A 57671-nucleotide genomic window follows, 5' to 3' on the forward strand; every position below is an offset into this window, starting at 1 on the left:
ACATCTCTTGCTTTGGAGAAGGGCAAACACGCTTTCCGATTGTTGTTTATTAACAATAATATTGGCGGATATCCGCGTATTTGGAATAATAAAGGTTTTGTAATGGCCGGGAAAGGAGAAGATTTTCAAACTCCGGTAACTTTGTTTCATTAAGTTTTAGTATTCAGGATAACAAACAGGAGAGCCGATTCCATATGGATATGAAAACCGGCTCTCTTTTTTTATAAATTTTTTTTCGGGTTGTTTCTTTTAAAAAGAATTCCGTTCCTTTGCATAGGAAAATTAATTAAAGGAAAATATGAGAAGTTTTGCATCCGATAATAATTCCGGTGTACATCCTTTGGTGATGGAAGCACTGGCTTTGGCGAATCAGAATCATGCATTGGGATATGGTGATGACCCTTGGACGGAAGGAGCTGTCCGGAAAATCAGAGAAACATTTACGGCCGACTGTGAGCCCCTGTTTGTTTTTAACGGTACGGGCAGCAATGTCGTTGCCTTGCAGTTGATGACGCGTCCTTATCAGTCTATCCTATGTGCCGAGACTGCACATATATATGTGGATGAATGCGGCTCTCCCGTAAAGATGACCGGTTGTCAGATCCGGCCGGTGGCAACTCCGGACGGAAAGCTCACTCCGGAGTTGATTCGTCCATATCTTCATGGCTTTGGCGACCAACATCATTCCCAGCCGGGAGCTGTTTATCTGTCCCAGTGTACCGAATTAGGCACTGTGTATACTCCCGATGAGCTGAAAGCAATTACTTTGTTGGCCCATCAATACGGGATGCGTGTCCATATGGATGGTGCCCGTATTGCCAACGCTTGTGCCGCCCTTCGTCTTTCTCTGAAAGAGTTGACGGTAGATTGCGGGATCGATGTGCTTAGTTTCGGCGGTACCAAAAATGGACTGATGATGGGAGAGTGCGTGGTCATCTTTGATGATGCCTTGAAAGAGGAAGCGCGGTTTATCCGTAAGCAATCGGCACAATTAGCTTCGAAGATGCGTTATCTCTCTTGCCAGTTCACCGCTTATCTCACGGATGATCTTTGGTTGAAAAATGCATCTCATGCCAATCGTATGGCGCGTAGGCTCTATGATGCTTTGAAAGATTATCCCGGTGTCTGTTTTACTCAAAAGGTGGAAAGTAATCAACTGTTTCTTACTATGCCCCGTTCTGTGATAGACAGAATGCTTGAATCTTATTTTTTCTATTTTTGGAATGAGGAGAACAATGAGATTCGCTTGGTTACTTCATTTGACACGACAGAGGATGATATCGACCGTTTTATTCTTTTGCTGAATTCCTGATATTTTTTTGTTTAAGGATAAAATAATAAAGGTTCGGACTTTCACAGGTGCGAACCTTTTTTTATGATAATTAATTTCGGATTGAAATCTTAAGTTTTGAAATACTTGGAAAATATAACTTGACGTTTTGGAAAATATTCTGAACTTAATGCATATATTTACCGCATAAATACGGCATTGATTTATGACTCACAATGTATCTTTGGGGAATGAGGCTGTGATGACTCATTTATGGCTTTATGGATTGCTGGTTCTAATGGGGGTAGTAATCGTATGTTTATTGTATAAACTTCATGAGTTGCGAAGTAAGGGGGTAAAAGAACGGGATTATCACCGTTTTCTGTTTGACATACTCGATAATCTTCCCTTTCCTGTGATGGTAAAGGATATTGAAAATGGATTCAAATATGCTTATTGGAACAAAGAATCCGAGTTACAGTCGGGCATTAAGTGTGAAGATGCTGTCGGACGTAGTGATTATGACATCTACGGCAAGGAGCGGGGACGGTATTACCGGGCTGTTGATGAAGATTTGGTCAAAATAGGTAAGCCTTATCGTGCAGAGGAACACTATGTCACTACCGATGGAGTCGATCATGATACGATTGTGATGAAATCCATATTTTCCCGTGGGGTGTCCGGTAAGTGGTTGTTGGTAACCCGATGGGAAATCAGTCAGTTAAAAAGATATGAAAGAGAGTTGCTGATTGCCAAAAATCAGTTGGAAAGTGCCATTAAAAAACAGAACTTGGCATTGAAGAGTATTGATTTCGGATTGATTTATATTGATAAAGATTATAGGGTACAATGGGAAGAGACGACACATCTGAAAAATCTGGTTTCCGGACGGCATTACACCCCCGGAATGATCTGTTATCGGACCAGTGCTTTGCGAGACCAACCTTGTGAACATTGTGCTTTCAAAGAAGCGATCGAGCAGAAAAGAATTGTGCGCCACACCGTACGGGTGGAGGGTGTTGATTTTGAGGTAACGGGCACTCCTGTGTATGCTGATGATAATAAGGAGGTGATAGGCGGTTTGTTACGGTTTGAAGATATTACGGAGAAATTAAAGCTTGATCAGGCGTTGCGGGAAGCCAAGGAGAAAGCAGAAGAATCGAATCGGCTGAAGTCTGCTTTCCTTGCCAATATGAGTCATGAAATCCGTACCCCTCTGAATGCGATTGTGGGGTTTTCCGATATGATTTCCCAAATAGATGATCCGGAGGAGAAGCAGGAATACATGAAGATAATTGCAGTGAATAACGAACTGCTCTTGCAACTGATAGATGATATTCTCGATTTGTCGAAGATCGAGGCGGGTACTATGGACTTTTCTTATTCCACGACTGATGTAAATCAACTGTTAGACTCTATTTGTCAGCAGATGAATCAAAAAGAGCACTCGGCAGATGTGAAGATTGTGTTTACGGAAAGAGTACCGGAGTGTACAATAATGACGGATCGTCTTCGTCTGTCACAAGTGATGATTAATTTTATTAGCAATTCCATGAAGTTTACCGAACGGGGAACCATATCTATAGGCTATCGGTTGGATGAAACAAAAGATGAGATATACTTTTTTTGTAAAGACACCGGCATTGGTATTGCTGCTGATAAAATAGAACAGGTGTTTGAACGGTTTGTGAAGCTGAATACTTTTGTGAAGGGCACCGGATTGGGGCTGGCTATTTGTCGTGTCATTGTAGAGCGTTTGGGAGGAACGATCGGTGCCGAGTCGGAAGAGGGCAAAGGTTCCTGTTTTTGGTTTCGGATGCCGGTGGCTTTGCTTTAGGAATGGGAGTATGAAGATTTCTTAAAAATTGAACCTAAATACTATGTTGGCGTGTTATTTGTGAACGTTTATAGTAGTGAAACGTTTAAAATATAAAAGCATGGCCTATATAGATTATTACAAAATTTTAGGAGTTGACAAAAGTGCTTCTCAAGATGATATAAAGAAGGCTTTTCGTAAGTTGGCCCGTAAGTATCACCCGGATTTAAATCCGAACGACCCGAGCGCAAAGGATAAGTTTCAGGAGATAAACGAGGCTAATGAAGTGTTGAGCGATCCGGAAAAACGTAAGAAGTACGATGAATACGGTGAGCATTGGAAGCATGCCGATGAGTTTGAAGCGCAGAAGCGGGCGCGGCAGCAAGCAGGTGCCGGCGGTGGATTCTCCGGTTTCGGAGGAGGTGATGAGAACGGATATTGGTATTCGTCCGACGGGCAAGGCTTTTCCGGATCAGGTGGTGAAGGATTTTCTGATTTCTTTGAATCCATGTTTGGAGGGCGTGCCAGAGGAGGGCGTAGCAGTGCCGGTTTCCGTGGACAGGACTTTAACGCAGAACTGCATTTGTCTCTTCGTGATGCTGCCGAGACCCATAAACAGGTGTTGACAGTGAATGGGAAGAACGTCCGTATTACCATTCCGGCAGGTGTAGCCAATGGACAGGTGATCAAATTAAAAGGTTACGGTGGCGAAGGTATCAACGGAGGTCCTGCAGGAGACTTATACATCACGTTTGTGATTCCGGAAGATCCTGTGTTCAAACGTCTGGGTGACGACCTTTATATCGATGTTTCGTTGAATCTTTATACGGCCGTATTGGGAGGTGAACAGGAGGTAGATACGTTGAATGGCAAAGTGAAATTGAAAGTAAAACCGGAAACGCAGAACGGTACGAAAGTACGGTTGAAAGGAAAAGGTTTTCCTGTCTATAAGAAAGAAGGACAATTTGGCGATTTAATTGTGACTTATAATGTCAAAACGCCTACTAATCTGACAGATAGGCAGAAAGAGTTGTTCCGGGAATTACAGAGTATGAACTAAAAAAAGAATCAGCACTATGCAGACCGAATTAATTATAGTCAGTGAATATTGTCACAAATGTCAAATCGAGCCCTCGTTTATTGATTTGTTGCAAGAAGAAGGGTTGATTGAAATCCGGACCGAAGGAGATGAACATTATCTGCTCGTGTCACAACTTCCGGAGGTGGAACGCTACAGCCGGATGTATTACGATTTATCTATCAATATGGAAGGTATCGATGCTATCCATCATCTTCTGGAGAGAATGGAGGGGATGCGTCGGGAAATGAACTCGCTCCGTAACCAGCTTCTTGTTTATAGAAAGCATGAGCTGGAAGAAACGGAATGGTGAAAAGAAACAGGAAAGGCGGAATGATTACCTATTTAATATGAAAAATGCCCGGCTTGTTGATGAGGCCGGGCATTTTTATATTGGATAATATCGGTTTACCGCTTATTTTCTGTAGTAAGCCAGATCGTCTTTATCGAATTTACGGATAAAGTTGATATGCTTTTCTACTTCACTTTCGGCATAACGGACAAATACTTGTGCAGATGTACCGAACAGTTCTGCGTTTTTAGAAGCATCCTGTACCATCAAGTGTCCCATGATGGTGTAAGCAGCCATTTCTACAAGGCGGCGTGCACAGAAATCGAGTAATTCCTGATCTTTGGCTTCTGTAACTTGCGCTACACAAGCTGCATATTTGCTCGCCATACTCTTCAGGCGATTGTGCAAGCCTTCCATCTCCGGAGCTACTATTGCATTTTCATATTCTTTGATGCGGTTGAGGTAAGCACCGGTCGTTACGTAGCGGATTGCTGCTACTACCTGCAACTGGGTAGTTCCTTCGTAGATAGAAGTGATACGTGCATCCCGGTAGATACGTTCGCAGGCATAGTCTTTCATAAAACCGGAACCACCGTGTATCTGAATACAGTCGTAAGCATTCTGATTGGCAAATTCGCTACCCATACCTTTAGCTAATGGGGTAAAGCTGTCTGCCAGTTTGGCAAAGGTCTTTTGTTCGGCACGTTCTTCCGGAGTCAGTTTACGTTCTTTGGCAATATCATCCAATGCTTTGTAGATGTCGACAAAGCGGGAAGTCTCGTACAATAAAGCGCGCGTAGCATCCAGTTTGGCTTTCATCAAAGACAGGATTTCGGCTACGGCCGGGAACTCGATGATTGCTTTTCCAAACTGTTTACGATCTTTTGCATAGGCCAATGCTTCATTATAAGTGGCCTGCAGGATACCTACCGACTGTGCTGCGATGCCCAGACGGGCACCGTTCATCAGGGCCATTACATATTTGATAAGTCCTAATTTCCGGTCACCGCAAAGCTCTGCTTTGGCATTCTTATATACGAGTTCGCAAGTAGGAGAGCCCTTGATACCCATTTTGTTTTCGATACGGCGAACGCTAACACCACCGTTACGTTTGTCATAAATGAACATGGACAAGCCACGGCCGTCATGAGTTCCCTCTTCCGAGCGTGCCAGTACGAGGTGGATATCAGAGTCACCGTTCGTGATAAAACGTTTCACACCGTTCAGATACCAGCATTGGTCTTTCTCACTGTAGGTAGCTTTCAGCATGACAGCCTGAAGATCGGAACCGGCATCCGGTTCGGTCAAGTCCATAGACATGGTTTCACCTTGGCACACACGGGTGATGTAGCGTTTCTTCTGATCTTCGTTTGCGAATTCATAAATTGTTTCTGCACAATCCTGCAATCCCCAAAGGTTCTCGAATCCGGCATCACTGCGGCTTACGATGTCGGCAGCCATGATGTACGGAGTGATCGGGAAGTTCAGGCCGCCGAAACGGCGTGGCATAGCCATACCCATCAAACCGGCTTTGCGGCAGGCTTCCAGATTGGCAGCAGTACCGCTGGCATAGGTCACACGGTTATTGGCACATACCGGTCCTTCGTGATCAACGCCTTCGGCATTGGGAGCGATGATGTCGCCACATATTTCACCTACAATTTCCAACACTTTGTCGTAGCTGTCCATTGCATCTTCAAAATCTACCGGAGCGTAGTCGAAGTTATCTTTATCTGCATAGTTGCGCTCTTTCAGCTCAACGATTCTCTTCATCAGCGGATGGCTCAAGTGATGCTTGAGTTCCGGCGTATCTAAATAAAAGTTAGCCATTTCTTACTTACTATTTTGTTTATAATACTTGATCATCTTCGGCACGACTTCTTCGATGCTTCCGTTGATTACGTAATCCGCAATCGTATTGATCGGTGCTTCGGGATCGCTGTTGATGGAGATGATAATACCACTTTCCTGCATACCGGCGATGTGCTGGATTTGTCCTGAGATACCGCAAGCGATATACAGTTTCGGACGAACCGTAACACCGGTCTGACCGATCTGCCGGTCATGGTCGATGAAACCGGCATCCACTGCGGCACGGCTGGCACCTACTTCGGCATTCAGCACTTTGGCGAGTTCGAACAACAAGTCGAAATTTTCTTTGGATCCTACTCCGTAGCCACCGGCAATGATGATCGGCGAACCTTTCAAATTGTTCTTTGCCTTTTCTACGTGACGTTCGATTACTTTCACTACATAGTCCGTATCGGCTACATATTTCTTCACATCATGACGGATCACTTCTCCCTTATAATCGGCAGAAAGGATTGCTTTTTTCATCACACCTTCGCGGACAGTCGCCATTTGCGGACGGTGTTCCGGATTCACAATCGTAGCAACGATGTTACCGCCGAAAGCCGGACGGATCTGATATAACAGGTTCTTATAAACTTTTCCTGCTTTTTTGTCTTCATGGTCACCGATTTCGAGTGAAGTACAGTCGGCTGTCAAACCACTGGTCAGTGCGGAAGATACGCGTGGTCCGAGGTCGCGACCGATAACGGTAGCACCCATCAGGCAGATTTGCGGTTGTTCTTCTTTAAACAGATTTACGAGGACAGAAGTGTGTGGAAGAGAAGTATAAGGGTAAAGTCCTTCACCGTCGAATACGTGGAGTTTGTCTACGCCATACGGCAGGATTTGTTTTTCAATGTCTTTGAGACCGCTTCCCACAACTACGGCTTCGAGTGCGCAGTTCAGTTCGTTAGCTAACGAGCGGCCTTTGGTCAGAAGTTCGAGGCTTACATCCGCGATGATACCTTCTTCTATTTCGCAATATACAAATAAGTTATTCATATTTTTAAGTAGTTAGTAGTTGGAATATAGCAGCAAGTAGTAAAAACACTTCTACTGTATTCCGACTTCTTAGCCAATGGTGTGGTTAGCTAACAGTTCAACAATCAGGTTTTCTACATCATGGTCGCTGCCAGTGATCGTTTTACTCTCTTTTGCCTGGAACACGATGTTCTGGATGGTTTTCACCTTGGTCGGTGAACCACTGAGACCACATTGTTCAAGGTCACCGTTTACATCGGCTACACTCCATTCTACGAGATTCAGATAATCGCGTTTATCATAAAGGTCGGTGTAATCCAGATTGCCTTGTTGTTTCTCGGTGACTGTTTTGGCATGTTTGTACTTCTGTACGAGTTTGGCATTACGCGGACGGCAGGGAGCAGCACTTCCGTTAACGGTAATCACGATAGGCAACGGGCCTTCTACCGTTTCAATGCCACCGTCGATGTGACGTTTTACAGTAATGTGTCCGTCGGCTACTTTCAAGATTTCTTCAGCGTATGTAATCTGAGTCAGACCTAACTTTTCTGCCACCTGCGGACCTACCTGTGCGGTATCTCCATCGATAGCCTGACGACCACCGATGATAATGTCACATTCACCTATTTTTTTGATGGCAGTGGCCAGGGCATACGATGTGGCCAATGTATCGGCACCGGCAAATGCACGGTCGGTCAACAGATAACCGTTATCGGCACCACGGAAAAGTCCTTCACGAATAATATCGGCTGCACGGCCCGGTCCCATTGTAAGAATGGTAACGGTGGAGCCCGGATGGGCATCTTTCAATCGGAGAGCCTGCTCAAGGGCATTCAGGTCTTCGGGGTTGAAGATGGCAGGGAGTGCCGCACGGTTAATGGTTCCGTCGGCTTTCATGGCATCCTTCCCAACATTACGTGTGTCGGGAACTTGTTTTGCCAATACAACAATTTTCAAACTCATGTTATTAATTTTAGTATTAGTATTTCTACAAGTTAGTAGCCAGTAGTCGGTAGTAAGGATCTTGCTATCAAACTATCCGGTTAACTATCAGCGTGCAAATTTACGGAAACAGTTGGTTCTGACAAGAAAACCGTTAAGAAAATGCACATCATTAAGGTTTTTGAGCAATTATAGGCTGATTCCAAAGACGAAATAAGCGGTGCTTTCGTAGGGGTTGAAGCCTAACTTTCCGAAAATGGGGAAAGAAAAACGGTTGCTGACCTGTATTTCGCGGGAAATGCTGAGAGCGATATTATTCACATTGAACTTGTCGGCGTATTCGCCCTCCCACGGAGTGAATCCGGCTTCTACAGACAGGTCGAATCCTTTCAGGCTGAAGGGGTAGGAGAATTCGCAATAGCTGGACCAGGCGCGTTTACCGTCTTCGCGATAATCATTACCGGCAAAAACGGTATACCAGGAGGCGGTAAGAGGAAATTTTTCGCTGATGGTATATCCGGCTCCTGCTTCGAATGTATGCCCGCTGCTGTGTACCGCATAGTTGAAGTAGTCGAATGGTTCCTCTTCGCTTTGCTCAAAATAGTTGGTGACGTTCAGAGTCAGTCTTTTGAACTGGTATTCCAGCGTAAGGTCTATCTCATTGTTTTCGTTACGGAATTCGGTAGAGCCCCATGCAGAGAGGGTGAAACCTCCCATTGTTATACCTAATGTGGGCTGTACGGCGGCATTGCCGCATTTCATACCGCGCCACATGTAGCTGCTCACAAAATCGGCATTGATAAAAATATCTTGTGTGTACGCTGTGAAAGAGTACATGAATAGTAGGAGGGAGAGTATATATTGTTTTTTCATTTTGTCAGAGTTATTTGTTTAGGCTGCAAAGATAGTGGTTTTTGGAAAGTAATTGTACATGTCGTTCTCATTCACTTGAAATATCTGTTTTTTTGTTTTGACCTTTCGAGTTTCGGTAACATGTGTCTTAATACGGTATTTATATTTCTATCCGATAGGACGCATTTGGTAAAACGATTGAAACACTTTTAGCTTGCGTGGAGTTCACAGATAAAAAAGGCCCGTTCGCTGATTCTTTTTTCCGGAGTTTTCCCTAATTCCTATTTTCGTAATATAAATGTAATATGGAGCCGGGACATGGATATACAAACTGCACTTTCCGCATTTTTACCTGTTTCTTTGGAAGAAATGAGCGGTATCCGTCTGATGAACCGTACGGATACGAAATTTGTCACTTCGTTGGATAAATTATCACTTATCCTACAATTTGCCGTTACGGATTATCGGGTACAGGAAGTGGAGGGTACACGAAACATTGCTTATCGTACTGTGTATTTGGATACTTCTGGCAGGGATATGTATATGGCTCATCAGAACGGGCATCGGGTACGTGAAAAGATTCGCGTGCGTACGTATGTATCTTCTGGTCTGACATTTCTGGAAGTGAAGAATAAAGATAATAAAGGAAGAACGGACAAACGGCGTATCCGGGTAGGAAATATACATTCTTTGTATACCGACGGGGCAGAAGGGTTTTTGGAGAAGCATGCCTGGTATCATTTGTCGGAATTGAAACCATGGTTGGAAAATAATTTTTATCGGATTACATTGGTCAATAAAGCGATGACGGAACGACTCACTATTGATACAGACATCTGTTTCTGTAACCTTCAGACCGGGAAGGAGGCGGCATTGAACAGAATGGTAATCATTGAGTTGAAACGGGACGGAAGAACCTTTTCACCCATTCGTGAAGTTTTGCGTAACCTCCATATACAACCTTCCGGAATAAGTAAATATTGCATGGGCACAGTACTTACTTCTCCTACTGTTAAGCATAATAGGTTTAAGCAGAAGATAAGAGTAGTTGGGAGGATACAGGAAATCGTATTTTAAGATGGAACAACATCCCCATGTTTTACTTTAAAACATCCGGATGTTGTTCTGGAAAACATGGGGATGTTGTTATTCAGAACATGGGGATGTTTTGGAAACTGAATTCTGGAACTGAATTGACAGGTATGATAGATTGCTAACAATGAATATGATAGATTGCTAACAATTAAAAATATAATATATGAATGAACTAAGTGAACTTTCTTTTATTGAAACGCCGTTGATGGATAGGATTGGTTTTCTACAACTGTTGTTGCGTTTTTTATTCAATCTGTTGGTGGTTTCCGTTATCCTTCGTTGTTTTTACTATCCCAAAAGTAAGCGACGTGATTATTACTTCACTTTTACATTGATCAGTATCAGCATCTTCCTGATGATTTTCCTGTTGGGTAGCGTTAAGTTGAAGATCGGTTTTGCATTGGGACTTTTTGCCATTTTCGGTATTATCCGTTATCGTACAGAATCCATGCCGGTGCGTGAAATGACTTATCTTTTTGTCATTATAGCTATTTCAGTGATTAATGCGCTGGCGGTTGAAATCAGTTACGCCGAGTTGTTGGGTACGAATCTTCTTTTTGTATTCAGTATCTGGCTTTGTGAGAGTAGCCGGTATTTACGGCATGTTTCCTGTAAATTGGTGCAATATGACCGTATCGAATTGATTCGTCCGGATAAAAAAGATGAATTACTGAAAGATTTGCAGGGACGTACCGGACTCGATATTATCCGTGTGGAAGTGGGACATATCGATTTCTTACGCGACTCGGCCATATTGAAACTTTATTATGAACCGGTGAGTGATGAAGTCAATACGATTGATACGCTTATCAGAATACCACGTGAAGATGAATAAGTGGCAGAGTGCAGGAGTAATTATCGTTTTTTTGTGTATGGGGATGGGAAAATTGTGTGCACAGAGCGATGATCTCGGATTATGGGCGAGTGCGGAAGTCAAAAAGAAAATCTTTCCGGGGTTGGATGCTTTTCTTGAAGGAGAATTTCGTTTACGCGACAACCTGAGGGCAGTGGATCGTTGGGGAGGGACAGCAGGACTTTCTTATAGGCTGTTTCCTTTTCTGAAAGCAAGTGCGGGGTATACTTATATTTATTACAATCATCCGGATAAAACGACCAAGAAGGAAAACTATATTCCCGAATACGGATCGCCCAGGCATCGTGTAAATGTATCATTGACAGGAAGCTACAAATGGAACAGGTTTGAATTCTCACTGCGTGAACGGTATCAATATACCTATCGGGTGGGACTTTCCGTACCCAAGTATAATCTTGAAGAACAGATACGGAAAGAGAATGAAGAAATTCCGGCAAAGTCCGTTCATGTTCTTCGTTCCCGGTTGCAGGTGGAATATGATATAAGGAAGAGCCCTTTTAAACCCTATACTTCCTGTGAATGGTATCATTCGCTGAATGGTGAGGGGTTCAAGAAGATACGTTGGACGCTTGGGACATCTTACAAATTGAACAAGAAGAATACGTTTGATTTATGCTACCGTTATCAGAATGAGGCGGATGAAGATGAGGCCGACGGACATGTGATAGGAGTGGGATATTCGTTTAAGTTTTAAGGAGAAGTAACTATGATGATAGAAATGAAAAAGATAAAATTGTTCATTGGTATAGCTGCATGGTTGGCCGTATCTACCTGTTGCTCTACCGATCCGTTTGCCGACTGGGGGACTGAAACCGAAAGCGGTCAGCCGGTACTTCCGGATGGTACGGATACATCGGATGGGGGAAGTGGCTCCTTTGACGGGACGGGCACGTTATTTGATTTTGAGGTTGTCATTGACGATACGGATATGAGTGGTGATGATATAGATGAAACCATTGTAGCGGACAAGGATAATGAGAACTATGATGATTTCATTGAGAACTCGGAATTTTCTTCTACGGTCGAAATAGCTTATTCCGGCACATCAGCAACGGTGATAAGCAATGTTGAAGGGGTTGATATCTCTCAGGACGGGGCGCATGTGGTGGTAACTTCTACTGTGAAGAAAGTAGAATATATACTTTCCGGTGTAACCACCGATGGCTCATTTAAAGTATATAGCGACAATAAGTTCAAGTTGACTCTGAACGGGGTGAATATTGTGAATCCTTCCGGAGCTGCTATCAATATTCAGAGTGGAAAGAGAGTATTTGTGGTTTCTCCGGACGGGACGGAGAATACACTTGTTGATGGTTCTTCTTATGTGTTGACCGATGGCGAAGATATGAAAGGATGCTTCTTCAGCGAAGGACAGCTTATTTTTAGTGGAGGAGGCAAACTGCGTGTTACCGGTAATTATAAACATGGTATATGCAGTGACGATTATGTCAGGTTCCGGCAAGGGAGCCGTGTGACAGTTGTAGGAGCGGTGAAAGACGGTATACACGTCAACGATGCCGTCGTTATTGGGGGAGGAATATTGAATATTACGGCCACAGACGATGGTATTCAGTGTGAGAAAGGTCCGATAAGTGTCACTGGAGGACGGACTACGGTTATTACTACGGGTAATGCTGTTTATGAAGATAGTGATATTTCTTCCTCTTCCTGTATCAATAGCGGCACGACGTTTGCCATGACTGCCGGCACTGTGCTTCTGAAGAGTAGCGGATCGGCCGGGAAAGGCCTGAACTGCGATGGTGAGATATATCTTTATGGAGGTACGTTGCGAGTTGTCACTACCGGGAAACAATACGTATACGGGCGGCTCGACTCTTCGGCTAAAGGCATTAAAAGTAAAAGCAGTCTGACTATAGAAAGCGGTACCATATGGGTGAGAGCGACCGGTGGCGAAGGCAGCGAGGGCATCGAAAGTAAAAATGTGATGACTATTAATGGAGGTGACATAGCCGTATATGCCTATGACGATTGCTTAAATGCCAGCAACAATATTACCATAAACGGAGGAAGTGTCTATTGTTATAGCACTGGCAATGACGGTGTCGATTCCAATGGAACGTTAACCATCACCGGTGGAACGGTTGTTGCTTCCGGTACGGCCTCGCCCGAAGACGGGTTTGATTGTGATCAGAATACCTTTAAAATAACGGGTGGCACTGTTTTAGGTATTGGAGGAGGAACAAGCACGCCTACAGCCAATTCTTGTACCCAACGAAGTGTAATTTACGGTGGTTCCGGTTCGGCGGGGCAATATATCGGTATCCAGTCTTCGGATGGTACAAATCTGATGACTTACATGATTCCGCGTACTTATCAGCAGATGACATTGCTTTTTAGCAGTCCGCAGTTGGAAAACGGTAGTTATACCATTTATACGGGTGGTTCTGTGACCGATGGTTCTTCGTTTTACGGATTGTATACTGGAGCGATTTATGACGGTGGTACGCAAGCGGCAACTTTTACTGCTAATTCAATGGTTACTCAGATCGGTTCTGCTTCCGGTGGTGGTAATCCCGGTGGAGGCGGTGGGCCTGGTGGGGGACCCGGCGGTTGGGGATGGTAATAACAGCCGGATTAGCGATAAAAACATGCCCTTTGTCTATTCTCTTTGCAGAAAGCGGATAAAGGGCTTATATTTGTATCATTCTTATTTTATTAAGCGATGAGACGAATCAACAGACAGCATTTACCGGAGCAGGTTATTTATCTCGTAATCTGGCTTATTGTATTTCTTGTGCCGATTGTGGGTGACTACTATAATGCCGCAACCAGCACGAAGGTTACGTTTAACTGGAGTTTCGTTCGGGTGGCCTGGCTGATGATGCTTCCTTTCTTCTTACTTTTTGTAGCTAATAATTATCTTTTGGTTCCATATCTACTGTTTCGTAAAAAATATGTGGCATATGCATCTTCTTTGCTTGTCATTATTGTTTTACTTTTTGGTATTTATCCGCACCTTGCCCGTCCTCCTTATGACAATCGTTTCAAACAACAGAACCGTCCTCCTATGGAGCAGCGGATGCCGGAAGAACATTCATTTACGAAGCACCCTGCGATGCAGGAACCGTTTTTACAAGGGGAGGATTCTGCGTCTTCTATGCAGCATCCTTCGGAAAGAAATGATCGTGCGGACAAAGGGAGGGGACCGCGTGACAGAATGGAACGCCGGGCTCCCAATGATTTTGACTTACATGCTCCTTTTCCTTTGCCGGGACCTGCGCTTGTACGTATGGCTATGGCCGTCCTACTGGTCGGTTTCAATATCGCCATCAAATTGATGTTTAAATCTCTGCGCGATGAACAGACTTTGAAAGAACTGGAACATAAACGCCTGCAATCAGAACTGGAATATCTGAAATATCAGATAAACCCCCATTTTTTTATGAATACGCTCAATAACATCCATGCTCTGGTAGACATCGATGCAACGAAAGCGAAAAAAGCATTGGTAGAACTTTCTAAGCTGATGCGTTATGTACTGTATGAGACCAGTAATAAGACCATCTTGCTTTCTCGTGAGATACAGTTTTTGGATAATTATATCGAATTGATGAAACTCCGGTATATAAATAAGGTGGGTATTGAAGTTTCTTTACCGCATGAGGTGCCGGAAGTACAGATTCCGCCTTTACTTTTTATCTCTTTTATAGAGAATGCCTTCAAACACGGTGTCAGCTACCGTAAAGATTCGTTCATCCATATTTCTATGGAACTGGATGGAGACAAGCTCCTTTTCCGATGTAGCAACAGTAATCGGCGGAAAGAAGGTGGACAGTATCACGGTATCGGTCTTGAGAATATTCGTAAACGTCTCCGGTTACTTTTTGGAAACGATTATACACTTTCTATTGATGAGACGGACGACTGTTTTAGTGTTTTACTTATAATACCTCTTTTATGATGAAATGTCTGGCTATTGATGATGAACCGTTGGCGTTGGCACAATTATCGGAATATATTTCCCGGGTTCCTTTTTTGTCCTTAGTGAAGTCTTGCCACGATGCATTCGAAGCTATGGATGTATTGGCACGGGAAGAGGTCGATTTGATATTTGTGGATATAAATATGCCCGATCTTAATGGGCTTGATTTTGTCCGTTCGCTGGTGGTAAAACCACTGATTGTGTTTACTACTGCTTATTCGGAATATGCCGTTGAGGGGTTTAAGGCAGATGCGGTAGATTATTTGTTAAAACCTTTTGAGTTTCAGGATTTGCTGAAAGCTGCGGACAAGGCACGTAAGCAATATGAATATCGGCGGATGGATCAGGGTGATACGGAGACAACGTCTCAGGTTAGAAACGGGTCACTGTTTGTGAAATCCGAATACCGGGTGGTACGTATTGATATTGCGGAGATAAAATATATAGAAGGGATGAGCGAGTATGTACGTATTTTTGTAGAAGGGGAAGAAAAACCGATCGTTACTCTTATGAGTCTTCATAAGTTGGAAGAACGGTTACCTGCTCAACAATTTATGCGTGTACATCGCTCTTACATTGTCAACCTTCATAAAATTACGGAAATTTCCCGTTTGCGTATTATCTTTAATGGTAATACTTATATTCCGGTAGGGGAGAATTATAAAGAGCGGTTTACGCAGTATATTGAGAAGTTGATGTAAACGGTTATCGGTTAATAGAATTGTATAGCTAAAGAAAGAGGGGTACAGAATCTGATGATTTTCTGTACCCCTTTGATGGATATATATGGGTAGGATATTATTTGATACCCAACTTTTTAGCGATATCTTTCGGAAGTGCATCCTTATGTACCAGGATGTTCATCGTCTTGTAAGCAACAAATGCCTTTGAAGCATACCAGATTCCTTTGTATTTACCACTGAGACCCCAAGAGTTCTTTACCATGAAGTATTCTTTGCCATTTTGGTCTTTGGCAATACCATAGATTACCATGCCGTGATCATCGGTGGTTTCCCAGTTGTCAAAAGCTTGTTGGCGCATTTCCTGTGTAACGTTCATTTCCGGCAAAGGGCGTGAAGTTAATTCTTTACGTTTATCGGCAGCTGTCAAACCGGTCCAACGGGCCATATCGGAACCTGTCAGTTCAGCACCTTTAGCAGCATCCGGCATTACAGCGATACCATCGCGGGTAAAGCCTTGTTCGCTTACATCACTACCCCATGCAAAGGTGTATCCCTTTTTGACGGCATTGTCCATTACAGCCATGAATTCGTCCAGTGGCAGGTTCCATGACAGTCCGTTGCGCCAGTTATCTTGAATTTCAATAGCAAACTGGGTATAGAACGGATGATGGGTATAAGATGTCAGAGATACATAATCGTCCGGGTTTATACCCAATGATTCTGCAAAACTTTTCGGAGTATATTCTTTACCTTTATAAGTGAATTTTTCCGGGCATTGTCCCAGATAAGTATCGTAAATAGCGCTAAGGCCTTGTTGCCATACCGGAGTCAGCTTAGTAAGTTTACCTTTGGCAATGGCATTTGTATATGCTTCGGCCACAGCGTCCAGTTCATTGTGTACTGGTAATGAATCACCGTACATGATGCCCGGCATGGCTTCCTGCGGTACGAGTCCGTAATTTTTCAGACAGTACATGATGTCATAGAAACTTCCACCCGGTGAGAAAGAACTGTCCCCGTGATAGCGAACGTAGTTGCGTGCACGGTCGGTCATTGTATGGTGAACGACGAACATTTCCGAGAGGTCGTATTCGCCTTTTCCCATACGGAGCAGTTCCGATTCAAGGAAACCGAGGGCTGAGAAGCTCCAACAGGTACTCGAACGGTTCTGATTCTTGATAGAGGTAATCGGGTTTTCCTTGACCGTAGTGAAAACGAAGCCTTCTTCTTTTGTGGTGTCTTGAGCCTTCATGTTCATACTGCAAAAGCAGAGTGTTGCTGCAATAAGAATTGTCTTTTTCATTATTATGCTGTTTTTGTTATATTTATGCGACAAAGATACAGCAATATCTTTAAAAAAGAAATAATTATTGTAGTTTTGCCCGGTAGGTTCGTTCGGAAAAAGAGATGTTGAAGAAGAGACTGACTCCTTTTTCTCGCGGCAATCCCGAAGGAATCTTGAATTGGTCGCTGTATTTCAACCCGATAGAGATAATATTACTATTGCGGGTGGTAAAATTGGCTCCCGTACTGATATAGTAGTTTTTTGCTTTTCGTTTGTTAATGGCAACGTAGGGATTGCTTAATCCTGTTCCTAATAGCAATTTTATAGATTTTTTGTACGGATTGTTTATTGTATAGGCTATTCCGGCAGCCAAACGGTGTTGATTGGTAAAGCTGACAGATGATTTTGAAGATTTCATCCGGCTCCAATCAACGTATTTATAATCAGTGGTGGCCATCCAGCGTAAAGAATTATAAGAGAGTCCTACGCCGATAAATTGCGGTAGGTATTGGCTGTATACTTTGGGACTTTTTTCAATTGTTTCCGTACTTGAGGTGCTGCTTACGGTGAGATCATTGTCTTGGGTAAGATGTTGCGAGTAACCGTAGGTAACTCCCATCAGGAAATATTTGTCACGGGTTAAAGGTAGCTTGTATTGCATTCCGAAGTCGGCATAAAATGCATGTTTGGATGAACTTTCCTCTATAATGGTGCTTCCTTGAGTTTCACTTTGCGTGATAGTTCCTGTGATATAAGAGAGATTTACACCGATCGAAATATTTTTACCGATTAGAAAGGCATTGCTGAAGCCTATTTTGGATAGATATCCCGTACCTTCAAAGAAAGAGGAGATGGTAGAGCCGGATGCGCCCTCTATCTCTTGATCCAAAGTGATGGCATATCCTACACTGCTGACGGGAGTTAGGAAAACGGCACCATACCATCGAGGAATGATCCGGCAACCGATACTTAGATTATTCAGATTGCCCACAATAGAGTTGTTGGTGACACCGGTTTGTGTGTATGAATTATAAGCACCCATAAGACCGGCGTCAAATACAAAACGCTGTTCGGTGAGTTCTGTCAGAGATGCCGGATTGGAGGGGTTGATAAACGAACTGCCCCGTAGTGCGATGCCGGTACCGCCAAAACCTGCATATTGACCACCTTCTCCGGTAGAAAGTTCTCCCAAACCAAACATGGATCCGGGGGAATTTGTCATATTTTGTGCTATCAGCCATGCAGGATTGCAAAAGGCAAGGATAAAAAGAACTCTTTTCATGCTGGATTGATTTTTGGAATTAGTAATTATATACTTTATATCTGAGTGTAAGTTTTACCGGATTTGTTTTATGCTGCATATCTCCGAATACAACCCCTTTGAGAGTGGTAAAAAACAGATCGTCAGGCAACATAAGTTTCAGGTTTTTCCGGTTGTAACCGATAGCTCCCAGATTATTTTGCAGGAAAGAGGTGATATCGAAAGAGTAATAAGTATTTTCCGGAGCCATTTCATCGGTGACCAAACTACCGTTTTGTACGGAGGTTCCTAACAAATCGGTGATCACGTCTTCTGTCACATCATTCTCATTGGCGGTATAGAGTATGAGGGTTTCGGGTAATGGGTACTGATCCCCGTGAGTCCCTTTCACCGGATAAAGTTGGAGGGTTGCACTCTCGATGGTTACCAGGTCTCCTTCCCAAAGTAGATTGTTTAAGTGGGGAAATTCTATTTTTATATACAGACCGGTCATTCCTTGCAGATAGCTCTGGTTATCTGTTTTTTCACTTGACAGGGCATTATCCGTACCGCTTTGCAGTAGCGACAGTACCGTACCGTTTCGGTCATGTTTGATTTGAGTGAATTTCAGTGTATTGCTTGGGGTGAATGTCAAAGTCTGTTCGCTTGCCGTTTCTGTTATTATATGGTAGTGCAACCGAATGCAGAGGCTCGAATCATTTACCTGAAACCCATTGACGCAGGTTCCTCCGGCATCGGGTACGAAGGCGAGTCCTTTGAAATATAGCCGGAATTTCTCCTGTGAGCTCATATTATCGGAATTCTCTTGCAACAGGGTCAACCATTCTTTACCCAATTCATCGGGTAGGCGGAAGGATATTTCTTCTTTGTCTTGTCCCGGATGAGGAGTGAAACTGAAGGATGCGAGCGGGGTAGGATTGTAGGGTACGGTAGAGGTGCTATATAGATAGTTGTTGTTTAATTCCATATTTTCCGTGAGTTGATGCAGGTAGATGCGTTGTGCACCGGAGAGCGTGTCTCCCAGATAATTTCCCGAAGCATATAAACGGCAAGTGATGGAATCGAACTGATAAATAGCCTCGTCATCTATAGATAAAGTGTGGACATCGTATTCTACATAAAAAGAACTTCGGATGTCTCCCCAAAGAGAACTGTTATGGTGTCCTATCTGACATATACTATCGCCGGAGGTTGCGAGAGAATCGCTCAGAATCGTACTGAGGGATACAGTGCATGTGTCTGTTATGATGTTTCGTAATGCGCTTTCCACCCATTTGCTTCCTGCGGTGGACATTTCGTCACGACAGGAGAGGAGAATAAGCAGACACAATGAAAATGAAAAGAAAAGAATGAGTCGTCTCATAAGGTTTGTTATAAGTATGTTTATGATCAAATTCTTTTGCAAAACAAGGTCATTTGAAGCCCCTTCCCAAAAAGTATCGACTAATGTCCGGCATTTATCGACTTCATTTTTGTTAGTCGTCGAAATGGAGGTGTTGGTCGATAGTTTTTCTTCACTGTTACTTTCGCCTCTATATTTGCGGACTAATAATTAACGATTAAAACTTGATAGGAAATGAATGTTATGACTTGTTATTCAGTGAAGAACATAGTTGAAAAGCTGTTTTTACTTTTTATGATGGGCTTTGCTTTCTGTGCTTGTGGAGATGATGAATCTTATACGTTAGGCGTATGGCATCGTCGTTCCGATTTTGACGGACTGGCACGTGGCAGCGCTGCGGGTTTTACAATAGCTGACAAGGGATATGTTTGCGGTGGATATACCGGTACTACCTATAAGCGTGTGACCGATTTATGGGAATACGACATTCAGGGTGGTTACTGGACACAATGTGCCTCTATGCCCGATGCGGCAACAGCGCGAACCGGTGCTTCCGGTTTTGCCATAGGCGAGAAAGGATATATCACTTTAGGTCAGGACAATAGTTCGAATTATCTGGCTGATACCTGGGAATACGATCCGGCTACTGATACCTGGACGCAAAAAGATGACTATAAGGGAGGTGCGCGTATTAGTGCCATTGCATTCGGTATAGGCCAATACGGTTATGTGGGAACAGGGTATAATGGAAATTATCAGAAGGATTTTTATCGTTTCGATCCTCAGGCTGCTGCCGGACAACAGTGGGAGATTGTAAACGGTTTCGGTGGACAGAAGCGTCAGGGAGGTACTTCTTTCGTGATCGATGACAAAGCATATATTTGCTGTGGGGTGAATAACGGCTCTTATGTATATGATTTCTGGTGCTTCGATCCTTCAACGGGAGTTTTTACTCAACTGCGGGATATTGCTGATACGAGTGATGATGATTATGATGATGATTACACTTCTATTGTCCGGGCTAATGCTGTCAGTTTTGTAATTGACGGTAAAGGCTATTTGGTGACGGGAGAATATGGTTCTTTATTGAGTAACTATTGGATTTATGATCCTGCTACCGATCTTTGGGAAGGAGAAGATTTGACTGCCTTCGAGGGCTCTGTCCGTAAAAATGCAGTTGCTTTTTCTACCGGCACGCGAGGTTTTGTTGTAACCGGACAAGCCAGCAGTTCTTATTATGACGATACTTGGGAACTTTCTCCATATGAGTATGAAGAAGAATAAAAGACGCACATTGCTTTTTATCGGATTGGTTGTCATCTTGTTGTCAGGAATGTGGTGGTCTTATTATTATGCAGAGAAAAGAAATCGTTATTGTCTGGAAGTGATAAAACTTGATAAGGATCAGGGATATGGATATACAATCAAACAAGGGAAACAGACGGTTATCTATCAACCGTTTGTTCCTGTTTTGTCACAAAGAAAACCATTTAATACTCCGGATGAGGCTGCTAAAGTTGGAGATTTAGTATTAGAGCGATTGGAATCGGGGCAAGATTTCAGTGTGACGGAAGAAGATTTAAAGAGTTTGGGAATAAAGAAATGATAGTTGTTTTTTCAGCAGGAAAGCGTATCTTTGAAGCGCAAAAGCATTAATCAAAAGAGGAAATAACTATGACTATTGATAATCAGACCGGGCTGGTACTTGAAGGTGGAGGGATGCGTGGAGTTTTCACATGTGGTGTACTCGACTATCTGATGGACCGGAATATTCGTTTCCCCTATACAATCGGTGTTTCTGCCGGAGCATGTAACGGACTCTCTTATATGTCACGGCAACGCGGACGTGCCAAATACAGTAATATCGATTTGTTGGAAAAGTACAATTACATCGGTTTGCGTCATTTGCTCAAGAAGCGAAACATTCTGGATTTCGATCTTCTTTTTACAGAGTTTCCCGAGCATATCCTTCCTTATGATTATGATGCTTATTTTTCGTCTCCCGAACGATTCGTAATGGTGACAACGAACTGCCTGACCGGAGAAGCCAATTACTTTGAAGAAAAACAGGATAAAAACCGGGTGATAGATATTGTCCGTGCTTCCAGTAGCTTGCCGATTGTTTGTCCGATAGCTTATGTGGATGGCATTCCGATGTTGGATGGCGGTATTGTGGATAGCATTCCTTTGCAGCATGCGATAGATGAAGGATATAAAAATAATGTGGTAGTATCGACTCGAAATCGGGGATACCGGAAAGAGAGCAAAGACATTAAAATTCCATCTTTTGTTTATCGTAAATATCCGAAAATACGTGAAGCGTTAAGTCATCGTTGTGCCGTTTATAATGCTCAGTTAGAGATGGTGGAACGAATGGAAGATGAAGGTAAAATTGTTGTAATCCGTCCGCAGAAGCCAGTAGTTGTGGATCGTATCGAACGGGATATTCAAAAACTGACTGACTTCTATCAGGAGGGATATGAATGTGCAAAAGCAATATTCTGACTATTCTTCAATTTGGATAACATATCCTCCTTTGAACACGGCGGCAGGTTGTAGATGCTGCATCCAATCTTTATCTTTATATTCTCCGTCATAATGAGCACGGTCACAACGTCCGTACCACGGTTCGATACAAATGAACGGGGCATTCTTGGCAGGCGGTGACCAAAGTCCTACCACCGGAGTTGTGAACCGCAGGCTTAAGTACGGTTGTTTCTCCTTATTATATAATGTAACTTTTTCCACCTGATTGTTTTCCAAGATCAAGGCATCGCGGTCAAAAGTGTGTGTATCCAATGGAAGGAGTCCGTCTGTCAGTCTTAGAGGATATTCATGTTCCGGGTCGGCACATCCTTTTTCAGAAATGAGTATGTATTTTAGATCTTCTGTTCGGTCGAATCCCAAGTATCCGCGTTCGTTACTTTTCATATCGAATGCCGGAAAATAAAATGCCGGATGTGCTCCTATCTGGAAATGCAACTCTTTGTCTCCTGTATTTTTTACTTCCCAAAGAACTTCTATCTGTTTTCCTTGTATCCGGTATCCTATTTCAAGACGAAAAGGGAAAGGATATCTCCTCCGGCTTTCTTCATTGTCTGCTAAACGATAGCGCAGTTCATCCGGTTGTTCCCGTATCAATTCGAAATTCATATCACGGGCAAAACCGTGTTGGGTCAGATTGTATGTGGCTCCGTCGATGCGGTATTCATTTTCCCATACGCTGCCTACAATGGGGAAGAGCACTGGAGAATGACGTTTCCAGAAAGAAGGATCGGCTTGCCATAGATATTCTTTACCGTTGCAGACGATATTGCAAAGTTCTGCACCATGGGGAGAAACCCGGATGGTGAGTTGTGAGTTGGAGATTGTTTTCATATGGACATTATTTTTATAAAATACAAAGTTAATGTTTTTTCTTTTTGCTTGTTCATGCTATAAGAAAAAGGAGCCGGTCGGTTATTCTTTCGAATCAACTTATGCGTATATGTATACATACCTTTTCTAATGATAAAAAGTTCTCTGTTACAGTGTTAATGTATCAATATTGATAAAGTATGAAACAAATGTAGCATGTCATTTGCTATCTTCGGCAATATCTTTGCCTCAGGATTTTTAGTAGGACAGTTTTATTTTTATATCTTTAATTCTAATATATATGAGTAGAAAAGAAAATTTTGTATTTCGGAGCTGTGTTGTCTATACTCTCCTTTTCATGCAAAAGACCATTTGCAAAATAAATAATAGTTGATGGCATTGTGATTTTTAAGAACGGGCGATGGTATGGTTGTCCGGTGTCTGTTTGTAGAGAAAATATGTTTGTACTATTTTCGGATACTGCTTAAAAGTTCTTTCTTAATTATAATACTTGAAGTGGTATTTCGTTTGGGTATAAGCTTATTACTTTATTTTTTAATATTAGTAAGAATAATTTATTACGTTGGTGTAATTTTTAAATCTATTAAAAAAACATGAAGAAACTTATCTTTAGAACGAAGCGAAGTATGGTAATCTTCCTTTTATTACTTTCTCCGGTTCTTGCCATTGCACAGGTTGTAACGGGAAAAGTGGTATTATTTGATGATAAAGAAGCTTTACCGGGTGTTAATGTACTTGAAAAAGGTACGACGAATGGTACGATCACTGATATTGATGGAAATTATTCTATTCATCTGAAAAATCCGAATTCTACATTGGTTTTCTCGATGGTGGGAATGATAACACAGGAAAAACGTGTTAGCGCAGGTGATAAGGTGGATGTTACATTACAATCCGATCATTATCAGTTGGATCAGGTGGTGGTGACAGGCTATTCGACTCAGAAAAAGTCGGATCTGACAGGTTCCGTAACAGTGGTTTCTGTGGATGATATGATGAAATCGGCAGAAAATAATCCTATTAAAAGTTTGCAGGGACGTGTTCCGGGTATGGAAGTTACCGCCAATGGTAATCCCAGTGGTTCTGCAACGGTACGCATCAGAGGTATCGGTACGTTAAATAATAATGATCCTTTGTTTGTGATCGATGGGGTACCTACCCGTGGCGGCATGCACGAATTGAACTCTAACGATATTGAGAATATCCAAGTGTTGAAAGATGCTTCTGCTGCAAGTATTTATGGTTCCCGTGCTGCTAACGGGGTTATTATTATCACAACGAAAAAAGGAAAAGAAGGCAAGATCAAACTTAATTTTGATGCCTATGTGACTCAGACTTTTTATAATAATAAGTTGGAGGTCATGAATGCGAAAGAGTATGGTCAGGCATTGTGGCAGGCTACGGTGAACAATTCGGAAGACCCCAATAAAAATAATATCGGATATACTTATAATTGGGGGTATGACGATAATGGAAATGCTACTTTGTATGATATGTATTTACCAAAGTATCTCGATACGGACAGGACGATGCTTACCTCTGATACGGATTGGTTTGATGCAGTATCTCAAAAAGGCTTACTGCAATCTTATAATCTCTCGGTGAGTAATGGCAGCGAAAGGGGAGACTATTTCTTTTCTTTGGGTTATCTAAGCAACGATGGTACGTTGAAATATACTTCTTTCGACCGTTTTTCTGCCCGTATGAATTCATCTTATCATATCATTAAAGATGTTTTGACTATAGGTGAGAATTTCTCGGTAAACCGGACATCGGAAGTTCAGATTCCGGACGATAATATTCTGGATATGGCTTTGAAAGCTTTGCCTTTGATTCCTGTACACACAGTGGACGGAACGGGTTGGGGAGGTCCTACAACCGGTATGAATGACCGCCATAATCCTGCACGTTTATTGTATGATAATAAAGATAATAAGTATGCCTATTGGCGCTTGTTCGGTAATGCTTATATTAATTTACAGCCTGTCAAGGGATTGAATCTCCGGAGTAGCTTTGGTCTTGATTATACGAATTATTATAAACGCAATATGGTTCATAGTTATACGACCGGTATGCTGAATAATGATTTGAGTTCCGTCACTTTAGGAGGAACCTATACTACCAAATGGACTTGGAGTAATACTGCGACTTACGCCAAACAAATCGGTGTTCACAGTTTCGATGTGTTGGCTGGTATGGAAATGTACAAAGAAGAGACGATTAACTTCTCGGCATATAAAGACGGTTTTTTGGTAGAGACTCCGGAGCAGATGTGGCCTGATATGGGAATCGGAACATCTAAAGTGACCGGCGGTGCAACAGCTTATGCGTTGCTTTCTTACTTCGGTAAAGCCAACTATGTTTATGACAATCGTTATCTTGCTTCTGTAACGCTTCGCTATGACGGTTCATCCCGTTTTGGAAAGAACAATCGGTTTGGTACTTTCCCGGCATTTTCTTTGGGATACCGAATCAGCGAGGAAGCCTTTATGGAGAAGACAAGAGATTGGTTGTCTGATTTAAAATTGCGTTTCGGATGGGGACAAACCGGTAATCAGGAAACTTCCAATACGGCTGTGCATACGCTTTATGTAACTGACTATGGTACGGGAGATCCTACCTGGACATCATTGAACGGTACTTCTTATGATTTGACCGGTAAAGGCGGGACTTCCCTTCCTTCCGGTTATAAGAAAACCCAACAGGGTAATCCGGACTTGAAATGGGAGACAACGACTCAGACCAATATCGGTTTGGATTTCGGCTTCTTCAATCAGAAGTTATATGGTACTGCTGAATATTACATCAAGAAAACAAAAGATATTTTGGTGCAACCTCCTTATTTGGGAATAATCGGCGAAGGCGGTTATTGCTGGTACAATGGAGCCTCCATGGAGAATAAAGGTTTTGAAGTGAGTTTGGGTTATCGTGATCAGACGCCTTTCGGACTCTCTTATGATATTTCCGGTAATATTTCCGGATATCGCAATAAGGTGACTGAACTGCCGGCAGATGTGGAAAATTCTTATGGAGGAAATGGTAAAGGAGATAATATTTTAGGGCGTCCTATCAATTCGTTTTATGGATATATTGCTGATGGCCTGTTCCGTACGGAAGAAGATATAGCGAAACATGCTACACAGAACGGTGGAGAAGGTCTGGGACGTATCCGCTATCGTGACTTGAACGAGGACGGGAAGATAGATGAAGATGACCGTACTTGGATCGGCTCACCTCATCCGGATTTCATGTATGGTTTGAATATTGAATTGAGTTACAAGAATTTTGATTTGAGTGCATTCTTTTATGGAGTAAACGGTATCGATGTGAATACCTATGCAGTGAAGAGTGAAACAGACTTTTGGAGTATCAATGATGTCCGTTCCAATAAAGGCACACGTCTGTTGGATGCTTGGAGTCCCACTAATCCTGATTCGAATATTCCTGCTATTACGGCATTAAATGCGAACGATGAAGGACGTATGTCTACTTATTTTGTAGAGAACGGTTCTTTCTTGAAACTGCGTAATTTACAATTGGGATATACTTTGCCGCGTAAAATCAGTGAGAAGGCATATATTGAAAAGTGCCGTATCTATGTCAGTGGTCAGAATCTGTTTACTATTAAAAGTAAGAATTTCTCAGGAGTAGACCCGGAGAATGCCGGATTCGGATATCCGATACCGACAACATTCACGGTCGGAATAAATATTGGTTTTTAAGTTCTAAGTATAATGCGAAAACAAACTAACGGAAAAATGAAAAAGATAAAATATATATTGGGTTGCATTGGGACGGCATTGATGTTTTCTGCTTGTTCCGATTTTCTGGACGTAGCCACTCAAAACGGCTTGGATCCTGATCAGGCAAATGATGCTGAAAGATTTTGTAATGCCGCTTACGCTTCATTGATGAATCAGCGTGATGTGAAATTATGGGCTTGGGGAGATGTTCGTTCCGATGATGCTTATAAAGGCGGTGGCGGGACAAACGACGGTTACACGGAGCACTGTTATGAAACGGGTACGCATATCGTAACCACTTTTAACGAGCCGGACGGATATTGGTTTGCGCAGTATTGCGGTATTTCCCGTGTGAATACAGCTCTTAATGCGTTGAACCTTGTATCTGAGAAAGAGTTCCCGAATAAGGTGACCCGACAGGCAGAAATGCGCTTTTTGAGAGGACATTTCTATTTCTTGTTGAAAATTCTTTTCAAGAATATTCCCTTTGTAGATGAAACCGTTCCCGAGCACCAATATCAGTATATATCCAATGTAGCTTTGACTGATGTGGAAATGTGGGATAAGATCATTGAAGATTTTAAGTTTGCATTCGATAATTTGCCCGAAAAGCAGGCTGATTTGGGAAGAGCGAACAAATATGCGGCAGCGGCTTATCTGGCTAAGGCGAATCTGTATAAGGCTTATCGTCAGAATGAGAAATATGAAGTGACTTCCATCGATGCCGGTGATCTGGAAGAAGTAGTGAAATATACAGGAGAGGTTTTGAAGTCGAGTTATGGCTTGGAAACGGACTTTGCCTACAATTTCATGCCGGAATTTGAGAATGGGAAAGAGAGTATTTTCGCCATTCAATTTTCGAAAGATGACGGAACGATGTTCGGTAATCTGAATTTCGCTGATTTCCTTTCTGTACCACAAGGATTGGGATGTTGCGATTTTCATAAACCGAGCCAGAACCTGGTAAATGCGTTTAAGACCAGTAAGGGACTTCCGATGTTTAAAATGACGAATGGCGTATATTCGGAAAACTATGATATTGCCAATTATTCAAAGAGTAAGGCAGCAGATCCCCGTTTGTTCAGTACAGTAGCAATGGATGGCTTCCCTTATAAATATAATGAGGATCTTCTTTTCCAGAATTCCTGGAATCGTAATCCGGAGGTATATGGCAATTTTGCATCTTTGAAAGAGAATGTAGATCCTTCTTGTGACTGTTTTGTCAATCTTTCGCCCTACTATGCCAATTCTATGAATAAGATTCTGATTCGTTTTGCGGATGTATTGTTGATGAGAGCCGAAGCGTTGATTGAATTGAACCGGGAATCGGAAGCGTTACCGTTGATAAATCAGATTCGCCAACGTGCGCAGGATAGTGCCAATGGAATGGTTAATTATAGTGATCCGGACTTGAAACCGGTTATGGAAGTCGCGCTTTATCAGGATGGCAGCAATTGTGTCTGGAATCAGGAGTTTGCACGTTATGCTTTGAGATGGGAACGCCGTTTGGAATTTGCAATGGAAAACATGCGCTTCTTTGATTTGGTTCGTTGGGGAATTTGCAGTGAGACCATGAATAAATATTTCCAATCGGAGAAAGCAAGACGCTCTTATCTGAAAGAGGCTGTATTTACAAAGAACAAAAATGAATATGCGCCCATACCTCAACAGCAAATAGGTTACAGTAAGGATGTATATAAACAAAATTACGGATGGAAATAATCTTAAACAGGCAACTTATGAAAAAGTATTTTAGTTTAATGGCAATAATGTTGTCTGCATGTTGTCTACTCTTGACAGCTTGTGACGACGACAATCGTGAGTCTCTGGATCTTTCACAGGATGTGACTATCCATGAATTTACAATAAACGGTACACAGGGAACAATCGATAATGAAAACATGACGGTTAAAGTGATGCTTCCGCCTAAATCGGAGGTGACTTCACTGACACCTGTTATCGAAATAGCAGACCAGGCTACGGTTACTCCTGCCAGTGGAGAACAACAGAATTTTTCCGGCAATGTGGAATATAAAGTGGTAAATGGCAATCTGTATAACATTTACAAGGTTTCAGTAGAGGTATTGAATGCCCGGATTACAAGGTTTATGCTTAATGGCAGATATCTTGGAACGATCGATGATGTCAATCATACGATTAGTGTGACGGTTCCTACTACTATCGATATTACTAAGTTGATCCCCACCATCGAATATACCGAAGGGGCAACTATATCTCCGGAAAGTTCGAAAATGCAGGACTTTACCAATCCTGTGGTTTATACGCTTACCTATATGAATGAAACCTTTACTTATGAAGTATCGGTCATACAAAGCGATCATGCTTATGCGTTCTTAGGTACGGCCGAAACAATCGAAGGATTAACTAACGCTGATGAAAAGACGGCTGCGGAATGGATGATGGAAAATATTCCGAACAGTAAATATGTTTCATTGGAATCATTGAAGGATGGTTCGACTTCGCTGAATCAGTTTACTGCGGTATGGTTCCATTATGAACAGACCAACACGTTACCTGCCATTGCTGCCAACAAGAATGTGACGAATGCCCTTAAGAATTATTATACCGGTGGTGGTAATGTATTCCTGTCGGGAACCGCTTGCCTTTACACAGGAAGCTTGGGTATCACGCCTTCCACTTATATACCGAATAATCCTTTCGGCAGTTTCGGTGATGCGGAACAAGTGAATGCTCCCGGTGAACTTTGGGGGATCGCCATTACCGGATGCGAAGACCATCCTATCTATAAAGGGGTAACGGTTGACAAAACAACTCAGACATGGCCCGTTGTCTGGCTTATCGGTAAGGAAATATCATGGCGTAGGAACATCGGATGTCCATGGGATCTGGTTGCTCCTTATACGCAGGACTGGTCTGACTGGTCGGCAAAAACAGGAGGTACTCCGTTAGCTTCTTTCAACTGGGATAATGATTGTAATGAGAAAGTGGCTGTTTCAGTCTTTGACGGTGTCGAGGGAGAAAAGGGAACTGCTGTCTGCATCGGAATGCCGTCTTATGACTGGTATTATGAAAAAGAAGACGTATCGGCAAATCCTTATTATTCGAATATAGAGAAGATTACGCAGAATGTTTTCGACTATCTCACAAAATAAATAACAAAATTCAGGGCGGATACATCGCCTGCAAAAGACGATGTATCCCTTTGAACAAACCAGAAACGAACGATTCAGTAATTTAAAATCATAATTATGAAAAGATATATCTATGTTTTGTTTATGTTCATCACTCTTAACCTGTGGGCTTGTAGTGACAGTGAACCGTCTACGGACGGAGGTGGAGAAGAGGTGGTGGATAAGACTACCGATTGTCAGTCGGCCAATGAAAAAGGAGCTTATACGACTTGGTATAAACCGGCAAACGGCTGGGTAGGTGACCCGATACCTTATTATGATAACGGTAAATTCTATATTTTCTATTTGCAGGACTGGCGTTCGGGATATCCTTTTCTGCATCCGTGGCACATGGTTTATTCAACGGATCTTTCCTCTTTTACCTTTGGTGGCGAAACGATACCCTGCGGAAAAGAAGATGAGCAGGATGTGGCTTTAGGCACTGGTGGGGTTATCAAAGATCGTACTACCGGAGAATATTGCGCTTTTTATACCGGGCATCAGTGGAAATGGCAAGAGATGGGAGTGCCTACACAGGCTATCTTGCTGACAACTTCCAAAGACATGAAAACATGGACAAAGAAAGGGGAACATAACTTCTATCTGTCTCTTCGCGGGCAAAGCGGTTATGTGGAAAACGACTGTCGTGACCCGCATGTCTTTTATGATGAGGAAGACGGATTGTATAAAATGGTAGTGACAACCCATACCGATGCCGGGGCAACACTGGCCTTATTTACTTCAAAGGAGTTGCAGAATGCCAAAGCGTGGACGTTGCAGGAACCACTTTACACAGATCCCAATATTTGGGTGATGGAGTGTGCCGATGTCTTTAAGGAAGGCGAGTATTGGTATTTGACGTACTCGGATGTTGCTGACCGTAAAGTACACTACCGTTATGCCAAGTCGCTGAAAGGACCGTGGACGAAACCTGCCAACGATATTTTCGATGGCATTGCCTTTTATGCCGGCAAGACGATGTCGAACGGTACAGAACGTTATCTGGCCGGATGGTGTCCTACACGTATCGGTGATGGCGATGAAGACCAGTGGGGCGGTTCTCTGGTTTGCCACCGTATGCTGTTCAATGCTGATGGAACGATTGATCTTAAACTGCCCGACGGCATTGACAAGAAATTCACGACATTGAAGAAGACAGTACTTATCGATAAATCGGGTAAGGCAGTGAAGAAAGAGGATTCCTATGTACTTTCGGATGTAGCTTCGGTTTCATTCCCGCGTTTAGACAAGACGTGCAAAATAGAGGCAACCGTCAAAGCGACAGGTAATGACGATGCTTTCGGTTTTGCTTTTGGAGCATGTGATGATAAAACGGAAGTTTATTCCATTCGCTTTGATTTGAAAAACAAGCAGTTGGTAATGTCAAAAGATGACTTGACACGTGGCACTACTCCGACACAAACCAATGTTGCACTGACTGTTCCTGCCGACAAGCTGTTTAAGGTGAAAATTGTAGCCGAAAAGTCTGTTTGTGTAATGTATGTGAACGACAAGATTGCATTTTCCAACCGTATCGATAAAATGCCGAAAAATCCGTGGGCAATCTTTACAGACAAAGGAACGGAGATCTCTTTCTCCGATATAAAAGTATATGAATAATCCTTTATTTAATAATTAAAAACATTAGTAACATGAAAAAGACATTTTTACTCATTTCTGCATTTGCAGCCACTACTACACTGTTGGCTCAGGATGATTTAGTGATTTATGGTGATGTGACTCCGGACATTGTATGGAATAATTTTGCCGGTCCTACCAATGTACAGGAGGTTGATAATCCGAGTCCGGACGCTGTGAACTCTACGGCTAAGTGTATCTCGATGAACCGTCCCAAAGAAACGGGAGGTTCCGATGAAATAGGCTGGCCTTGGGAAGGTGCTTTATCCGAAAGTTTCAATGTACCTAATATAGCAGAGTATAATTCGATTTCGATGCTGGTGAAGAAGCCTTATCCGGGCAAAGTATGCCTTGAATTGCAGAGTCCGTCGGGAGGAAGCAGTATGATTTACGCAGAGTATACGGCAACCGATGATTCTTGGCAGAAACTGACATTTCCAATTATCAATGTTTCCGGTCTCGGTGCAACCGGTCTTACTAAAATATTGGTTGAGATCCATCGTGAAGATGAGAACAATAATGATGATTTCGAAGATTGCATCATGTATGCCGATGAAATCACCTTGCATAAGGCAATGCCGGAATTCGGTTTTAACGGCGAAGATAAAATAGCCGGCGGATGGATTCCTTTCCCGGGAGATGAATTCAGCAGAAAGGCGGGAATTGTGGACAATCCGGATAAGACAGGCATTAACGCGACTGACAAATGCCTGTGGATCAAAAGAGAAAAAGGAGATGAAGTATTCTCCGGTGCCATCAATCGCAATCTGAAAGTGACAGATTTGAACAGCTTCAAATGTCTGACGATGATGGTGAAAAAGAGTGTGGCAGGACCGGTAAGCCTGGAACTGCAATCTCCGGGTGAAGAGAAAAAGCAGATTTTGACTGCCGAATATACAGAGGTGGGAAAATGGCAAAAACTCTATTTCACATTCCCGGACAATCTGTTGGAAGGTGCTCCGTTGCAGATCATTATTTTACAGGCACATGTTGTGGATACCAAAGAAGACGATACTTTTACCGAACCGATGGATGTTTATGTAGACGAACTCTATTTATCCAATGACGCAGTGTCTATTCCTCTTCTTTCAAAAGACCCGAACGAGATTGTAAAGACCGAGATCTATGATGTCAGAGGGATGCTTGTCAAAACATTCGGCATGGGAGAAGAAGTATCTGCCGATAATTTGGAACAAGGTATTTATGTTGTGCGCCAGATCGATCAGGATGGAAATGCGACAGTGACAAAATTAATGAATAAATAATCAGGATACACGGAAAGCGAAGGACCCGTATGAAAACCGGGTTCTTTACTTCCCTGTCCGGAACTTTAAGGAATACCGACATGAATTATACACGTTATTTATTATTGCTGTTTGGTGTGATGGCATTGGCGTCTTGCCGACAAGAGAAGCTGGATGTCACATTCAGTTCATTGCTGGAGGAGATGGTTGATTATGAAGAAGCGGCCCGTTTTCCGGCTCTGCCGTTCTCTTGCCGTCAGGAAAGTAGTTATGACCGTCGGTCGATTCATCCCGATTCTGCCGGTTGGTTTGCCAATAATGACGGTTTTGGAATCATCCGTGTGGATACCGTGAACGGGAGAAAAGAAAATGTTCTGTTCGATCAGGACGGTCCCGGCGTTATTACCCGGTTTTGGCTGACAACAATGGATAAACGGGGTGTAATGCGTTTTTACTTTAATCATGCTAAAGATGCCCAATGGGAAATCCCGGCATATGACTTGCTTCGCACAGGATTGCCGATCGGTAGAGAATTTGCCCAAGAACACCCCAACTATACTCCGGATGGAAAGGGAGGAAATACCCTGTTTTTACCGATCCCGTACAGCGACGGATGTAAAGTCACCTTTGAACTGCCGGATTCAATCGAACCGTCCCCCAAATATTATGGAATAAACTATCGTCGCTATCCGGTAGGAACCAAGGTTGAAACGTTCTCTGTTGAGGTAGTAGAAAAGAATAGAGACAAGATATTGTATGTGGACTCTTTGTTGCAGCATTATCCCTCTTATGAAAAGGGAACATTGTTGACCGAATCACAGGAACTGGCTTCAAAAGATTCACTGTCGGTCGTACTGCCGGAAGGTACAAATGCTGTCCGTCTTCTATCGGTGAATATCCAGGTAGATTCCGCCCATTATGAACAAGCCATGCGCGAACAGATTATTAAAATGGACTTTGACGGTGTAGAGACTGTTTTGGTTCCTTTGAGCGATTTCTCAGGAGCCGGTATGGGAGCGCGTAAGTCGGATAGTTGGTATGTATCTGCCGATGGTAAGGGACAAGTGGTCAGCCGTTGGGTAATGCCTTATCAGAAAAATGCAGTTTTCACATTGGTAAATCTTTCCTCCATTGCCGTAAAGGCAGCAGTTGAAATACGCGTGGACAGTTGGCAATGGGATGAGCGCAGCCTTTATTTCCACACTTCCTGGAAACAGGAAAAGGGCATTCATGTAGAAGCCGATCCGGATAATGACGCGGCATGCATAGACTGGAATTTTGCAACCCTGAACGGACGCGGAGTCTATAAAGGAGATGTCTTGTCGTTATTCAACCACACCTTAGCCTGGTATGGCGAGGGAGATGAAAAGATATGGGTAGATGATGATAAAAACTTCCCTTCCCATTTCGGGACGGGTACGGAAGATTATTACAACTGTTCCTGGGCGCCTGTGATTCCTTTCTATACTCCTTTTGGCGGAGCAACACGGGCGGATGCTGAAACGTCTATCGGATATAATACATTCTTCCGGACGCGGAATTTGGATCAGATACCTTTTAACAAGAACCTCCGTTTCGATATCGAGATGTTGAGCTGGATATCCGGCGAAGTGGATTATGCAACCACTGTATATTGGTACGGTGATTTAAATGCAAAGGCAGAAGGGTGCACACCGGTAGAGGTGGTGACGCAACCTTTGTTATCTCAACCGGCCGATCCTGCTGCTTATAAAATAGCAGAAAACGCCATTGAGTTTGAGAAACTGACTCCTGTGGCAAAATCCGGAGAACTGTTTACCGACGGGCAAGGCATGCTTACTTTTTCCGATGGGAAATGGAGCGGTAGCAAGCAGTTGATTTGTACACATGGAAAAGTCGGGAGTTTCATTGAGTATGTGTTTGATGTAACGGAGAATCAGCCATACGATATCATTATTCATGGCACCAAAGCACCCGATTATGGCATCATCGGCTTTTATGTGAATGACCGGAAGTCTCCGGTTGTATTCGATGGTTGCAGCGCTCCTGAATTCGATGTTGCCAATTCCGGCCCGATCCGTCTCGGACGTTATGTTCCGGAAAATGGAAAGATACGTTTAAAAATAGAATTGGTCGGTAAAAACGAAAAAGCTCATGGTACGGGTGGTATTTTCGGATTGGATTGCCTGATTTTGAATGCCGTAAAATAAACGGGGCAATACCATAACGATGATATTGCCATGTATCATTATTATAATTGGATGAATCAAATATTGTATATATCCGGTATCCGTCTTATGTTGGACGGATACCGATGTAACAAATATAACATAGTTTGCAATAAATGTGATAGGTACTCTACGCTATGGCGTCTATCTTTGCAGCAGTAGAATTTAAAATCTTAATACCAAAACAACATGTTTCACTTAAAAGACTCTTGGCGGAAAATCGGAAGAATGCTTTCCTTGTTTATAATAGGAACCACTGCTTCTATTTGTACTTGTCCGGCTATAAATCCTCCTTTCGTGATTAAACATTTAGGCGACGGACAGAGTATCGTCCAGATTGATGAACAAAAAAAATATTTACTTCTTCCGGTAGAAGAGGTTTCGCCCGAAGCGAAGTTGTATATGATAGCCGATAATGACGTGGTGCGCAATATGAATGTACGTCTTGCTATCAATAAAGTAGACTATTTCGTACCTGTTGATCTTACCGGATTTGAGAACAAACATCTTTCTTTCAACTTTCAGCTTATCCCGGATTCGGCTATCTGCTGGAAAGAGATGAAGCTTTCGGATGAATTCGATACTTCCAATCGCGAAGCATTTCGTCCGGTTTATCACTTCACTCCGGCTTACGGTTGGATGAACGATCCCAATGGAATGGTATATAAGGACGGTGTTTACCACCTGTTCTATCAGCATAATCCTTATGGCTCCATGTGGGGAAATATGCACTGGGGGCATGCTACCAGTACGGATCTTGTCAATTGGAAACATCAGGGAGATGCCATTTCTCCGGATGCATTAGGCACTATTTTCAGCGGTTCATGTGTGGTGGATAAAGATAACACGGCCGGTTTTGGCGCAGGGGCTATCGTTGCTTTCTATACTTCGGCAAGCGACCGTCAGGTGCAAAGCATGGCATACAGTCTGGATAATGGAAAAACATTCAAGAAATATGCCCGTAATCCTATTCTGACATCTACTCAGCGTGATTTCCGCGATCCGAAGGTGATCTGGCATGAAGATACGAAAAAGTGGATTATGATTCTTGCCGTGGGGCAGGAAATGCAGATTTATTCTTCTTCTGATTTGAAAGACTGGACACTGGAGAGTAAATTCGGTGAAGGGCAAGGAGCTCATGGAGGTGTATGGGAATGCCCCGATCTGATAGAGTTGCCTATTGAAGGTACTGAGTTGAAAAAATGGGTGCTTATTTGTAACCTTAATCCGGGCGGCCCGTTCGGAGGTTCTGCTACGCAATACTTTGTCGGGACGTTCGATGGAAAGAAATTCGTAAATGAATCTCCCTCAAAAACGAAATGGATGGATTGGGGAAAGGATCATTACGCCGCAGTGACTTGGAGCAATGCTCCCGAAGGCCGGCACATTGCTCTGGCTTGGATGAGTAATTGGGAGTATGCCAATAATGTACCGACTCGGCAATATCGGAGTGGCAATTCTGTGCCGCGAGATCTTTCGCTTTATACCCATGAGGGAGAAACTTACGTAAAATGCACTCCTTCCCGGGAATTACTGAAATTGCGTGATAAAGGTACAAAGAAACGTACTTTCAAGGTAGACCGTACCTATAATCTGGATAAACTGATTGCCGACAACACAGGCACATACGAAATAGAGATGACCATTAAAAATAAAAATGCAGAGGTCATCGGTTTCCAGCTTTTCAATTCCAAAGGCGAAGAAGTGGAAATGTATTATAATCTCGTGGAAAAGAAATTCTTCATGGATCGCACCAAGAGTGGGGATGTGTCGTTCAGTAAAGAATTTCCGGCTGTGACATCGGCTCCCATAGAGGGGGGGGACGAAATCAAACTTCGTTTGTTCGTCGACAAATCGAGTATTGAAGCTTTTGGCAACGATGGGCGTTTCGCAATGACGAATCTCGTGTTTCCGTCAGAACCTTACAACCGTGTCAGTTTCTATGCCAAAGGCGGTAGTTATAATGTAACTTCATTCACTGTATTTAATTTAGTAGTCAAGTAGTTTAGTAGTCAAGTAGGTAAGTAGTTAAGTAGGTAAGTAGTAAGTAGCAGATACTACGTAAATGTAAGCAAGACATTTCTACTTAACTACTTAACTACTTACCTACTTGACTACTGAACTACTGAATCACTGAATTTCTTACTGCTTAAAAAAACATATCATGGAAAATAGTAAAAATGCTTCGTTATCGAAACTCGTCCCGGTGATGCTTTGTTTCTTTGTCATGGGATTTGTTGATCTTGTAGGGATTGCTTCTAACTATGTAAAGGCCGATTTGAACCTGACGGATTCTCAGGCAAATATCTTCCCTTCATTGGTGTTCTTTTGGTTCCTTATTTTCTCTGTGCCGACGGGCATGTTGATGAACCGTATCGGTCGTAAGAAAACCGTGTTACTTAGTTTGGTGATCACTTTTGCTTCTCTGCTTCTTCCGATTTTTGGAGACAGCTATCTGTTGATGCTTGTTTCATTTTCTCTGTTGGGCATTGGAAATGCCTTGATGCAGACTTCTCTGAATCCACTGCTTTCAACGATTGTCAGTGGTGAGAAATTGGCAAGCAGCCTTACTTTCGGGCAGTTTATAAAGGCTATCGCCTCTTTTCTTGCCCCTTATATTGCCATGTGGGGTGCTACACAAGTGATTCCGTCGTTCGGTCTGGGGTGGCGTGTATTGTTCCCCATTTATCTGATTATTTCCATTGTTTCCATTCTGTTGCTGAATGGTACGAAGATCTCCGAAGAGATGGAGGAGGGAAAGCCGTCTACGTTCACTCAGTGTCTTGCTTTATTAGGGAAACCGTTCATTCTGCTTTCCTTTATCGGTATCATGTGTCATGTTGGTATTGATGTCGGTACGAATACTACCGCTCCAAAAATACTTATCGAGCGTTTAGGTATGACGTTGGCCGATGCCGGTTTTGCTACCAGTCTGTATTTTATCTTTCGTACTATCGGTTGTTTACTCGGTTCGTTTATTCTGCGCAAGATGTCTCCTAAAACGTTCTTTGCCATCAGCGTATTTTGTATGTTGGCGGCGATGGTGGGGCTGTTTGTTTTCCATGATCAGACCATGATTTATGTTTGCATTGCTCTTATCGGTTTCGGTAACTCGAATGTATTCTCCATTATTTTCTCTCAGGTATTACTTTACATGCCTAATAAGAAGAATGAAGTTTCCGGATTGATGATTATGGGACTTTTTGGTGGAACTATTTTCCCATTGGCAATGGGGCTTGCTTCCGATGCAGTGATGGGACAAAGCGGTGCGGTAGCGGTGATGACAGTCGGTGTTGTGTATCTTTTATACTATACCCTCCGCATCAAAAAGTAATTTCAATCGTAAATCGTAAATTGTTAAATCGTAAATAAAACAGGTATGAATAACATAATAGTAGGAATGGGTGAGGCACTTTGGGATGTGTTGCCCGAAGGAAAGAAAATAGGGGGGGCTCCGGCGAATTTCGCTTACCATGTATCACAATTCGGTTTCGACAGCCGTGTAGTGAGTGCTGTCGGTAATGATGATTTGGGTGATGAGATTCTGAAAGTATTTAAGGAAAAGCAGTTGAAACATCAGTTGCAGACAGTGAATTATCCTACCGGAACTGTGCAGGTGACATTGGATGACAACGGTATTCCCTGCTATGATATTAAGGAAGGGGTAGCTTGGGATAACATTCCATTTACAGATGATTTGAAACGGCTGGCATTAAGTACTCGTGCTGTATGCTTCGGTTCGTTGGCCCAGCGCAATGAAGTGAGCCGCACTTCGATCAATCGCTTTCTCGATACCATGCCCGATGGTGAAGGACAATTGAAAATATTCGATATCAATCTTCGGCAGGGATTCTTTACCAAAGACATTATCCGTGATTCCTGTCAGCGTTGCAATGTATTGAAAATTAATGATGAAGAATTGGTGGCTATCAGCCGATTGTTTGGTTATCCCGGCATTGATCTTCAAGACAAATGTTGGATTTTGCTGGCTAAGTATAATCTGAAAATGTTGATTCTCACCTGTGGAACAAACGGTAGTTATGTTTTTACTCCGGGAGTCGTTTCTTTCCAGGAAACCCCTAAAGTACCGGTAGCAGATACAGTAGGTGCAGGTGACTCTTTTACCGCGACCTTTACCGCAGCTTTATTAAAAGGGAAAAGTGTGCCCGAAGCTCATAAACTGGCGGTAGAAGTTTCTGCATATGTTTGTACTCAGAGTGGTGCCATGCCGGAACTTCCACAGGTTTTAAAAGATAAATTATAGGATAAGATATAAATGAATTGTGTCGTGATTTGAGAATGTTCGAATCTGACGAATGAAAGGAAGAAAGGTTGGTTTTGGTAAGGAAAAAGTAATACAAATTAGGTTGTTTGTAAAAGGTTGGTTTTCAATAGGTTGGTAAACTTGCTTTTTTCTCGTAGAGTTTCGGGTCGTTCCTCGTAGAGGAAGGTTCTGTTTCTCTACGAGGAACGGGGCAAGTCTCTACGAGAAAAATCCTGTTCGTTTATAATCTTTTACAGTAGTAGAAAGTTTATAGAAAAGAGAATTCTCTTATTATGAAAAATAAGCCAATAATGTATATCTTTTTCCCTTTTTAATTAGGAACATATACTATCTTCTTTTTTAGTCCAGATCCTCCTTAATTACTTCATCAATTTCCTTGATACGTTTCTCCCGTTCTTTTTTGGATTTTACTTTTTGATCTTTGTATCCGGTATCTGTACGTTCGGAAACCTCTTCACTCCATTCTTCGAATTTGTCTATTGCCGGTCGCCCGTTCGGGTCGATGTTCTCTTCGGCAATCGGGGCATTTCTGTTAATCATATCATCCATAACATTTTTGTTTTAATGGTTTGTATGATATACACACTGATGATGAAAAAGTTCCCGGTATCTGTTCTTTTTCATAATCATTCACAGAAAGCACGCAAAGATAAATTTCTTTTGCGATTCATTGTATTATTGCGCCTATACACCAATATTTGCCAGCTAAAAAATAAAAAGTACCAATTCGACTTCTTATAATACACTACTTTAGCATTTGATATTACTATTATCACCGGTGATTCCGGATTTATTTCCATTGGTGGTAAACAGTACGCTCTTTGTCAAGGAGATGTTGTTTTTTTCAATACCGGGAGAGGTTCGGGCATGGGACAAAAGTCATCTTCCACAAGGCTATGCACTTATTTTTGAGGAAGAGTTTTTGATTTCATTCTTTAATGATCCTTCCTTCATGCAAAATCTCTCTTACTTTAATCGAAACAGGGCATCTGCTAAAATGGATATTATTGATATCTATACCCGGATTGATAGCTTGGTTCGTAATATTATTGTCGAAATTAATAATGAACAATCAAGAGATGAACATATTTTACGTGCTCTACTCTATGAAATGCTGATGTTTTTGAATCGGGAATATTTGAAAAGTAATGCAGGGATTGAGGAGAATTCACGTCACAGGCATATAGATCGTTTTATGAAATTGGTGGATGAGAATTTCAGAACCCACCATGATACGAAATATTATGCGGATAGATTGTGTATAACCCCTAATTATTTGAATGAAGTCGTTCAACAAGAAATGAAAATCAGTCCTAAGTGCTACATTCCTTTCTTTGATTCTTATTGTATGATTTCTCTTTCCTCTTCCTACTTTTGTGTTATCTATAAATTAAAAGAATAAAAAGATGAAAGAGGTAGAAAAAACGATTGGTAAGCTGATTGATCATCAGAAAATAGCTTTTATTGGTTCCATCGATGTGGATGGTTATCCAAATATGAAAGCAATGTTGACACCCCGAAAACGTGAGGGGATACGCACCCTTTATTTTACGGCTAACACATCTTCCATGCGAGTCAGTCAATTTTTAAAGGACAATCGTTCCTGCCTTTATTTTTGCGACCGTCGTTTTTTTCGAGGGGTGATGTTGAAAGGTACGATGGAAGTATTAACGGATAATGAGCCTAAAGAGTTGATATGGGAAGAGGGCGATACGATGTATTACAAAGAAGGAGTCACTGATCCGGATTATTACGTTTTAAGGTTTACGGCAACCAGTGGGAGGTACTACAGCAGTTTTAAATCAGAAAACTTTGCTGTTGAGTAGTCTGGCGGTTTATGCTGTTTTTAATTGGTGGATGAATAGAACTTATAGGTAAATTGTTTGAGTACGGTTTAGTTCTTTCATAAATTAGAGAAACTGTGCCAACAAAGTATATTATTCATATCTTCTATTGACACAGTTGTACTAATATGTTTGGAGAGAGAAGAAAATTATGCTCCTGCTACACGTGGCATTAACACAGGTTCTGCTTTCATTCTCGATTGTAATGCTTTAAGCAATAATTCTGTTTTTATGTCCTTGTATTTTTCGTCATTCCAAAGGTTTATTAATTCGTTTGGATCATTTTTCAGATCAAACAATTCTCCTTCGTTACTATTCATATCGAAAGCCAGCTTATAATGCTTGTCTATATAAGTACAAACATAAAATTTCGTCATTTGGAAACGGTTTTCCACAATTACATGATCCCGAATCTCTTTTTTATTTCCCATAAATACATCTGTTTGATCTATGCCTGTCATACATCTGGGAATTTTTTTACCTGCCATTCCTAAGATAGTAGGTGCAATATCCACTAATGAGATAAGTGCCTGGCTTCGTACACCTTGTGGCATTTTACCTTTATAGGAAGCTATAAATGGAATTTTGACTGCATCTTCGTAATCGAATACTCCTTTACCTACCAAACCGTGATGTCCGATAAATGCCCCATGATCTGTGGTGAATATGATTAAAGTATTGTCTATTTGTCCGTTTTCTTCCAGATGGTCCAGTATTTTTCCTATATAGTGATCCATCATGGAAACCATTCCATAATAAATCGCTTTGTTTTGCTGGAGTTTTTCTTTTGTCCATCGATGCTGTGCAATGCCATGTACCGGATAAGACGGGTTGCCTTCTGCCCAAATAGATTTGTCCGGATTCTCTTCCCGAGTCACCCTATAATGGAGTGGCATGTCAGAGATGTCGTCATTTACAGTTTCTGGAATATCCATATCTTCTGGTTTATACATAGATGCCCAGGGTTCAGGAATCAAATATGGGTTATGGGGATCAAAGAAACTGGCCCAAAGCATGAAGGGTTTATCCCCCTTTTTGTATTGGTCAAGAAGGGCAATGCAACGTTCTGCAATCCAAGCGTCGGTATGATATTTTTCTGGCATTTTCCACGCTCCGTATTGTCCTTTCGGGGCATTTCCCGTAGGAGTACGATACCAATCTCTCCATTTTTCTCCTACCTGATTTTGTAACCATATGGCATAATGTTGCCCTACATGAGGTTCATCAGCATGGTTTCTGGCCAATTCTACATGGTCGAATCCATAGAATGGACCATAAAATTCTTTCCAAAAGTCGAAATCTTGTAGAATCGGATACGCTTCGGCAGACGGATATTCGGCAGTTCCTCCGAGAGGTTGAAAATGGGCTTTTCCGATAAGCGCTGTTTCATATCCGCATTCGGATAAGCAATCGCCTATACATAATTCCGTTTCAGGCAGTTTTGTACCAAGAGCGTAAGCACCGTGTTGACTTGGATAACGCCCTGTGATAATTGAAGCCCGTGAAGGAGTGCTTACCGGATTGCAAGTGTAGGCTTTATCGAAAATGACTCCTTTACTTGCCAATCTGTCCAGATTAGGAGTTTTACATTTAGGATCATTATATCCCATTGCCATCCAGTGATGCTGATCACTGGTAATAAGAAGTATGTTTGGAGAATCTTTCGATATTTTACAATTTTCGTATTCGCCATAGTACTTTTTATACGCTTCATTAAGTTCGGAAGACTGAGCTACGACCAGTTGAGGGAGTAGGATAGTCGCATTTAAAAGCAACGTTTTTTTTGTCATGAGTTATCGTTTTAATTAATTATTTTTCCATTTGATTATTACAGTCTCTTCAGGTGATATCGTAAGCTTATTCGCTGTGGAATGGGCATTTTTATTCGCAAACAAGATGAATGCTTTTCCTTTTCCTCCGACTATATCGACGGTTTGTACAGATGCGGATTTGTTAATAATAAGAGAATACATCGTTCCGTTGCTCTTAAAACTTTTCATCATGACATCTTTATAATGCTTGTCGAAGTGAGGATTGTCATTAAGTATTTTATTGGGGAGTAAACTTACGGTGAGTTTTGATAATTCGGAGAAGTCCTTGGATTCACGTGCTCCTAATGCTATAGGTGAAGGAATCCAAAAGACCTTGCCTTTTCCATATTGATTGATACAAGCGATGCATTCTCCCTCCTTGTCCATTATAGGCGTAGCTTTTGAGGTTTCTATTGTTCCTTTCCACAAATGTGCAGGCAGTTTATAATTATCTTTCTCAAAATCCAGACTAAATAAGTTTTCTTTTATTTTGTATTCGATAGGATAAGATCCGAAAAGATTTTCTAAAGCAAATCCACTGACCACTGTACTATGTGCTTGATAATCATAATATCCCGTTAATCCATCCGCTATTAATGTTCCTCCTTTCTCAACAAATGATTCCAGTTGTTTAATGACCTTATTGTCCAATGCTATTTGGTGAGACAGAATGATGACTTGGTCGGTATAATCATTCAAAGAGAAATCAAACTCTTTGATCTCTTTGAAATTGGCTTGGAGGCCAGTTTCTGACAACGCTTCAAAATATGATAGAGGAGAACACATGACAGCTCCAATACTCCTGCCGTTTCCATTTAGTTTTCCTCTTGTTTGGGCCGCTTCAACCCACATTGATTCGTGATTGTATAGAATTGAAATTCCACTGTTCAAAGTTTTGATGTTCGACATCATTTTTACGTTTTCTGTGATAAATTTTCCTATCGTTGCTGCGGCAATAAGTCTGTCCGATGATTTATTTTTGAAATTTATCATCGCCCATTCTCCCGCTTCCGCAGCAGTACTTCGAGCATTGAAACTCCAAAATATACCACCTTTGGCTTCTGTTGCAAAATTTATCCAAAGCCATTGTATTATTTCTTCCGCAGTAGGACAGAGTGGATTAGCTCCGCTATACAAATTGTTTCCTCCTTGAAGTTCGGTCATCAGCCAAGGTAATTCTCCGGCACCGGAGCGAATTAACTCTGCGTTTGCCGACATCGCTACAGTATATGCTTTACGGGGGAAATATCCAAAATGCCAGCTTGCATGTGCCGACCCTCCTAAACTATTTAAGAAAGTACGCCATGTAGGAAAATCATATAGCCCGGATAACTTGAACACATTATGCGGATTAACATGCAAATCATGTTGTTTGTCATAAAGTCGTACTTGGTTCGCTAACCAATTCAGATACCAATTGTGATAATCGATAATGAAGTTTTCTTTTTCAAAATTTAATACAGGATATCCTTTTTCGTTGTATTCTGAAAAATTGTGTTCTTTTTTCCAGTCCGAGAAACGTTCTTTAGTAAACGGTTCGTTAAAAGGTAAATTGGGTGTACCTGGCTCATTGATTAAAACCCATGCAGCCAAATTTTTATATTGGGAGAAATGGGATACTACGTTTTTTATATAATCTTCCACTTCTTTTTGGTGCTCGCGTGAATGTGGAAATTTGAATCCTCCCACATCAGTAAACTCTGTATCAGGAAATAAGGTAGCATATACCTTTATATGATATTTGTCCGCTAACTTAAAAGCCCTATCAAACAGTGTAAAATCGTATGTACCACTTGGGGTTTTCATATACTTTCCGAACATACGGATCCGACAAGTGGTCATATTGCTTTCCGCGAGCAATTTGAACCATTGTTCTATTTGTTCCTGAGTTTGTCCGGGTTCGATAAAAATCTGCGCTCCGACAAAAGGAGTACTTTGTTTGCTTATTCTTTCCCCATAAGAGTTGATATAGGGGAATAACATCAAAAATAGAATTAAAAACGCTTTCTTTTGCATACCTTGATTGATTATAATAATTATTTTATTTTTTGTAGGTCTGTTTTATAAATTCTGATGGAAGTATATTAAAATATTCCTTGAATGTTTTTGTAAAATACGAATTACTGTTTATACCCACTTGATACATTACTTCTGAAACAGTATAATCATTGTTCTTGAATAGTTCATAAGCTTTTTCCATTCTTAAATTACGTATTAACGTGGAGATTGGAATATCAGTAACAGCCTTTACTTTTCTGTATAATTGGGTTCTGCTGATATTTAATTCTTCGCAAATATTTGTTATCCCGAATTCGGAATTGCTAATATTGTCGTGGATTAAGCCAATCAGTTTTTCATAAAATTGATTACCGCCCTTATTGTAATCTGTATTTTCTATTTCATTGCCGGAATCATATTCCATCAAACTGTTTTTCCTGTATTTGATGATGTTGTTTATTTTTTGAATTAAAATCTCCATGGAAAAAGGTTTGAGAATATAGTCTTCAGCACCACAGTCATATCCTAAAGCGATGTCCTGAGGCGTATCTTTGGCAGACAGCATCAAAATAGGTATGTGGTTGGTCATCATATTACTTTTTACTGCATTGCATAGATCATATCCTGTCTTATTGCCTTCCAAAACTATATCTAAAAGAATCAAATCAGGGATGAATTGTATAATTTCATCAATTGCATCGTCAACATTGTTTTTGCAAATTACATTGAATTTTTCAGCTAAGCAAACAGTTAAATATGTACTCATATCGAGATTGTCCTCTACGATGATTATTGTTGCTTTTGACTCTTGTTTGTTATCATTGATCTGTTCGCGAGTGATAGGTGATATATTCTCTTTTTTAATAAGTTCTTTATCATCATAGTATTCTTTACTGACAGGGATTCTTACAGTGAATAACGTTTGGCCTCCATCCGGATCACTCTTTACCGATATACTACCTTTATGTAGTCTTACCAATTGGTTCACCAATGAAAGACCGATTCCCATTCCTTGATTTTTTTGCCGATTATTTTGATAATAACGCTCAAAAATACGAGTTATGTCATCCGGGGAAATGCCCCATCCTGTATCTTCTACGGCAAATTCTATTTTATCATTGACTTGTGCTGCAAAAACGGTTACACGACCTCCTTTTGAGTTAAATTTTATAGCATTGGATACCAAATTTCCGATGATTTTAACCACTTTATCTTCATCCAAATATCCGATCATATCCGATGATTCACAAACTAAATGAAATTCTATTTGTTGATTTTCAGCAACAGGTCTGAACCGTTCACAGATATCTTCAAGTAGTAATGATATATTGGTTTCTTTTACACATAAAGGTACGACTCCCTCATCTATTTTTTGTAAATCGAGAAATTGGGATACTAAGTTATTCAGATGTTCGATGTTTCTACGCATGATACCCAACTTAGTGGTATTCACCGTTCCTCCTATATCGTTTATTATATCATTAAGCGGAGTTATTATCAAAGATAATGAAGTGCGGATTTCATGTGAAATATTAGCATGAAACTGTAGTTTGGTTTCACTTAACACTTGTTCATGTTCTCTTTGTATATGCTCTATTTGTAAGTCTCGCTTTAGTTTGTATTGTGTAAAATAATACTTAAGTACAAGCAATATGATCATTACCACAAATATCAGATACAATAGATAAGCCCACCAAGTATTCCAAGGAGCCTCTCCTACAGTCAGTTCAATACATCTTTCGTCAGTGTCCCAGATACCATTGATTTCTGTTGCTTTTACATGAAATTTATATTTGCCGGCATCTAAATTATTATAGCTTGCAATACGATTGTCTGATGATGTATAAACCCAATCTTCGTCAACTCCTTCTAATTTATAAGCATAATAGATTTTGTTGGGAGAGGTATAATTGGGGGCAATGAATTCGAAAGAAAAATTATTATTCAAATATGAAATATCGATTTGATCGGCATCAATGATATTGCATTTTAATGGTACACTGGAATTTATTTTTTGATTTGGCTTTACGGATTTATTATAAATCATAAAGCGTATAGTCTGTATTTGTGCATCATTTCTAATATCCTTAATGTCTAATGGGTTGAAATAATTAATCCCATTAATGGAACCGATGTACAAAGTTCCGTCAGCAGCCAGATATCCTGCTTCTGTTAAGCAATTGGAGCACAGGCCATCGCTATAATAATATTCTCGATAATGGCCTGTCTCCGGATTGTAATGTAATAAACCTTGGCTGGTGTTTAGCCAAATGGAATGATCGGAGACTTCAATTACACTTAGTATTTTATGATTGATAAGTTTCTCATGAGGAGCAACTGATATTACATTTGCTTCTAAAGATGAACAATCAAATGAGTTTATTCCTGAATCTGTTGCTACCCAGACATAATTACCGTTTTTAGAAAAACAAATGTCCCAGATATGATTACTTTTGATAGAACTGTTGGTTGTATTTATACTTTGATATTTGATTATGTCAGAAAATATATTCAAAGTGATAACAAATATCCCTTTGGATCGGGAGCCTAACCAAATACGCCCAAGTTTGTCTTTACCCAAGCAAAATATATCTTGCGTATAAGGAGCATTAAAATAATGTACAGAGACAGAAGAGGTAAACAAACCTCTTATTCGGGCTAATTTTCCGGTTCCGCCAATCCATATGGTTCCTTGGTCATCTTCTATAATCACACTCGCTGCAAGTATCTTATTATAGATATCCGTGGGAATACCACTGATTTCATTCAAATTATATAGTTTTTTCCCCTTGTAAATGTACACATTTTTGTTAGTCAATATCCATATGTTTTTCTTGGAATCTTCCATTATAGCATTGAAATTCTGTTTCGAATCTATTGGAAACTTGGTATAAACTCCGTCTTTTAACATATATAAGCCTCCTAATTTTATGCCGATCCATAAATTGTCTGAAGAGTCTTTAGTGATGACGCGTACCAATGGGCGTATTTCCTCTTTTGGCATCAATAGCTTATGAAATGGTAAGGGAGATAAATCAACGATGGCAACGCCATTATGGCCCGAACCTATCCATAGACAATTAGAACGGTCTATGAAAAAATTGCGAATCAAGTTTGATTGGAAGAATGTGGAATTGTTTAAATCTGTTGTTTTCCTAATTTTGAAACTACCTTTTTGATGAGATTCTAAAATGCGTATGCCACTGTTTTCTGTACCGGCAATGTATATTCCGCGTTTCAATTCCTTTATCGCAGTTAGCGGAGTGCTTACATTGGTTTTTACCACTGTTCCTTCATCAATGAGGTAAATTCCTTCATCATGAAGAATAAACAATTGTGAAGAGGAATCACAATAAATATCTCTGGCCTGTTTTATCAGTTGATTTTCATAGCACCCTTTTATGTTTTGATCGGTATCTAAATGATATATCTTATTATTTGTAAGTATCCATATACAGCTTTTGTCTGGAGATAATAGAATACGTTTTATGGTGGTATGCCACAGACTTTCAATTTTTGTTTTTTCATGTACAACCTTATGCAGGCTATCTATATGCAATAAATAAAGTCCGTCCGAGGTTCCGACCCATATTTTATGGTTGTTGTCTTCTATTAAACTTCGGCAATTCTTCCACTTTATGTCAGTAGGTACATGAAAATTGTCAGTATCCTTATTGTAAAAATTTACGCAGGATGTTCCTTCTGTACCTACAATGAGATTTCCTTTTGAATCTTCAAGTATAGCCAGTATTCTATTGTTGGATAAGGAAGTTGTATCATTATTGATGTGGTAGTAATTTTTATAGTTGGTACCATCATATTTACATAGACCATCGTAAGTTCCCATCCATACAAAACCGTTTTTATCTTGAACAATGGAAGTAACGGCTTGTTGCGGAAGCCCTTCATTGACAGAAATAACATGCAAACGCGACGAAAGAATGTCCGCGTTAGCAGTTTGTCCATACGTACTTATTGAGAATGCAGCTAATAGAAAAATGTATAAAATGTAGATCATAATATGATTCGTTCAGGTTCTTAATCTTTTCGCAAAAATATATGTTTTATTATTCTTATCCTATATTCCAAATTTATAATTGGCCCAATGGTTCATTCGAGCAAAAGAAAGACACTTTAGAGCAATGGTGCAGTATGTGAGATTTGTACATTTGCAGCAGTTATTAATCTTATATTATAATTCCATGAAAAAATTATTATTCGCTACCTTATTACTTTTATGTAATTTAATGGTAAATGCACAAATTAAGGTGACTGGTACCGTTTATTCTGAACAAAATCGTGAAACATTAATCGGTGCTACGATTATCATTGAAGGAACCGAAACCGGAACCATCACTGATCTTGATGGTAAGTTCTCAATTGTTTGTAGTACTTTGCCTGCTAATATCAAAGTTTCTTATATGGGTATGGATTCTAAAGTCGTGACGGTTAAAAGTCAGAATGATTTACCTTTAAAAATTTATCTGGAAGAAACACAAAATGAAATTGACGAAGTAGTGGTAATTGGTTATGGAACTGTTAAAAAAAGCGATTTAACCGGGTCTGTAACTTCCATGAAAGGATCGGATGTTAGTAATTCTCACATGTTATCATTAGACCAGGCAATGGCCGGAAAAATGGCTGGTGTAAATATTACAAACACGAGTGGAGAACCGGGAGCCGGTATTAGTATTCAAATTCGTGGTACTGGTTCTATCAATTCGGATAGCGAACCGTTATATGTCATTGATGGTGCCCCGATATCCAAAGATGCCGGTACCGGAGTTGGCGATCCGAAAGGATTAAGTTCGGCAGTGTTTAATCCTTTATCATCTTTAAATCCGAATGATATTCAATCAATCGAGATTTTGAAAGATGCATCGGCTACTGCAATATATGGTTCACGTGGAGCTAATGGTGTTGTTCTAATAACCACAAAATCCGGTATGGAAGGTAAGCCAGTTGTCTCTTTTTCAACCTATGTCGGTGTTGGAAGTGTGTCCAAGAAAATAGATGTACTGCAAGGGGAAGATTATTTGAATTATATGAAATATGAACGTGAAGATCCGGATTATATAGCAAAATATGATTCTTTACAAAACACTCCGTTCTATGATTGGCAAGATTATCTTTTTAAAAATTCTATTACTCAGGATTATAATATAGGTATACGAGGAGGAACAAAGACAACTAAATATTCAATGAGTGCAGCTTATACCGATCAGTCCGGATTGGTAGAAAATTCCGGATTTGACAGATTTACAATCCGCTCGAGAGTAGACCAAAATATAGGGAAGAGAGCCAAGACGGGTGTTAATATTAATTTTTCGAAGACTTCTCAGGATGGTGTGCCTTCCGGTGGCTCTAAGGATACAGGAGCGGATGTCTTTCAGCAGGTTTTAAGTTATCGTCCGGCAAATGTCCGTTTTAATAGTTCTGATTTTGACTGGGATGGAGAATTGACAGGTGATTATAATCTTCAAACGAATCCTCATGACTATGTAACTACTGTACAGAATAGGCTAAGTAGTGTGAGAACGACTGCTAACGCTTATATACAATATGATGTTATAAAAGATTTGCAGTTCAAAACTTCTTATAATGTTGATATGATTAATACCAACAAAGAGATTTTTTATGGTCCCTCTATTGCAGCTGGTGCTTCTGTGAACGGTCGTGGAGTAAACTCTTGGGCAAAACGCTTTAATTGGTCTTGGGAAAACATACTGACTTATAACAAAGTGTTTAAGAAGCATCATAGTCTTAATGCAATGGTGGGCTATACAATGGAAAAGAATAGTGGCAGGAATTTTTCTATTGAAACTACTGATTATCCAGCCGCTTATTCTGATTTGACAGGTGGCAATGTAGGGCTTGGATTGAATATAATGGCACCTGATGTTAAAGATTATGCCAGTACATTGCTTTCTTATTTGGGGCGTGTGAACTATTCTTATAAGAGTAAATACTTGTTTACGGCAAGTTTCCGTGCAGACGGTTCAAGTAAGTTTCCTAAAGGGAATAAGTTTTCCTATTTTCCTTCAGCTGCTATAGCTTGGAATATTCATCGTGAAAAGTTTATGCAATCCTTAAAAACAATTGATGAATTAAAGTTAAGATTCAGTTATGGGCGTACCGGTAATCAGGGAATACCTGCATATAGTAGTTTGTCTACTTATTCAAATGTGTATTATTCATTTAATGAAAGTGGTGGCATAAGACCTTCTTCTACATTAAAACCCGGTATTGCAGTGGGTTCTATAGCTAATCCTGATTTGACATGGGAAACCACTGAACAATATAATGTCGGATTTGATATGGCATTGTTCAATAATAGGTTATCGTTATCCGTAGATGCCTACTATAAAAAGACTTTTGATTTATTACTCGATAAACCTTTGGATTACACGACCGGTTTTAGCACCATGATGTATAACTCTGGTAGTTTGGAAAATAAGGGAATTGAATTTGTAGTGAATTCTGTCAATATCTCCAACAAGGATTTCTCTTGGACTTCTTCTTTGAATATGTCGTTTAATAGGAATAAAATTCTTGATTTAGGAGAGAATTCGGCTTTGACATTCAATGCAGGCAATATTTATAATGAAGCTTTTATCCTTGAACCGGGGCAGGCAGTAGGAACAATGTATGGGTTTATCTATGATGGAGTTTATCAGTACAAGGATTATAAGAATTTCTATAAAAACAACGATCCATCGCAAGGATTATTATCAATCGAACAATGTCGGGAAATTTATAATCGTGCCAAGAATGGTGAAGAGAAACTGGTGCTTATGGATGGACAACCTAAATATGCAGGGGATGTTCCATTGCCGGGAAGCGCAAAATTTAGAGATGTAGTGGGCGATGATAATAACATTACTACAGATGATAGAACTTATATTGGAAACAGCGAACCTAAATTTACAGGTGGATTTGTTAATAAATTCAATTATAAAGGATTTGATCTGAATATTTTCTTGTCATTCTCATATGGTGGTAAATTGTTTGTGACCAATTATTATCCGGTTTGTGGTTATAATAATCGTAATATATTGCAAAGTATTTATGATGAGGCGTGGAGACCATATAGAGATTCAAACGAATGGCCGGATTATACCATAGACTCATACAAAAACTTAGCATCGAGTTTGTTTGTAGAAAACGGTTCCTATCTTAAGATTAAAGATATTACTTTAGGTTATACTTTGCCAACGTCATGGCTTGAAAAAGTAAAGATAAGCAGAGCTCGTATCTATCTGACAGGCCAAAACTTATTTACATTTACAAAATTTAAGTGGTATGATCCCGAAGTCGCTTCTAATAATCCGATTACGGGTGGTATGTACCGTTTTGTTTATCCAAGTTCAAGAACCATTATTACAGGTCTTTCTATCGATTTTTAAACAACCCTAAATAAATACAAGATGAAAAAAATATATAAATCATTACTGTTTGCTGTAACTCTTACGGTGACTTCATGTGAGATTAATTTCCTAGACGAAAAAATGACGACACAGTTAGGTGGAGATCAAGTTTATACGAAAGTTAGTGATTATGAAATGGCATTGATTGGTATTTATGATATGCTCGGTACACGTAGCTTGCCAACATTAGGTAATGAAATTACCAATTATTTGACCAATTATAATGCCGGACTACCTTTGCTTAACGAGTTGGCGACCGATGAAATGGGGGCCATTACTGCCGGTGCTTCTAAACAATTGATGCTCGAAGAATTGGATAAATGCAAACCGACTCCTCAAAATGGCATTATTAAATCTTTCTATGCCGGTCAATATGCCATGATTAATAGGGCAAATGATTTAATTTTTAATGCAGAAAAGTCTGGCATTGAAAGTGTTATTGTCAACCGTTGTGTTGCTGAAGCTAAATTTTTGCGTGCTCTCTGCTATTACAACTTGACTTCTGTTTTTGGTGGATGTGTGCTTACTACATTGCCAGGGTCGGAACGAGTAGGTGAAAACATGCCGCGATCATCTACTGAGGCAGTATACGGACAAATATTCCAAGATTTGATAGATGCTTATTCTGTACTACCTGTCAGTTTTGCGGCAGAGAAAGAGATGGGACGTGCTACCAGAATTGCGGCTGCGGCTCTTTTGGCACGGGCAAGCTTAACTGCTGCTACGATGGGGAAATATGCTCACATTTCTCCGGATATGGCTTTGGAAGATGGAATAAATTCATATGAATGGGCTAAAAACAAATTTGCCGAATTAATTAGCCAAGCAAAAGACTATGCACAGAAAGTGATAGATGAGGGATATGGAGGTAATGAAGAGGTACTGCTATCTATGTCTTATGCAGATAGTTTTTATCCTTCGGAAAATACTCCTGAAGTTATTTTTGATGTACAGTTTAAAGATGCTTTATCGCAAGAAGAAGGTGGTTGGGTAGGTCAAATATATGGTCCCGGTTCATGGAACTGGGTACTTCCGACAGGCAATGTGGCCAATACTTATATGCCTTATGGAGGAGCTACCATTGCTGATAATTTTCCCAGTAAGCCCACGAAAGAGACGTGTGATATGAGAAAATACAAGAATATAACCAATTTTCAGTATAAAGGTGATGGAACCTTATGGCCTCCTACGGCGGCAAATAAAACTTATAATTTGGGGAAATTTGCGATGGAGAAAAAGCCTGATTATCCTAAACAACGTACACCGATCAATTATGTGGTACTTCGTCTGGCAGAGATGTACTTGGTTTTAGCGGAAATAGAAGCAGAACAGAATGGCGGACCTACTGACAGAGCTTTACGTTTGCTAAATTATGTCAGACGCCGTTCGGCTAATGAGACTATTTTACCGGAAATAACGAAGGAGAATATGGCTGATCCTTCCATTGTAAAACCGATAACAGGCATTACTCCAAAAGACCAGTTGGAAGAGTTCAGAATGGCACTTATGCAGGAACGAATGTTGGAATTTTTAGGAGAAAGCCTGCGCAGGGTCGATTTGATTCGTTCTGGTTGGATGAAAGAGTATCTGGAATATACCAATGTGGAAGATTATGATAAAAATAAATATATATATAAGAGAAGGCAATTTGAAGATTATTCGATTTTTCTTCCGATTCCTTCAAGAGAAATTACAATTACTAATAATGTCATAAAGCAGAATTTTGGATATGGTAATTAAAACTTTAAAAATGATGGTTTCACTTGTTACAAGTGGAACCGTCATACTCCCGTCGGTCGCTCAGGAAGCGGCTTCTAATAAAATTGAAGGTAATCCCAATATTTTATTAATCATGGTGGATGATTTGGGATTGGGTGATTTGTCGTGCCAATATGCTAAAGATGTACAGACTCCGAATATTGACCGGTTGTTTCATCAAGGCGTTCGTATGGACAACTTTTATGCAAATTCATCCGTATCTTCTCCAAGTAGGGCCGGGCTATTGACCGGTTGTTTTCCGGATATGGTCGGAGTACCGGGAGTAATCAGAACTGATCCTAAGGGGAGTTGGGGCTATCTTTCTCCGGATGCTACACTCCTTCCCGAAATGATGAAAAAAGCCGGTTATCAAACTGCAATTATCGGTAAATGGCATTTGGGACTTGAGAGTCCTAATTTACCCAATGAAAGAGGTTTTGATTTCTTCCATGGTTTCTTGGGAGACATGATGGATGATTACAATACGCACTTGCGTAGAGGTTTCAATTATATGCGACTCAATACTGAAGAAATCGATCCTCAGGGACATGCCACAGATTTGTTTACTGACTGGGCGTCCGATTATATATTTAAAGCGAGAAAGCAAGATAAACCATTTTTCCTATATCTGGCATATAATGCACCTCATTCACCGTTGCAACCACCTGTGGAATGGGAAAAAAAGGTTCGTAAACGCCATCCGAATATTTCTGAAACTCGTGGAAAGTTGGTTGCTCTCATTGAGCATATGGATGATGGAGTAGGTAGAGTAATCAACTCTTTAGAGAAAAGCGGACAGTTAGATAATACTCTTATTATTTTTTGTTCGGATAATGGGGGAGATCGGAAATCGGAAGCAAATAACGGCCCTGTAAGAGGAGACAAAGGCGATATGTATGATGGGGGGATAAAAGTGGCTTGTTCTCTATATTGGAAAGGCCATTTGGAACATAGAAGGGTCAATAATTTAGTAATGATGTCGGATATATTCCCTACCTTATGTGATTTAGTTCAACTTCCTGTAAATCATCGGATAGATGGGATATCAGTACTTCCGTTATTGCGTAACCAAGAACAAGTAACTGATGATCGTTATCTGTTTTGGGTACGTCGTGAACACGGTGATATAGGCGGGAAAACTCAAAATGCTGTTAGATACAAAGAATATAAATTACTGCAAAACAGACCTTTTGAACCTTTGCAGTATTTCAATATGAAACAGGATTCCAAAGAATCTCAACCCTTAGAGAAAGATGCCGTATATTCTAAATTGTATAAAGCAATGGTTGAACATTATAGAATATCGGGAGCAATACCTTGGCAAAGACCTTTAACTAAATAAAATCAATGAAGAATATAAATAAAATTGTATATTATTTGCTGATAGCTTCAGCGAATATATTTCTTACTACTGCTCAGCAATTTACCATCGATTTGAATAAGAAATCCTGTGCTAAAGAGGGAATTATTGAAGTTGAACTTAGTGGTGAAAATCCGGATAGTTTGGGCGTATTAAGATATTATCAACTTAATTTACCTAACTATGATAAGGCTGTTTATTATGCACAAGATACTTATTATGATTATTGGCAGGTAAACGGAAACAGAGTACTTCCTTGGATATTTACACCGAATACTATTGGAGATTTGTTTGTGAAACCTGCTTATGGGGTAGACGATCAACAAAACTTGGCATTTAAAAATGCCGGGTTTAAAAATAGGACCAGATATGTATCAAGAAGTGGTTGTTTCATGCAAACTTCACTCAAAGACGGTAATGTACTTGCGTTATTGCCATTGGCTAATTCTGAAACAATATCTGATTTATATGTGACCGATGATGGAAAATTGATTTTGCGTGTAGCAAATTATGGAACACAGTCGGTTTCGGGGAAAGTGCCTGTATTGGCATGGAGCTTTGGAAGTAATACTAATGAAGCATCTTATTTGCTTTTTAGCCGATTACTAAAACATGACGAATATAAAAAGACCATGCGTTTGCGCTATCAGAAAGATTATCCTGAAATGTTTAAGTACTTAGGGTGGTGTACTTGGGAGCAATATAAGAAAGATATTAATTCTGAGTTACTTAAAAATGAAATTATAAAGTTGAAAACTATCGATTTGCCAATCCGCTATGCCATTATTGACGATGGACATCTTTCTTCACGTTCTGCAAAAAATATAAAGAACCAGTTGACAAGTTTTCTTCCTAATGATAAGTTTCCTCAAGGATTTTCTCCTTTACTCTCACTTCGTGAGCCGGATGGTTTGAAATGGATGGGGCTATGGCAGAATTTCAATGGGTATTGGGGAGGTTTTTCACCCGTAAATAATTTCGGAAATGAAATCAATCAATGTTTGCAAACAATTGAAAAGACGGGTTATACGATGCCGCGAATCGATTCAGTGTGTATTTCCAAAGTGTATCATGCATTTTTGGGACAATCGGCATCCGATGGCTTTGATTTTCTGAAAGTAGATTGGCAAGCTGCTAATTTATACATGCAACGATATAGCGAGAATGCGGCAAGAGGTGCTTTTTTAGCATCAAGAATTGTAGATGACATTGCCGATCGCTATTTTTCTAATGGGCTTATCAATTGCATGGCTATGAATAATGCGGTTTTACAAAATACTTATCATACAAATGTTACAAGAACCAGTATTGATTATAAACTGAATAATATGTTCATGGCCAAAGAACATTTGTTGCAATCTTATCATAATGCTCTTTACATATGTCCTACAGTGTGGGGAGATCATGATATGTTCCACTCTTCTGATAAAGTATGTGGTGACATAATGGCTTTGTCTAAAGCCATGTCTGGCGGACCGGTTTATTTATCGGATGCTCCTGATCAAATATCTTTTTCTAAAGTATCACCTTTATGTTATGATGATGGCTTGATAATACGTCCTTTGGCACCTGCTACAGTTATGGAACGTTCGGTATTCACAGCTCCGTTGATTGAACAAGTGCCTTATTATGTTTCTGCACCATTGGAGAATGGAGTTGCTGCAGTTGTTATTTACAATTTGTGTGTGGATTCTGTGACGGTTTCAGGCACGATCGATTCTTCTGATTATTCTATGACAGGAACTTTATTGCAACCCTATTCGGGAAAATGGAAGTTACCCGAAGAAGGACTTTTTTTGTATGATTATGATGCGCATACAGGATATCCTATCGGTAAAAACAAACATAAATTTCAAATATCAGGATTTGATGATAAATTGTATTTCTTTATACCAATATATAAAGGATGGGCGGTAATTGGTCGGACAGATAAATATTTATCCCCGGCTACTGTATCTGATATCAAATATAAAAGAAACTCTTTAGAACTGACATTATCTGAGGCTGGTATTTTTGATTTTTGGATGAAAGAGGGTACCCCTTATGCAGAAAATATTACTTTTACCTCATTGGGAAATGGAATTTGGAGGGCGAATGCCGAGCATATTTCAAATAATAGAATAATAATATTAAAAAAATAATAGAGTGATGAAAAATTTATTATCGATAAGTTCTTGTGTTGCATTTGCCGGATTGACATCCTGTGCAGGAGGTTCAACTTCTGAAAAGCAGATAACTCCCAATATCATATATATTTTAGC

General features: G+C 40.7%; 42 protein-coding genes (2 of these 42 cut by a window edge). 30 read left to right on the forward strand and 12 right to left on the reverse strand.

Going from position 1 to position 57671, the window contains the following annotated elements; translation table 11 throughout:
• The 5 genes from HMPREF1532_RS11615 to HMPREF1532_RS11635 form a co-directional block, all read left to right on the forward strand.
• Positions 1-153 carry the end of a family 20 glycosylhydrolase gene (locus tag HMPREF1532_RS11615; RefSeq protein ID WP_005929491.1) on the forward strand. 2121 nt of this gene lie to the left of the window's left edge, so the window shows 153 of its 2274 coding nt (coding positions 2122-2274); its start codon lies off the left edge, out of view; it ends in the stop codon at positions 151-153.
• Between the two features lie 145 nt (positions 154-298).
• Positions 299-1312, forward strand: a complete 1014-nt coding sequence (locus HMPREF1532_RS11620) for a threonine aldolase family protein (RefSeq protein ID WP_005929494.1) — start codon at positions 299-301, stop codon at positions 1310-1312.
• Between the two features lie 184 nt (positions 1313-1496).
• The gene (locus HMPREF1532_RS11625; protein ID WP_005929497.1) at positions 1497-3107 is read left to right on the forward strand and encodes a PAS domain-containing sensor histidine kinase; all 1611 of its coding nucleotides are present in this window, start codon (positions 1497-1499) and stop codon (positions 3105-3107) included.
• 100 nt (positions 3108-3207) lie between these two features.
• On the forward strand, positions 3208-4146 hold the full coding sequence (locus HMPREF1532_RS11630) for a DnaJ C-terminal domain-containing protein (RefSeq protein ID WP_005929500.1): 939 nt from the start codon (positions 3208-3210) through the stop codon (positions 4144-4146).
• 16 nt (positions 4147-4162) lie between these two features.
• A complete protein-coding gene (locus HMPREF1532_RS11635; RefSeq protein ID WP_005929503.1) occupies positions 4163-4477 on the forward strand; it encodes a chaperone modulator CbpM in 315 nt (104 codons plus the stop codon).
• Positions 4478-4579: 102 nt separating this feature from the next.
• Here the strand turns inward: HMPREF1532_RS11635 and HMPREF1532_RS11640 are convergent, their stop codons facing one another.
• From HMPREF1532_RS11640 to HMPREF1532_RS11655, 4 genes are all read right to left on the reverse strand, one after another.
• Positions 4580-6286 (reverse strand): acyl-CoA dehydrogenase family protein, encoded by a 1707-nt coding sequence (locus HMPREF1532_RS11640; protein WP_005929506.1) that lies wholly within the window; start codon positions 6284-6286, stop codon positions 4580-4582.
• A gap of 3 nt (positions 6287-6289) precedes the next feature.
• Positions 6290-7309: an electron transfer flavoprotein subunit alpha/FixB family protein gene (locus HMPREF1532_RS11645; RefSeq protein ID WP_005929509.1), complete on the reverse strand. Its 1020-nt coding sequence runs from the start codon at positions 7307-7309 to the stop codon at positions 6290-6292.
• Between the two features lie 69 nt (positions 7310-7378).
• Positions 7379-8251 carry an electron transfer flavoprotein subunit beta/FixA family protein gene (locus HMPREF1532_RS11650; protein ID WP_005929512.1) on the reverse strand — a complete coding sequence of 291 codons (873 nt, stop codon included), beginning with the start codon at positions 8249-8251 and terminating at the stop codon, positions 7379-7381.
• Between the two features lie 168 nt (positions 8252-8419).
• A complete protein-coding gene (locus HMPREF1532_RS11655; protein WP_005929516.1) occupies positions 8420-9103 on the reverse strand; it encodes a hypothetical protein in 684 nt (227 codons plus the stop codon).
• Positions 9104-9400: 297 nt separating this feature from the next.
• Between HMPREF1532_RS11655 and HMPREF1532_RS11660 the strand changes: the two genes are divergently transcribed.
• The 6 genes from HMPREF1532_RS11660 (at position 9401) to HMPREF1532_RS11685 (ending at position 15695) form a co-directional block, all read left to right on the forward strand.
• Entirely contained in the window at positions 9401-10159 is a 759-nt protein-coding gene (locus HMPREF1532_RS11660) for a polyphosphate polymerase domain-containing protein (RefSeq protein ID WP_005929519.1), read from the forward strand.
• A gap of 181 nt (positions 10160-10340) precedes the next feature.
• On the forward strand, positions 10341-11012 hold the full coding sequence (locus HMPREF1532_RS11665; RefSeq protein WP_005929522.1) for a DUF4956 domain-containing protein: 672 nt from the start codon (positions 10341-10343) through the stop codon (positions 11010-11012).
• Positions 11005-11745, forward strand: coding sequence for a DUF2490 domain-containing protein (locus HMPREF1532_RS11670; RefSeq protein WP_005929525.1), 741 nt, complete (start codon positions 11005-11007; stop codon positions 11743-11745). Before HMPREF1532_RS11665 ends, HMPREF1532_RS11670 begins: the two co-directional genes overlap by 8 nt.
• 24 nt (positions 11746-11769) lie before the next feature.
• Entirely contained in the window at positions 11770-13635 is a 1866-nt protein-coding gene (locus HMPREF1532_RS11675) for a carbohydrate-binding domain-containing protein (RefSeq protein WP_187373829.1), read from the forward strand.
• 99 nt (positions 13636-13734) lie between these two features.
• The gene (locus tag HMPREF1532_RS11680) at positions 13735-14973 is read left to right on the forward strand and encodes a sensor histidine kinase (RefSeq protein WP_005929531.1); all 1239 of its coding nucleotides are present in this window, start codon (positions 13735-13737) and stop codon (positions 14971-14973) included.
• Positions 14973-15695 (forward strand): LytR/AlgR family response regulator transcription factor, encoded by a 723-nt coding sequence (locus tag HMPREF1532_RS11685; RefSeq protein WP_005929534.1) that lies wholly within the window; start codon positions 14973-14975, stop codon positions 15693-15695. Before HMPREF1532_RS11680 ends, HMPREF1532_RS11685 begins: the two co-directional genes overlap by 1 nt.
• Positions 15696-15792: 97 nt before the next feature.
• Here HMPREF1532_RS11685 and HMPREF1532_RS11690 read toward each other — a convergent pair whose 3' ends face one another.
• The 3 genes from HMPREF1532_RS11690 to HMPREF1532_RS11700 form a co-directional block, all read right to left on the reverse strand.
• Positions 15793-16980 (reverse strand): C1 family peptidase, encoded by a 1188-nt coding sequence (locus HMPREF1532_RS11690; RefSeq protein WP_007481432.1) that lies wholly within the window; start codon positions 16978-16980, stop codon positions 15793-15795.
• Between the two features lie 64 nt (positions 16981-17044).
• Complete coding sequence (gene bamG, locus HMPREF1532_RS11695) at positions 17045-18244, reverse strand: BamG family beta-barrel-assembly machinery protein (RefSeq protein ID WP_005929540.1); 1200 nt, start codon at positions 18242-18244, stop codon at positions 17045-17047.
• Positions 18245-18263: 19 nt separating this feature from the next.
• Positions 18264-19586: a DUF4270 family protein gene (locus HMPREF1532_RS11700; protein ID WP_005929543.1), complete on the reverse strand. Its 1323-nt coding sequence runs from the start codon at positions 19584-19586 to the stop codon at positions 18264-18266.
• Positions 19587-19808: 222 nt separating this feature from the next.
• On the opposite strand from HMPREF1532_RS11700, the gene HMPREF1532_RS11705 reads away from it, so the two are divergent.
• From HMPREF1532_RS11705 to HMPREF1532_RS11715, 3 genes are all read left to right on the forward strand, one after another.
• Positions 19809-20849 carry a Kelch repeat-containing protein gene (locus HMPREF1532_RS11705; RefSeq protein WP_373133479.1) on the forward strand — a complete coding sequence of 347 codons (1041 nt, stop codon included), beginning with the start codon at positions 19809-19811 and terminating at the stop codon, positions 20847-20849.
• Entirely contained in the window at positions 20836-21171 is a 336-nt protein-coding gene (locus HMPREF1532_RS11710) for a DUF4907 domain-containing protein (RefSeq protein ID WP_224206334.1), read from the forward strand. The genes HMPREF1532_RS11705 and HMPREF1532_RS11710 overlap by 14 nt, the downstream gene beginning before the upstream one ends.
• A gap of 68 nt (positions 21172-21239) precedes the next feature.
• Positions 21240-22070 carry a patatin-like phospholipase family protein gene (locus HMPREF1532_RS11715; RefSeq protein WP_005929552.1) on the forward strand — a complete coding sequence of 277 codons (831 nt, stop codon included), beginning with the start codon at positions 21240-21242 and terminating at the stop codon, positions 22068-22070.
• Here HMPREF1532_RS11715 and HMPREF1532_RS11720 read toward each other — a convergent pair whose 3' ends face one another.
• On the reverse strand, positions 22071-22943 hold the full coding sequence (locus HMPREF1532_RS11720; RefSeq protein WP_005929555.1) for an aldose 1-epimerase family protein: 873 nt from the start codon (positions 22941-22943) through the stop codon (positions 22071-22073).
• 593 nt (positions 22944-23536) lie between these two features.
• On the opposite strand from HMPREF1532_RS11720, the gene HMPREF1532_RS11725 reads away from it, so the two are divergent.
• The 9 genes from HMPREF1532_RS11725 to HMPREF1532_RS11765 all read left to right on the forward strand — a co-directional run bounded on the left by HMPREF1532_RS11725 (position 23537) and on the right by HMPREF1532_RS11765 (position 39191).
• Positions 23537-26665: a SusC/RagA family TonB-linked outer membrane protein gene (locus tag HMPREF1532_RS11725; RefSeq protein ID WP_005929559.1), complete on the forward strand. Its 3129-nt coding sequence runs from the start codon at positions 23537-23539 to the stop codon at positions 26663-26665.
• A 36-nt stretch (positions 26666-26701) separates the two neighbouring features.
• Positions 26702-28408: a RagB/SusD family nutrient uptake outer membrane protein gene (locus HMPREF1532_RS11730; RefSeq protein WP_025819129.1), complete on the forward strand. Its 1707-nt coding sequence runs from the start codon at positions 26702-26704 to the stop codon at positions 28406-28408.
• A gap of 17 nt (positions 28409-28425) precedes the next feature.
• Positions 28426-29820 (forward strand): DUF4960 domain-containing protein, encoded by a 1395-nt coding sequence (locus HMPREF1532_RS11735; RefSeq protein WP_005929563.1) that lies wholly within the window; start codon positions 28426-28428, stop codon positions 29818-29820.
• Between the two features lie 96 nt (positions 29821-29916).
• Positions 29917-31458 (forward strand): glycoside hydrolase family 32 protein, encoded by a 1542-nt coding sequence (locus HMPREF1532_RS11740; RefSeq protein ID WP_005929566.1) that lies wholly within the window; start codon positions 29917-29919, stop codon positions 31456-31458.
• Between the two features lie 32 nt (positions 31459-31490).
• Positions 31491-32741 (forward strand): T9SS type A sorting domain-containing protein, encoded by a 1251-nt coding sequence (locus HMPREF1532_RS11745; protein ID WP_005929569.1) that lies wholly within the window; start codon positions 31491-31493, stop codon positions 32739-32741.
• Positions 32742-32821: 80 nt separating this feature from the next.
• A complete protein-coding gene (locus HMPREF1532_RS11750) occupies positions 32822-34909 on the forward strand; it encodes a glycoside hydrolase family 172 protein (RefSeq protein ID WP_005929572.1) in 2088 nt (695 codons plus the stop codon).
• A 207-nt stretch (positions 34910-35116) separates the two neighbouring features.
• Complete coding sequence (locus tag HMPREF1532_RS11755) at positions 35117-36931, forward strand: glycoside hydrolase family 32 protein (protein WP_005929575.1); 1815 nt, start codon at positions 35117-35119, stop codon at positions 36929-36931.
• A 160-nt stretch (positions 36932-37091) separates the two neighbouring features.
• On the forward strand, positions 37092-38261 hold the full coding sequence (locus tag HMPREF1532_RS11760) for an MFS transporter (protein WP_005929578.1): 1170 nt from the start codon (positions 37092-37094) through the stop codon (positions 38259-38261).
• 45 nt (positions 38262-38306) lie between these two features.
• On the forward strand, positions 38307-39191 hold the full coding sequence (locus HMPREF1532_RS11765) for a carbohydrate kinase family protein (RefSeq protein ID WP_005929581.1): 885 nt from the start codon (positions 38307-38309) through the stop codon (positions 39189-39191).
• A 360-nt stretch (positions 39192-39551) separates the two neighbouring features.
• Here the strand turns inward: HMPREF1532_RS11765 and HMPREF1532_RS11770 are convergent, their stop codons facing one another.
• Entirely contained in the window at positions 39552-39761 is a 210-nt protein-coding gene (locus HMPREF1532_RS11770) for a hypothetical protein (protein WP_005929583.1), read from the reverse strand.
• A gap of 208 nt (positions 39762-39969) precedes the next feature.
• Here HMPREF1532_RS11770 and HMPREF1532_RS11775 point away from each other — a divergent pair, with 208 nt between their 5' ends.
• A complete protein-coding gene (locus HMPREF1532_RS11775; protein WP_244266428.1) occupies positions 39970-40614 on the forward strand; it encodes a hypothetical protein in 645 nt (214 codons plus the stop codon).
• Positions 40615-40618: 4 nt separating this feature from the next.
• The gene (locus tag HMPREF1532_RS11780) at positions 40619-41038 is read left to right on the forward strand and encodes a pyridoxamine 5'-phosphate oxidase family protein (RefSeq protein WP_005929589.1); all 420 of its coding nucleotides are present in this window, start codon (positions 40619-40621) and stop codon (positions 41036-41038) included.
• Between the two features lie 167 nt (positions 41039-41205).
• On the opposite strand, the gene HMPREF1532_RS11785 is transcribed toward HMPREF1532_RS11780, so the two are convergent.
• The 3 genes from HMPREF1532_RS11785 to HMPREF1532_RS11795 are packed head-to-tail and all read right to left on the reverse strand — an operon-like array spanning position 41206 to position 48883.
• Positions 41206-42846 carry a sulfatase family protein gene (locus tag HMPREF1532_RS11785; protein ID WP_005929592.1) on the reverse strand — a complete coding sequence of 547 codons (1641 nt, stop codon included), beginning with the start codon at positions 42844-42846 and terminating at the stop codon, positions 41206-41208.
• A gap of 15 nt (positions 42847-42861) precedes the next feature.
• Positions 42862-44883, reverse strand: a complete 2022-nt coding sequence (locus tag HMPREF1532_RS11790; RefSeq protein WP_005929595.1) for a beta-galactosidase trimerization domain-containing protein — start codon at positions 44881-44883, stop codon at positions 42862-42864.
• Between the two features lie 25 nt (positions 44884-44908).
• The gene (locus HMPREF1532_RS11795; RefSeq protein WP_005929598.1) at positions 44909-48883 is read right to left on the reverse strand and encodes a hybrid sensor histidine kinase/response regulator transcription factor; all 3975 of its coding nucleotides are present in this window, start codon (positions 48881-48883) and stop codon (positions 44909-44911) included.
• 184 nt (positions 48884-49067) lie between these two features.
• Here HMPREF1532_RS11795 and HMPREF1532_RS11800 point away from each other — a divergent pair, with 184 nt between their 5' ends.
• The 5 genes in view from HMPREF1532_RS11800 to HMPREF1532_RS11820 are tightly spaced (at most 21 nt apart) and all read left to right on the forward strand, a layout consistent with a single transcriptional unit that may run on beyond the window.
• Positions 49068-52271, forward strand: coding sequence for a SusC/RagA family TonB-linked outer membrane protein (locus HMPREF1532_RS11800; RefSeq protein ID WP_122282073.1), 3204 nt, complete (start codon positions 49068-49070; stop codon positions 52269-52271).
• Between the two features lie 21 nt (positions 52272-52292).
• Entirely contained in the window at positions 52293-54032 is a 1740-nt protein-coding gene (locus tag HMPREF1532_RS11805) for a RagB/SusD family nutrient uptake outer membrane protein (RefSeq protein ID WP_005929604.1), read from the forward strand.
• A gap of 13 nt (positions 54033-54045) precedes the next feature.
• A complete protein-coding gene (locus tag HMPREF1532_RS11810) occupies positions 54046-55392 on the forward strand; it encodes a sulfatase family protein (RefSeq protein ID WP_373133478.1) in 1347 nt (448 codons plus the stop codon).
• A 5-nt stretch (positions 55393-55397) separates the two neighbouring features.
• Positions 55398-57551, forward strand: coding sequence for a Sip1-related alpha-galactosidase (locus HMPREF1532_RS11815; RefSeq protein WP_005929610.1), 2154 nt, complete (start codon positions 55398-55400; stop codon positions 57549-57551).
• Between the two features lie 7 nt (positions 57552-57558).
• Positions 57559-57671: the 5' portion of an arylsulfatase gene (locus tag HMPREF1532_RS11820; RefSeq protein WP_005929613.1), read on the forward strand. It continues 1348 nt past the right edge of the window; 113 of the gene's 1461 nt are visible here — the first part of the coding sequence; its start codon is at positions 57559-57561; the stop codon falls past the right edge of the window.

The organism is Bacteroides salyersiae WAL 10018 = DSM 18765 = JCM 12988, from assembly GCF_000381365.1.
GTDB classification, from domain to species: Bacteria; Bacteroidota; Bacteroidia; order Bacteroidales; family Bacteroidaceae; genus Bacteroides; species Bacteroides salyersiae.

Bases quoted from the DNA above. Each gene is read 5' to 3' on its own strand.
- HMPREF1532_RS11620 (WP_005929494.1), top strand. From the start codon at position 299: ATGAGAAGTTTTGCATCCGATAATAATTCCGGTGTACATCCTTTGGTG.
- HMPREF1532_RS11755 (WP_005929575.1), top strand. From the start codon at position 35,117: ATGTTTCACTTAAAAGACTCTTGGCGGAAAATCGGAAGAATGCTTTCC.
- HMPREF1532_RS11750 (WP_005929572.1), top strand. From the start codon at position 32,822: ATGAATTATACACGTTATTTATTATTGCTGTTTGGTGTGATGGCATTG.
- HMPREF1532_RS11780 (WP_005929589.1), top strand. From the start codon at position 40,619: ATGAAAGAGGTAGAAAAAACGATTGGTAAGCTGATTGATCATCAGAAA.
- HMPREF1532_RS11685 (WP_005929534.1), top strand. From the start codon at position 14,973: ATGAAATGTCTGGCTATTGATGATGAACCGTTGGCGTTGGCACAATTA.
- HMPREF1532_RS11690 (WP_007481432.1), bottom strand. From the start codon at position 16,980: ATGAAAAAGACAATTCTTATTGCAGCAACACTCTGCTTTTGCAGTATG.
- HMPREF1532_RS11625 (WP_005929497.1), top strand. From the start codon at position 1,497: ATGACTCACAATGTATCTTTGGGGAATGAGGCTGTGATGACTCATTTA.
- HMPREF1532_RS11805 (WP_005929604.1), top strand. From the start codon at position 52,293: ATGAAAAAAATATATAAATCATTACTGTTTGCTGTAACTCTTACGGTG.
- HMPREF1532_RS11765 (WP_005929581.1), top strand. From the start codon at position 38,307: ATGAATAACATAATAGTAGGAATGGGTGAGGCACTTTGGGATGTGTTG.
- HMPREF1532_RS11650 (WP_005929512.1), bottom strand. From the start codon at position 8,251: ATGAGTTTGAAAATTGTTGTATTGGCAAAACAAGTTCCCGACACACGT.
- HMPREF1532_RS11740 (WP_005929566.1), top strand. From the start codon at position 29,917: ATGAAAAGATATATCTATGTTTTGTTTATGTTCATCACTCTTAACCTG.
- HMPREF1532_RS11745 (WP_005929569.1), top strand. From the start codon at position 31,491: ATGAAAAAGACATTTTTACTCATTTCTGCATTTGCAGCCACTACTACA.
- HMPREF1532_RS11710 (WP_224206334.1), top strand. From the start codon at position 20,836: ATGAAGAAGAATAAAAGACGCACATTGCTTTTTATCGGATTGGTTGTC.
- HMPREF1532_RS11815 (WP_005929610.1), top strand. From the start codon at position 55,398: ATGAAGAATATAAATAAAATTGTATATTATTTGCTGATAGCTTCAGCG.
- HMPREF1532_RS11795 (WP_005929598.1), bottom strand. From the start codon at position 48,883: ATGATCTACATTTTATACATTTTTCTATTAGCTGCATTCTCAATAAGT.
- HMPREF1532_RS11680 (WP_005929531.1), top strand. From the start codon at position 13,735: ATGAGACGAATCAACAGACAGCATTTACCGGAGCAGGTTATTTATCTC.
- HMPREF1532_RS11705 (WP_373133479.1), top strand. From the start codon at position 19,809: ATGACTTGTTATTCAGTGAAGAACATAGTTGAAAAGCTGTTTTTACTT.
- HMPREF1532_RS11730 (WP_025819129.1), top strand. From the start codon at position 26,702: ATGAAAAAGATAAAATATATATTGGGTTGCATTGGGACGGCATTGATG.
- HMPREF1532_RS11810 (WP_373133478.1), top strand. From the start codon at position 54,046: ATGGTTTCACTTGTTACAAGTGGAACCGTCATACTCCCGTCGGTCGCT.
- HMPREF1532_RS11655 (WP_005929516.1), bottom strand. From the start codon at position 9,103: ATGAAAAAACAATATATACTCTCCCTCCTACTATTCATGTACTCTTTC.
- HMPREF1532_RS11665 (WP_005929522.1), top strand. From the start codon at position 10,341: ATGAATGAACTAAGTGAACTTTCTTTTATTGAAACGCCGTTGATGGAT.
- HMPREF1532_RS11670 (WP_005929525.1), top strand. From the start codon at position 11,005: ATGAATAAGTGGCAGAGTGCAGGAGTAATTATCGTTTTTTTGTGTATG.
- HMPREF1532_RS11640 (WP_005929506.1), bottom strand. From the start codon at position 6,286: ATGGCTAACTTTTATTTAGATACGCCGGAACTCAAGCATCACTTGAGC.
- HMPREF1532_RS11700 (WP_005929543.1), bottom strand. From the start codon at position 19,586: ATGAGACGACTCATTCTTTTCTTTTCATTTTCATTGTGTCTGCTTATT.
- HMPREF1532_RS11760 (WP_005929578.1), top strand. From the start codon at position 37,092: ATGGAAAATAGTAAAAATGCTTCGTTATCGAAACTCGTCCCGGTGATG.
- HMPREF1532_RS11645 (WP_005929509.1), bottom strand. From the start codon at position 7,309: ATGAATAACTTATTTGTATATTGCGAAATAGAAGAAGGTATCATCGCG.
- HMPREF1532_RS11720 (WP_005929555.1), bottom strand. From the start codon at position 22,943: ATGAAAACAATCTCCAACTCACAACTCACCATCCGGGTTTCTCCCCAT.
- HMPREF1532_RS11785 (WP_005929592.1), bottom strand. From the start codon at position 42,846: ATGACAAAAAAAACGTTGCTTTTAAATGCGACTATCCTACTCCCTCAA.
- HMPREF1532_RS11675 (WP_187373829.1), top strand. From the start codon at position 11,770: ATGAAAAAGATAAAATTGTTCATTGGTATAGCTGCATGGTTGGCCGTA.
- HMPREF1532_RS11770 (WP_005929583.1), bottom strand. From the start codon at position 39,761: ATGGATGATATGATTAACAGAAATGCCCCGATTGCCGAAGAGAACATC.
- HMPREF1532_RS11635 (WP_005929503.1), top strand. From the start codon at position 4,163: ATGCAGACCGAATTAATTATAGTCAGTGAATATTGTCACAAATGTCAA.
- HMPREF1532_RS11660 (WP_005929519.1), top strand. From the start codon at position 9,401: ATGGATATACAAACTGCACTTTCCGCATTTTTACCTGTTTCTTTGGAA.
- HMPREF1532_RS11790 (WP_005929595.1), bottom strand. From the start codon at position 44,883: ATGCAAAAGAAAGCGTTTTTAATTCTATTTTTGATGTTATTCCCCTAT.
- HMPREF1532_RS11725 (WP_005929559.1), top strand. From the start codon at position 23,537: ATGAAGAAACTTATCTTTAGAACGAAGCGAAGTATGGTAATCTTCCTT.
- bamG (WP_005929540.1), bottom strand. From the start codon at position 18,244: ATGAAAAGAGTTCTTTTTATCCTTGCCTTTTGCAATCCTGCATGGCTG.
- HMPREF1532_RS11630 (WP_005929500.1), top strand. From the start codon at position 3,208: ATGGCCTATATAGATTATTACAAAATTTTAGGAGTTGACAAAAGTGCT.
- HMPREF1532_RS11715 (WP_005929552.1), top strand. From the start codon at position 21,240: ATGACTATTGATAATCAGACCGGGCTGGTACTTGAAGGTGGAGGGATG.
- HMPREF1532_RS11800 (WP_122282073.1), top strand. From the start codon at position 49,068: ATGAAAAAATTATTATTCGCTACCTTATTACTTTTATGTAATTTAATG.
- HMPREF1532_RS11735 (WP_005929563.1), top strand. From the start codon at position 28,426: ATGAAAAAGTATTTTAGTTTAATGGCAATAATGTTGTCTGCATGTTGT.